The following is a 57,671-nucleotide window of genomic DNA, read 5'->3' as shown; positions in this document are numbered from 1 at the left end:
TGAGGGCGACCGGCTCCGACCCCGGGACGAGCCGACGGATGCGCTGGTCCGCGCCGTCGACGAAGAACAGCACGCCGGCCTCGGATGCCGTCCATGCGCCCCCGCCGTACTCGTGGACGCGGGAGCGGGCACTCCACGGCGCCGGCAGCACGTCCTGCACGGAACCGTCCGCGCCCCGGCGTCGCACCGTCGTGCGTCCCGCCTCGGCGGGAACCCCCTCACCCCACCAGACCTCGTCGCCCACGAAGCGGGCACCGTCGAAGCGGGCGGACGCCGCGGTGACCTCGGCGGCGGTCAGGGGCGACGGCCATGAGCCGTAGGGCAGGGTGGTCTCCATCCCCCCACGCTACCGACCGTGCTCCGATCAGACGGCGCGCAGGATCGCCACGACCTTGCCCAGCACGACGGCCTCGTCGCCGAGGATCGGCTCGAACGCCGAGTTGCGGGGGAGCAGCCAGGTGTGGCCGTCGCGGCGCCGGAACGTCTTGACCGTCGCCTCGTCGTCGAGCATCGCCGCGACGATGTCGCCGTTGTCGGCGGTCGGCTGGGACCGCACGACAACCCAGTCGCCGTCGCAGATGGCGGCGTCGATCATCGACTCGCCGCTCACTTTCAGCATGAACAGGTCGCCCTTGCCCACCAGCTGGCGAGGCAGCGGGAAGATCTCCTCGACGTGCTGGTCGGCGGTGATGGGCACGCCCGCCGCGATCCTGCCGACGAGCGGGACCATGGCGGCGTCGCCGACGGCGGGGGCGGAATCGGCGGGATTCTCGGCGGCGGTCCCGGGCAGGTCGATGAGGACCTCCATGGCGCGGGTCTTGCCGGGGTCGCGGCGGAGATACCCGCTCAGCTCCAGCTGGCCCAGCTGGTGGGTGACGCTCGAGAGTGACTTGAGCCCGACCGCGTCGCCGATCTCGCGCATGCTCGGCGGATAGCCGTGCTGCGCGATCGATCGCTGGATCACCTCGAGGATGGCGAGCTGCTTGTCGCTGAGGCTCTTCCGCCGGCGCGTCTGCGGCTTCTCGCGTGCGGTCATGGTCACTCGCTCCCGTCCCGGCGGCTCCGACGGATTCGAATGTCGGAGGTTGGTGATGTCGTCGTCGTATCGAAACCGTATCCGGGTTGCGAGCGCGAGGACATCAGCCTGCGGGCGTGTCGTCTTCGAACGTCGAGATCCGAATCAGGTTCTTGACACACCAGTCTATCGAAGATAGCTTCGGAAGAGAGATTCGTATCCGGCCCTCCGGCCCGAGAGTCGGATGCGAATCTCTCAACGTCGGCTCTTCACGTCGGAAGGACACGTCATGACCACGATCGAGCCCGCACCCGCCCGCCCCGTCGTCACGCGGCTGCGGATGACCCCTCGGGGCCGACGCGTCCTCGCGGTGCTGGTGGCTCTTCCGCTCGTGGTCGCCCTCGGGTTCGGTGTGCTGAGCGGCGGCTCCGCCCTCGCCTCCCGTACCGACAGCGCCCCGGCGGGCACGTTCGAGACCGTGACGGTGCTCGCCGGCGAGTCGCTCTGGACGATCGCGGAGGAGATCGCTCCGGCAGCTGACCCGCGCGACGTCGTCGACGAGATCGTGCGACTGAACGCGCTCGAGGGCGCGACGGTGCACGCCGGTCAGCGGCTCGCCGTGCCGGCCTCGTACAGCCTCGGCGGCTGACTTGAAAGTCTCCTCTCTCGGTCCCCTGAGCGACGAGACGAAGGGCAGCGACCTGGCTTTCGCATCCTTCGTCGATCGTCAGCGACCCCGTCCGCTGACCCGCGGCCCACGTTGTTCCGCGGAAGGGCTGCAGGATGCTCCTCCGCAGAGCGGGAAGGCCATCCGCTCTACGATGTATCGCGTGACCCTCAGCTTCGAAGACCTGCCGATTCGCGACGATCTGCGCGGCATGACGCCGTACGGCGCGCCGCAGGCACCGCTTCCGGTCGCTCTGAACGTCAACGAGAACACCCACCCGGTCCCGGACGAGGTGGCTGGCGACATCCTCGACGCGATCGCGCTCGCGCTGCGCGACGTGAACCGCTATCCCGACCGGGAGTTCACCCCGCTCCGCGAGGCCTTCGCCGGCTACCTCGGCGCGGGTCTGCAACGAGAACAGATCTGGGCGGCGAACGGGTCGAACGAAGTGCTGCAGCACCTCCTGCAGGCGTTCGCGGGCCCGGGCCGTCGCGCTCTCGGGTTCGCCCCGACCTACTCGATGTACCCGCTCCTGACCCGCGCGACGGGCGCGCAATGGCAGGCCGGCACCCGAGAGGACGACTACTCCCTCTCGCCGGAGTCGGCCGCGGCCCAGGTGGCTGACGCCGCTCCCGATGTCGTGTTCCTGTGCGCGCCGAACAACCCGACCGGCACCCCCCTCCCGCTCGAGGTCGTCCGGGCCGTGTACGAGGCGTCGCGCGGCATCGTGATCGTCGACGAGGCCTACCAGGAGTTCGCCCCCCGCGACATCCCGTCCGCCGTGACGCTGCTCCCCGGTCGCGAGCGTCTGGTCGTGTCGCGCACCATGAGCAAGGCGTTCGCCTTCGCCGGCGCGCGCGTCGGCTACCTCGCCGCCGATCCCGCGGTCATCGATGCGTTGCGCCTGGTACGGCTGCCCTATCACCTGAGCGCCCTCACCCAGGCAGCCGCCACGGCCGCTCTCGGCCACGCGTCGACGATGCTGAGCATGGTCGACGAGATCGTGGGGCAGCGCGACCGGATCTCCGCGACCCTCGAGGCGCTCGGCTACCGTCCGCACGAGTCGTGGACCAACTTCGTGCTGTTCGGGGGGGTCGACGACCCCGCCGAGACCTGGCGCCGTCTGTACGACCGAGGCGTCCTCATCCGCGATGTCGGCATTCCGCACCACCTGCGGGTCACGGCCGGCACCGAGGCCGAGTCGACCGCATTCCTCGAGGCGCTCGCGTCGATAGACTCGGAGGCATGAGCACGGAGTCCGTCACGCACCGCACCGCCGAGCTGCGCCGCGCCACGAGCGAGTCGTCCGTAGAGCTGTCCCTGGACCTGGACGGCACCGGCGCCAGTTCCATCGAGACCACGGTGCCGTTCTTCGACCACCTGCTGACGGCGTTCGCGAAGCACTCGCTCACCGACCTCACCGTGCGCGCCACCGGCGACACGCACATCGACGCCCACCACACGGTGGAGGACGTCGCGATCGTGCTCGGCCAGGCGATCCGTCAGGCGCTCGGAGACAAGTCCGGTATCTCGCGCTACGGCGACGCCCTCGTGCCGCTCGACGAGGCCCTGGCGCAGGCCGTCGTCGACATCAGCGGCCGGCCGTACCTCGTGCACGCGGGAGAGCCGGTCGGATACGAGTTCCACCTCATCGGCGGGCACTTCACCGGCTCGCTCGTGCGCCACGTCTTCGAGGCGATCAGTGTCAACGCGGGCCTCACCGTGCACGTGCGCGTGCTGGAGGGACGCGACCCGCACCACATCGCCGAGGCCGAGTTCAAGGCGTTCGCCCGTGCGTTCCGTCAGGCCAAGTCCCGCGATCCGCTCGTGCAGGGCATCCCCAGCACGAAGGGCGCTCTGTGAGCTCGACGCCCGTCGTCGCCGTCCTCGACTACGGGTCGGGCAACGTCCACTCGGCGGTGAAGGCTCTCATCGCCGCGGGAGCGGATGCGCGGCTCACCGCCGATCGTGGTGAGATCCTCGACGCCGACGGGCTGGTCGTGCCCGGCGTCGGAGCGTTCCGCGCGGTCGCGGACGCCCTGCGCGAGAGCCGCGGCGACGAGCTGATCGACCGGCGCCTCGCCGGCGGGCGCCCGGTGCTCGGGATCTGTGTGGGGATGCAGGTGCTGTTCGAGCGCGGCGTCGAGCGGGGAGTCGACACCGAGGGTCTCGGGGAGTGGCCGGGCACGGTCACCGAGCTGGATGCGCCGGTCCTGCCGCACATGGGCTGGAACACGGTCGATGCGGCTCCCGGCTCCCGGCTGTTCGAGGGCATCGAGCAGGAGCGGTTCTACTTCGTCCACTCCTTCGGCGCTCAGCACTGGACGCTCGAGACGCAGCACCCGTTCCCGGCACCGCGGCTGACGTGGTGCACGTACGGCGCGCCGTTCCTCGCCGCCGTCGAGAACGGACCGCTCTCGGCGACCCAGTTCCACCCCGAGAAGTCGGGGACGGCGGGCATCCGTCTTCTCGCCAATTGGATCGGCACGCTGCGGGCAGACTAATGTCTTACCTCGTGTCGCATGCCGGGGACGCGCCCCGAGCGAGAGCGCACGAGGAGCCATGAACGATTTCGCGTCAACCCCCGAACTGATCCTCCTCCCGGCCGTCGACGTCGCCGAGGGCAAGGCCGTCCGCCTCACCCAGGGAGAGGCCGGCAGCGAGACGAGCTACGGAGACCCCATCGATGCGGCGGTCGAGTGGGCACGTCAGGGCGCGCAGTGGATCCACCTCGTCGATCTCGACGCCGCCTTCGGGCGCGGCAGCAACGCGGGCGTGCTGCGCCGGGTGATCAAGCAGGTCAAGGGCGTGCAGGTGGAGCTCTCCGGCGGCATCCGCGACGACGCGAGCCTCGATGCCGCGCTCGAGTCGGGGGCCACCCGCATCAACCTCGGCACCGCAGCGCTCGAGAACCCTGAGTGGGCCGCCGACGTCATCGGACGCTACGGCGACGCCGTGGCGGTGGGGCTCGACGTGCGGGGAACGACGCTCGCCGCACGCGGATGGACCCGCGAGGGCGGAGACCTCTGGGCGGTGCTGGACCGTCTCGAGGACGCCGGATGCAGCCGATACGTCGTCACCGACGTCACGAAGGACGGCACGCTGCGCGGGCCCAACGTGGAGCTGCTCCGCGAGGTGACGACGCGCACGCCGAAGCCGGTCGTCGCGTCGGGGGGGATCTCGAGCCTCGACGACATCGCGGCCCTGCGGGACCTCGTGCCGCTCGGCGTCGAGGGCGCCATCGTGGGCAAGGCACTGTACGCGGGGGCGTTCACCCTCGCCGAGGCGCTGGATGTCGCCGGAGGCTGACGGTCACTCCTGCGACGTGCCGGGAGACTCAGCCGGCGTCCCCTGGGAGGGACGCCGCTTCGAGCCGAACCCGCACGCGGGCGACGACGGCTCGGCCGACCCGCGCCTGCTCGCCGCGCTGACGGCGTTCCGCGACGGCGACGGCGACCAGGCCGCGATCGTCGACGCCTACCGCGATGCTCGCCTGCTGATCCCGCTCGTCGCGGAGAAGGGCGACGAGGGAGTGGGCCCGACGGGACTCGTGGTCGACAAGACGCAGGAGCTGTCCATCGTGACGGTCGCCGCCCCCGATGGCCGGCGTGTGCTGCCGGTGTTCACGTCGGTCGAGACCCTGCGCCGCTGGGATCCGCTCGCGCGTCCGGTGCCCGCCGACGGGCGCCGGACGGCGCTGGCCGCCGCCCACGACGACACCGACCTGATCGTGGTCGACCCGGTCTCCGAGACCGAGTTCGTCCTGCGTCGCCCCGCGGTCTGGGCGATCGGTCAGGACGAGCCGTGGGAGCCGAGCTTCGTCTCGCCCGAGGTGTTCCGCGGTCTCCACGAGAGCATCGGGGGAGAGCTGGCCGTCCTCGACCTCGAGGTCGAGTCGGGCGACCCGACGGGCCGGCTCCGCGGCCCCGAGCTCGTCGTCAGGCTGCACCTCATCGAGGGTCTCGAGAAGGCCGAGCTCGACGCGGTGCTGGCGCGTCTGGCCGCCCGGTGGTCCACGGACGACCGCATCGCCGTGCTGGTGGACTCCCTCACGGTGAAGCTGGTCCGCTCCGCCCTCTGATCGCGTTACCTCGCGCGGGTTGGAGGGGCGGGACTCAGGTGACGGGACCGGTCCACTTCTCGCCGGGCCCCTTGCCGATCTCGTCGGGGATGAGGGATGCCTCGCGGAACGCGAGCTGGACCGAGCGCAGGCCGTCGCGCAGCGAACGGGCGTGCATGTCGCTGATCTCGGGAGCGGCGGCCGTCACGAGCCCGGCGAGGGCGTTGATGAGCTTGCGGGCCTCGTCGAGGTCGGTCTGCTGCTGCGGGTCGTCGGCGAGACCGGTCTTCACGGCGGCCGCCGAGAGCAGGTGCACGGCCGTGGTGGTGATCACCTCGACGGCGGGCACGTCCGCGATGTCCCGCGTGGCCTCGGATGCGGCACGCTCCTGCGCCGCCCACCGCTCCTCGCGTGTGACGCGCTGCTCGTCGAGGTCGGCCTGGTCGTCATGAATCGAGTCCACGGTGCACTTTCTGCTAGAGTGGGCGAGCACCGGAGCGTCTGCTCCGATCGAAAGAGGATCACATCCCACCCGCGCTTGCCGCTCCAGGCTACCGGGTCATCGCACTCCGCCCCCTCGTGAGGGGGTCGACAGGGTGCGGGAATGCCGGCGTTCGTCGCGTCGTGCCGGGTGGCGTGGTCCCCTTCCGCCCGAGATGCGTGCCCGCATCCCGGTGGCGCCCCGTCACGTCAGAGGAGTTCCGCATCAGCGATCCCCGCACCAACGACCGCATCCGCGTCCCCGAGGTCCGCCTCGTCGGTCCCGCAGGAGAGCAGGTCGGCGTCGTCCGCATCGAGGTGGCGCTGCGCCTGGCTCAGGAGGCCGACCTCGATCTCGTCGAGGTGGCCCCGAACTCGAAGCCCCCCGTGGTCAAGATCATGGACTACGGCAAGTTCAAGTACGAAGCTGCGCAGAAGGCCAAGGAAGCGCGTCGCAATCAGGCGAACACCGTCCTGAAGGAAGTCCGGTTCCGGCTGAAGATCGAGGCCCACGACTACACGACCAAGCTCAAGCGCGCCGAGGGCTTCCTGCAGGCGGGTGACAAGGTCAAGGCCATGATCCTCTTCCGCGGTCGCGAGCAGTCGCGTCCGGAACAGGGCGTGCGGCTTCTGCGCAAGTTCGCCGAGGACGTCGCCGAGCTCGGCACGGTCGAGTCGAACCCCACGATCGACGGTCGCAACATGGTCATGGTGATCGCCCCGCACAAGAACAAGTCCGAGGCGAAGGCAGAGCAGAACGCGCAGCGCGCGGCGAACAAGGAGGCCGCCCGCCAGGCGCGGACCGGCTCCGACGACGAGACCGTCGACTCCGCGCCCGCAACCACAGCCGAATAAGGCTTCACAGACTCCCGCTCCGGCGGGATGCACAACGAAGGAAGAGAACATGCCGAAGCAGAAGACCCACTCGGGTGCCAAGAAGCGCTTCAAGCTGACCGGGAGCGGCAAGCTCATGAAGCAGCAGGCCGGAATGCGCCACAACCTCGAGGGCAAGTCGAGCCGTCGCACCCGTCGCCTCAACCAGGAGCAGGTCCTGGCCCCGGGCGACGCCAAGGTCGCCAAGAAGCTCCTCGGTCTCTGAGCCGACGCACGTTAGGTAGGAAGAGAAATGGCTAGAGTCAAGCGGGCCGTCAACGCCCAGAAGAAGCGTCGCGTCATCCTCGAGCGCGCATCCGGTTACCGCGGACAGCGTTCGCGCCTGTACCGCAAGGCGAAGGAGCAGGTCACCCACTCGCTCGTCTACGCGTACCGTGACCGCCGCAAGCGCAAGGGCGACTTCCGTCGCCTCTGGATCCAGCGCATCAACGCGGCTGCCCGGGCGAACGGCATCACGTACAACCGCTTCATCCAGGGGCTGGGGCTTGCCGGCGTGCAGGTCGACCGTCGTATCCTCGCGGAGCTCGCGGTCAAGGAGCCGGCGACGTTCGCATCGCTGGTGGCCACCGCGAAGGCGGCCCTCCCCGCCGATGTGAACGCGGCGAAGGTCTCGGCGTAGTCCGCCACCGCGCACCCGAAGGGGCGTCCTCCATCCGGAGGGCGCCCCTTCGTCGTCGGTGCGGGCAGCGTCGCCCCTAGACTGATCAGGTGCTGGAGAACCCCCGGTCGCCCCGCGTGCGGGCCGTCGCCAAACTCGCCAAACGCAGCGCTCGCGAAGAGACGGGACTGTTCCTCCTCGAGGGACCCCAAGCCGTCCGCGAGGCGATCGCCTGCCGGCCCGAGGCGATCGTGGACCTCTTCGTCACGCCGACCGCCATCGAGCGGCACGCCGACCTCCGCGAGGGGGCGGCGGCGGTAGGCGTCGAGGTCGTCTTCGCCTCGGAGCACGTCATCGAGGCGATGGCCGACACCGTGACCCCGCAGGGGATCATCGCGGTCGCCCGCCAGTTCCCGACGTCGCTGCGGGACGTGCTGGCCGAGGCCCCCCGTCTCATCGCGATCTGCGAGGAGGTGCGCGATCCCGGCAACCTCGGCACCATCATTCGGGCGGCGGATGCGGCCGGCGCCGACGCCGTCGTCCTCACCGGTCGCACGGTCGACCCGTACAACCCGAAGGTCGTGCGGGCGACCACCGGGTCGCTCTTCCACATCCCGATCTCGCGCGGTGGCGAGCTGGAAGGCGCCGTGTCCGCCATCCGCGGCGCGGGACTGCGTGTGGTCGCGGCCGACGTGAAGGGCGAGGACCTGCTCTCGGCGCGGGCTGCGGGGGAGCTCGCGCTGCCCACCGCCTGGCTCTTCGGCAACGAGGCCCGCGGTCTCGAAGAGGGAGCGCTCGCGCTCGCCGACGCGGCGCTGCGCCTGCCGATCTACGGCAGCGCCGAGTCGCTGAACCTCGCGACCGCCGCGAGCGTCTGCCTCTACGAGTCCGCCTTCGCGCAGCGCAGCGTGTGAGGGTCGTCCGCGCGTGCGGGCACTCGAACACGGGGCGTTCGTGCCCTCCTCGAACGTTAAGAGCCCTCCTCGAACGTTAAGAGTTCGTAACGGTTGACAGCAGGAGCAGGGGCGGGACTCGGCCCGTTCGTAACCTGTGGGGATGACGCCCACAGATCCCGCACCGCCGACGTCCAACATCAGCGTCCGCCGCGGCGATCCTCTCGTCGTCGTCGCGAACGTGCAGAAGCACTACGGCGACTTCCAGGCGCTCACCGACATCGACCTCACCGTCAACCGCGGCGAGGTGGTCGTCGTGATCGGGCCCTCCGGCTCCGGCAAGTCGACCCTCTGCCGCACGATCAACCGGCTCGAGACGATCACGAGCGGGACCATCGAGATCGACGGCAAGGAGCTCCCGAAGGAGGGCAAGGCGCTGGCCGCTCTCCGCGCGGACGTCGGCATGGTCTTCCAGTCGTTCAACCTGTTCGCGCACCTGACCATCCTCGACAACGTGACGCTCGGACCGATCAAGGTCAAGGGCATGAAGAAGAAGGATGCGGAGGCGCTCGCGAAGACCCTGCTCGACCGCGTCGGCGTGGGCCATCAGGCCTCGAAGCTTCCCGCGCAGCTCTCGGGGGGTCAGCAGCAGCGCGTCGCGATCGCGCGCGCACTCGCGATGCAGCCGAAGGTCATGCTGTTCGACGAGCCGACGAGCGCCCTCGACCCCGAGATGATCAACGAGGTGCTCGACGTCATGGTCGGCCTCGCGCAGGACGGCATGACGATGATCGTGGTGACCCACGAGATGGGCTTCGCGCGCAAGGCAGCCGACCGGGTGGTGTTCATGGCCGACGGCCTCATCGTCGAGGAGGCCACCCCGGAGGAGTTCTTCACCGCGCCCAAGAGCGACCGCGCGAAGGACTTCCTCTCGAAGCTCCTGACGCACTGAGACCCCGCGCCCTGCACCGGCGCGGCGGAGAGAAAAAGATACGGAACGAGACCAGGAGGATCACATGCGTAAGACACGGATAGCCGCGGCGTCGGCGGGCATCGCCATCGCCGCGCTCGCGCTCACGGCGTGCAACAGCGGAGCCCCGGGGGGCTCGGACACGGGGAGTGCTGACGGGTCGGCGGACGGGACCTGGTTCGAGGTCGCCGAGGACGTCAGCCTTGCGGACAGCCCCACGTACGACGCGATGGTCGCTCGCGGCGGCGTGATCATCGGTGTCAAGGAGGACCAGCCCGGCCTCGGCTATCTCGATGCCGCCACGAGTGAGCGCACGGGCTTCGACATCGACATCGCCCGCTGGATCGCCGCCTCGCTCGGCTTCGGAGAGGAGGACATCGAGTACGTCGCCATCCCGTCGGCCAACCGTGAGCAGGCGATCGTGAACGGTGACATCGACTACTACGTCGGCACGTACTCGATCACCGACTCCCGCAAGGATCAGATCGACTTCGCCGGACCCTACTTCATCACCGGACAGGGCCTGCTCGTGGCGGCGGACAGCGATATCACGGGCGACGAGGATCTGACCTCCGACGTCCTGGTCTGTTCCGCGACCGGCTCGACGCCGATCCAGAACATCCGCGACAACTACGATGCCGACACCACCGAGTTCGACACGTACTCGCAGTGCGTGGAACAGCTCCGCTCGGGTCAGGTGGATGCGGTCACGACCGATGAGGCGATCCTCATCGGCTACGCGGCCCAGTACCCCGACGAGCTGAAGGTCGTCGGCGAGCCGTTCAGCGTCGAGGAGTACGGCGTCGGCCTGCCCAAGGGCGATGACGCGCTGCGTACGTACATCAACGACCTGTTCGAGGACGGTGGCGACATCTGGCAGGCGATCTTCGACGCGAACCTCGGTGCGTCGGGCACGGTCGTCGAGCAGCCGGCGGTCGATCGATACTGACCCTTTCCGGGGGTGGGTTGCGGGCGCCGGCCCGACACCCACCCCCGCCTACTCTCCGGGGAGGCACGCATGGGCGTGATCACCAACAATCTCGACCTCTGGGCCGAGGCGCTGCTCGGCACGGTCGTGCTGTTCCTCGGCGGCGGTGCGATCGCCCTCGTGCTCGGCTTCATCGTCGGCGCGATGCGCGTGTCCCCGGTGCCCATCGCGCGAGCCGTCGGCACCGTCTACGTCAACACCATCCGCAACACCCCCCTCACGCTCGTCTTCTTCGTGTTCGTCTTCATCGTGCCGGTCCTGTTCGAACGGCGGATGGACTTCACCGTGCTCGGGATCCTCGCACTCGGGATCTACACCGCCACCTACGTCGCGGAGACCATCCGGTCGGGCATCAACACGGTGTCGGTGGGACAGGCCGAGGCGGCCCGCGCGATCGGTCTGTCCTTCGGGCAGGTCATGACCCTCGTCATCCTGCCCCAGGCGTTCCGATCGGTCATCCCGCCGATGATGAGCGTGCTCATCGCCCTGCTGAAGAACACGACCGTCGCCGCCGGCTTCTCCGTTCTCAACCTGGGCTCGATCCGGGCGAACATGAGCGAACGGGGCGAGAACGCGCTTGTCGTGATCCTGTGGGTCATGGTGATCTTCGTCGTGCTGGTACTGCTTCTGGCCTGGGTGCAACGCGCGCTCGAGAACAAATGGAGGATCGCCCGATGAGTTCCGTCCTCTACGACCTGCCCGGACCCCGCGCCATCGCACGCAACCGGGTCCTCGGAGTCGTCACGGTCGTCGTGGTGTTGGCGATCATCGGACTCATCGTGTGGCGTCTGATCGCGACCGGGCAGTTCTCGGCGAGCAAGTGGGACGCCTTCACCTACACGAACGTGTGGATCCAGTTCGGTCTGGCCGCGCTGCGCACGCTCGCCGCGTTCGGCGCGGCAGCCGTCGGCGCCCTCGCGCTGGGGTTCGTGCTCGCCATCGGCCGGCTCTCGAGTCGCGCGTGGATCCGCTGGCCCGTCACGGTCGTCGTAGAGGTGTTCCGTGCGGTCCCGGTGCTCATCTTCATGCTGTTGCTCTACTACGGACTGCCCGTTCTCGGCATCCGGATGTCGCCGTACCTGGCCGTCGTCGTCGCCCTGATCGCGTACAACGGCTCGGTGCTCGCGGAGGTCATCCGTGCCGGGGTGGAATCGCTGCCCCGTGGACAGGGCGAGGCCGGCTACGCGATCGGCCTGCGCAAGTCGGGGGTCATGCGTCTCGTGCTGCTCCCGCAGGCGATCCGCGCGATGATGCCCGTCATCATCGCCCAGTTGGTCGTCACGCTGAAGGACACCGCGCTCGGCTTCATCATCACCTACCCCGAGCTGCTCTACTACGCGCGCTTTCTCGGCAGCCAGGCGAGCCTGGACTCGCCCATCGTCCCCGCCACGATCGTCGCGGGCGCGATCTACATCGCGCTGTGTCTTCTGCTGTCGTTCATCGCGAATCAGGTCGAGAAGCGCATGCGCCGCTCGCCGAAGGTGGCGGCGACCGTCGTGCCGCCCGCGCACGAGACGACCGACACGGAGCTGCTCCTGGCCCAGGAGGACCCCGGATTCGGGCCGCCTCGCCCCTGAGGTACTCGTCGCCCGACACCGCGGCGCTGCGCCACCCCGTCGCTCGTGCCTCCGCCGCGCTCGGTAGACTCGACTCCCGTGTCCGACGCACCCGAGAACGAGATCACGCCCGAGGCGGTGACCGCCGCGGCCGAGGCCGCGCTGCAGGCTGTCGCCGCAGCATCCGACTCCGCCGAGCTCAAGGCCGCGCGCGCCGCGCACGCCGCCGAGGGCTCGCCGCTGGCCCGCCTGAACGCGCGGCTGCGCGAGGTCCCGAACGAGCGCAAGGCCGAGTTCGGCAAGCTCGTCGGTCAGGCCCGCGGACGCGTCACGCAGGCGTTCGTCGCCCGCGAGGCCGAGATCGTGGCGGCGGAGACCGCGGCACGCCTCGAGGCGGAGCGCGTCGACGTCACCGCCCTGCCGCAGCGCACCCGGGTCGGCGCGCGGCATCCGCTCACCCTCCTGCAGGAGGAGATCGGCGACATCTTCGTCGGCATGGGCTGGGAGATCGCGGAAGGACCCGAGCTCGAGCACGAGTGGTTCAACTTCGACGCGCTGAACTTCGACGTCGATCACCCCGCGCGTCAGATGCAGGACACCTTCTTCGTCGACCCGGTCGCGCGGCACCTCGTGATGCGCACGCACACGAGCCCCGTGCAGATGCGTTCCATGCTCGAGCGCGACCTGCCGATCTACGTCGTCTGCCCGGGACGGGTGTATCGCACCGACGAGTTCGACGCCACGCACCTGCCGGTGTTCAGCCAGTTCGAGGGCCTCGTCGTCGACAAGGGCATCACGATGGCGCACCTGAAGGGCACGCTCGATCACATCGCTCGCCAGCTGTTCGGTGCCGAGGCGAAGACGCGCTTCCGTGCGAACTTCTTCCCCTTCACCGAGCCGAGCGCCGAGCTCGACCTCTGGCACCCCACCTTCACCGGCGGAGCGCGATGGATCGAGTGGGGCGGATGCGGGATGGTGAACCCCAACGTGCTGCGCGCGGCAGGGGTCGATCCGGAGGAGTACTCCGGGTTCGCGTTCGGCATGGGCATCGAGCGGACGCTCATGTTCCGCAGCGACGTGCAGGACATGCGCGACATGGCCGAGGGCGATGTCCGCTTCAGCGAGCAGTTCGGGATGGTGGTGTGATGCGCGTTCCGCTGTCGTGGCTGCGTGAGTTCGTCGAGGTCCCCGAGGAGGCGTCCGCGGAGGACGTCCTGGCCGCGCTCGTGCGCGTCGGCTTCGAGGAGGAGGACGTGCACCGCTTCGAGCTGACCGGTCCCGTGGTCGTCGGGCAGGTGCTCTCGTTCGACGAGGAGCCGCAGTCCAACGGCAAGACCATCCGCTGGTGTCGTGTGCAGGTGGCCCCCGAGGGGGAGACCGCGGCGGACGGCGGCGAGGCCGTGCACGGCATCGTGTGCGGCGCGCACAACTTCTTCGCCGGCGACAAGGTCGTGGTGACCCTTCCCGGCTCCGTGTTGCCGGGACCCTTCCCGATCGCCGCGCGCAAGACCTACGGCCACGTCTCGGACGGCATGATCGCCTCGGCGAAGGAGCTGGGCCTCGGCAGCGAGCACGCCGGCATCCTGCGGCTGGTCGAGCTCGGCATCGATGCGCCGGTGGGCACCGACGCGATCGCGCTGCTCGGCCTCGACGACGTCGCAGTGGAGATCAACGTCACGCCCGATCGCGGCTATGCGCTGTCGCTGCGCGGCGTCGCCCGCGAGTACTCGCACGCCACCGGTGCCGCGTTCCGCGACCCCGCCGACCGGGAGATCGACGAGCCGGGCACGGGCTTCCCGCTCTCGGTCGTCGATGAGAGCCCCATCCGAGGGCGCCGGGGTGTGACCGAGTTCGTCGTCCGCACCGTCCGCGGCGTGGACGCGGCGCGCCCCACGCCCCCGTGGATGATCACGAGGCTCACGCTCGCCGGCATCCGTCCGCTCGGTGTGCTCGTCGACATCACCAACTACGTGATGCTCGAGCTCGGCAACCCGATCCACGGCTACGATCTCGACGCGCTCACCGGCGGCATCGTCGTGCGGCGCGCGGCGCCGGGCGAGACGCTCGAGACGCTCGACGGACAGGTGCGCGCCCTCCATCCCGAGGACCTCCTCATCACGGACGAGACGGGTCCGATCGGGCTCGCCGGCGTCATGGGCGGAGCGGCCGCCGAGATGACCGCCGCCACCACCGACGTGCTCGTGGAAGCGGCGATCTTCGACACCGTGTCGATCGCGCGGACCGCGCGCCGGCACAAGCTGCCCTCCGAGGCCTCGCGCCGCTTCGAGCGCGGCGTCGACCCGGCGATCCCGTACGTCGCCGCCCAGCGGGTGGTCGAGCTGATGGTGCAGTACGCGGGCGGCACCGCGGACCCCCTGGGCGGTGAGCTGGGCGCCGAATGGGAGCGCGAGGTCATCCGCCTGCCGCGCGCGTTCGTCCCCGGGCTCATCGGCGTCGACTACACCCCGGAGCAGATCGTCTCGGCGCTCGAGCTGATCGGCGCGACCGTGCACGAGGCGGACGGCGACTGGTTCGTCGACGCGCCGTCGTGGCGCCCCGACCTCACCGACCGGTGGACGCTCGCCGAGGAGGTCGCCCGCATCGAGGGATACGATCGCATCCCCTCGGTGCTGCCGGTCGCGCCGTCGGGACGCGGATGGACCGTTGCGCAGCAGGGACGCCGCCGCGTCTCGAACGCGCTCGCGGCGGCGGGCTTCGTCGAGACGCCGTCCTTCCCGTTCACCACGGCCGAGCAGAACGATCTGCACTCCCGTGCAGACGGCGCGCACGTGCCGAGCGTGAAGCTCGCCAATCCGCTCGACGGGCAGGCGCCGTTCCTGCGTCGTTCGCTGATCCCGGGACTGCTGCAGGTCGCGCACCGCAACGTGTCCCGCGGCTTCACCGATCTCGCGCTGTTCGAGACCGGATCGGTGTTCCTGCCGGAGACGGGCGTCGAGTACGGCACCCCGTTCGTGCCGCCGCTCGCGGTGCGGCCGGATGCGGCGACGCTCGCGCAGCTGGATGCATCCATCCCTCCGCAGCGACGTCACGTCGGTCTGCTGGTCGCGGGATCTGTGGCGCCGAAGCAGCCCGGCCGGGCTGCCGAGGAGGCGGGCCTGGTGGAGGTGGTCGACGCCGTCCGCGTGCTCGCGGCGGCCGCCGGCGTCGAGATCGTCGTGGCTCAGGGGCAGCGGGCGGCGCTGCACCCGGGCCGCACGGGCGTCCTGTCGGTCGCGGACACGCCGGTCGGGTACGTCGGCGAGCTGCTGCCCGCCGTCGCCGAGTCGGCGGACCTGCCCGGACGCGTCACCGTCGCAGAGCTCGACCTCGACCTCGTGCTGGAGCTCGCCGGCTCCCGGATCGTGGCGGAGGCACTGTCGGGCTTCCCCGCGGCGACCCAGGACGTGTCGCTCGTCGTCGGCGCCGAGATACCGGCGGCATCGGTCCGTACCGCGCTCGTCGAGGGCGCGGGGGCGTTGCTCGAGTCGCTGCGGCTCGTCGACGACTACCGCGGTCAGGGCGTTCCCGAGGGGGCGAAGAGCCTGACGTTCGCGCTGCGTTTCCGCGCCGCGGACCGCACCCTCACGGCCGCCGAGGCGTCCGAGGCGAAGCTCGCCGGCGTCGCTGTGGCGTCGGAGCGGTTCGGCGCGAGCCTGCGGGACTGACGCCGGCCTCGTCGATCGGCTGCTCCGGTCCGTCGGCCGCATCCGGCGTGCACAACGGCGGGATCGTGCTCGGCGCGCCGGGACGGACGCCGCGACGCCCGCGCGTGGCCGAGCTCGATCCGCCGTCGTGCCGGACGGCGCGAGGGATCCCGACTTGCGGATGCGGTGGCCCGGCGGATATCGTCGGCGCATGCCTTCGGCCGCTTCCGCCAGCTCGACGCCCCTCGCGGGTCTCGCCGGCGTGCGCCGACGTCTGGGCGACCGCCGAGTCTAGGCGACCCCGCACGGTCCGGCGACGGACGGTGCCGGCGTCGCCGTCTCGGCCGATGACCCTCAGACTCTAAGGTGGAAAGCATGACCTATTCGGTCGCCGTCTCCGGCGCCTCCGGCTATGCGGGGGGCGAGATCCTCCGTCTTCTCGCCGCGCACCCCGACATCGAGATCCGCACCGTCACGGCGCACGCCAACGCGGGGCAGCCCCTCATCGCCCACCAGCCGCACCTGCGCTCGCTCGCGCACCTCACGCTGCAGGAGACGACCCCCGAGGTGCTCGCCGGACACGACATCGTCGTGCTCGCGCTGCCGCACGGGCAGTCCGGGCAGTACACCGAGGCGTTGCGCGACACCCCGCTCGTGATCGACGCGGGCGCCGACCACCGGCTCACCTCGTCCGCCGCGTGGGACGCCTTCTACGGGGGCGAGTTCCACGACCCGTGGACGTACGGGGTGCCGGAGCTGCCGGTCGACGGAGGAAAGCAGCGCACGCGCCTCGTCGGTGCGACACGCATCGCCGCGCCCGGCTGCAACGCCTCGACCGTGAGCCTGAGCCTCGCCCCGGGCGTCGCCGCCGGCGTCGTCGATCCGAGCGACATCGTCACCGTGCTCGCCGTCGGGCCCTCGGGCGCGGGCAAGAGCCTGAAGACGAACCTCCTCGCCGGCGAGATCCTCGGCACGGCGAACCCGTACGCCGTCGGCGGCTCGCACCGGCACATCCCCGAGATCCGGCAAGCCCTCGTGGGCGCCGGGGCCGCCGACGAGGTGCGCATCTCGTTCACCCCGGTGCTCGTGCCGATGGCCCGCGGCATCCTCGCCACCAGCACCGCCCCGATCGCGGAGGGCGCTTCCGACGCCGACATCCGCGCCGCGTGGGAGCACGCGTACGCGGACGAGACGTTCGTGCAGCTGCTTCCCGAGGGACAGTTCCCGCGCACCGCCGACGTGCTCGGCGCCAACACCGCACTCCTCGGCCTCGCGATCGACCGTGCCGCCGGTCGTGTCGTCGTGGTCGCCGCGGTCGACAACCTCGTCAAGGGAACCGCCGGCGCCGCCGTGCAGTCCATGAACATCGCGCTCGGTCTTCCCGAGGACCGCGCCCTCACCGTGAACGGAGTCGCCCCGTGAGCGTGACCGCCCCCGCAGGTTTCGAGGCCGCCGGCGTGGTCGCCGGCCTGAAGTCGACCGGAGAACCAGACCTGGCGGTGATCGTGAACCGCGGCCCGCTGAAGGTGGGCGCCGCGGTCTTCACCTCGAACCGGGCGAAGGCCAACCCGATCATCTGGTCGCAGCAGGCGGTGTCCGACGGCGTGGTCGAGGCGATCGTGCTGAACTCCGGCGGGGCCAACTGCTTCACCGGCTCGTTCGGGTTCCAGACCACGCATCAGACCGCCGAGAAGACGGCGGCGCTCCTCGGAGTGGGCGCCGGCGACGTGCTCGTCTGCTCGACCGGGCTCATCGGCACCGGCGACGAGGTCTTCCGCGCCAAGGTTCTGCAGGGGGTCGAGGACGCTGTCGTCGCGCTGTCGGACGACGGCGGCGACGCCGCGGCCGCGGCGATCATGACGACGGACTCGGTCGCGAAGACGAGCGTCGTCACGGGCGACGGATGGTCGATCGGCGGCATCGCGAAGGGCGCCGGGATGCTGGCGCCGGGCCTTGCCACCATGCTCGTCGTGCTCACCACCGACGCGGTGCTCGACGCGACCGCGGCCGACGCGCAGCTGCGCGCGGCGACGCGGGTGAGCTTCGACCGACTCGACTCGGACGGCTGCATGTCGACGAACGACCAGGTGACGCTGCTCGTCAGCGGCGCCTCGGGCGTCGCCCCGGATGCCGCGGCGTTCGGCGCGGCGATCGTGGCGGTGTGCGACGACCTCGCGAGCCAGCTGCAGCACGACGCCGAGGGCGCGAGCCACGACATCACCATCCGGGTGGTCCACGCGGCGTCCGAGGACGACGCGGTCGAGGTCGGCCGGTCGGTCGCGCGCAACAACCTCTTCAAGGCCGCGGTCTTCGGCGGCGACGCCAACTGGGGGCGCGTGCTCGCCGCGATCGGCACCACCGAGGCCGAGTTCGACCCGTACGACGTCGACGTGTGGATGAACGGGGTGCGCGTGTGCACGGCGGGCGGCCCCGACCGGCCCCGCGAGGACGTGGACCTCACCCCGCGGGCGACCGACCTCGTCATCGACCTCAAGGTCGGCGGCGCCGAGGCGACGATCCGCACCAACGACCTCACCCACGACTACGTCCACGAGAACAGCGCCTACTCCTCATGACAGACATCGATCTCCAGGACACCGACCCCGCCGAGGCGAGCGTCAAGGCGGCGACCCTCATCGAGTCGCTCCCGTGGCTGCGCCGCTTCCGCGACCAGATCGTCGTGGTGAAGTACGGCGGCAACGCCATGGTCTCCGACGAGCTGCAGGACGCCTTCGCGGCCGACATCGCCTACCTGCGCTACGTGGGCGCGAAGCCCGTCGTCGTGCACGGCGGCGGACCGCAGATCTCGAACATGCTCGACCGGCTCGCCATCCCGAGCGAGTTCAAGGGCGGCTACCGGGTCACCTCGACCGAGGCGATCACGGTCGTGCGGATGGTGCTCACGGGCCAGATCAACCCGCAGCTCGTCGCCAAGATCAACGCGCACGGCCCCGTCGCGACCGGGCTCTCCGGCGAGGACGCGGGGCTGTTCGGCGGACGGCGCCGCGGTGTCGTGATCGAGGGCGTCGAGCACGATCTCGGCCGCGTCGGAGACGTGGTCGCGGTCGACCCGCAGCCGATCATCGACCAGCTGGAGGCGGGCCGCATCCCGGTCGTCTCCTCGATCGCCCCCGACCTCGATCACCCCGGCCACTCGCTGAACGTGAACGCGGATGCGGCGGCCGCCGCCCTCGCGGTCGCGCTCGGCGCGATCAAGCTCGTGGTGCTGACCGACGTGGCCGGGCTCTACGCTGATTGGCCGAACCGCGACTCGCTCGTCTCGCATCTGACCTCCGAGGAGCTGCGCGAGCTCATGCCGCGCCTGGAATCGGGCATGATCCCGAAGATGCAGGCGTGTCTCGACGCGGTCTCGGGCGGCGTCGGGACGGCGGCGATCATCGACGGACGGGTGCCGCATTCGGTGCTCGTCGAACTCTTCACCCGGAAGGGCATCGGAACAGAGGTGGTGCTGTGATGACGAACGGAACCGAGACGATCACGTGGCGGGAAGACGCCGGGCGCGATCTCGTGCGCAGCTTCGGCGACCGGATGGCGCTGTTCGTCCGCGGCGAGGGCGCCTACCTCTGGGACGACCAGGGCACGCGCTACCTCGACTTCCTGGCGGGGATCGCCGTCGACTCGCTCGGCCACGCGCATCCCGCGTTCGTGGAGGCGGTGTCCACCCAGGCGGCGCTGCTCGCGCACGTGTCGAACTACTTCGCGACCCCGCCGCAGCTCGCCCTCGCGGCGCGGCTGAAGCGGCTCGCCGGGACCGGCGAGTCCGGGCGGGTGTACTTCGGCAACTCCGGCGCCGAGGCGAACGAGGCCGCCTTCAAGCTCGCGCGACTGCACGGCGGCGTCGACCGCCCCCGCATCCTCGCGCTGAAGGAGGCCTTCCACGGCCGCACGATGGGCACGCTCGCCCTCACCGGCAAGCCGTTGATGCAGGAGCCCTTCCAGCCGATGGTGCCGGGAGTCGAGTTCATCGACTCGACGGTCGACGCCCTCGAGGCGGCGCTCGACGAGAGGGTCGCGGCGCTGTTCGTCGAGCCCATCAAGGGCGAGGCGGGCGTGCTGCCGCTGCCCGAGGGCTACCTCGCCGCGGCGCGCGAGCTCACCGCACGCCACGGCGCGCTGCTCATCGTCGACGAGATCCAGACGGGCGCCGGCCGCACAGGGGAGTGGTTCGCGTTCCAGCACGCCGGCATCACCCCCGACGCGATCACGGTCGCGAAGGGCATCGGCGGCGGATTCCCGATCGGCGCCCTCATCACCTTCGGCGCCGCGAGCGATCTGTTCTACCCCGGCACGCACGGATCCACGTTCGGCGGCAACGCGCTGGCGACCGCCGTCGCGGGCGCGGTGCTCGACGAGATCGAGCGGGCGGGTCTGGTCGAGAACGCCGCCGTCCGCGGGACCCAGTTGCGGACAGCGGTGGAGGGACTCGACTCGGACCTGGTCGCCGGCACGCGCGGCGAGGGACTGCTGATCGGTGTCGCCCTGACGCATCCGGTGACCAAGGCCGTCACCGCCGCGGCCCAGCAGCACGGCCTCATCGTCAACGCCGCCAACGACTCCACCATCCGCCTCGCCCCGCCGTTGACCATCGGCGACGTCGAGATCGACGAGTTCGCCCGGCTGTTCGGTGCCGCGCTCGCGACGGTCGCCGACGCGCTGCTGCTCGATGAGCCGCCTGCGACCGCTTCCGCCCCCGCGGACGACGCCGCAGGCGATGCGCCGCGCGAAAGGAAGGAGCCGAAGTGACCCGCCATCTGCTGCGTGACGACGATCTGACCCGGGCCGAGCAGGCGGAGATCATCGAGCTCGCGCTGGAGCTGAAGAAGGACCGGTGGGCGCAGAAGCCGCTCGCCGGGCCCCAGACGGTCGCCGTCATCTTCGACAAGTCATCGACGCGCACCCGCGTCTCGTTCGCCGTCGGCGTCGCGGACCTCGGCGGGTCGCCGCTGATCATCTCGACCGCCAGCAGCCAGCTGGGCGGCAAGGAGACGCCGTCCGACACGGCGCGCGTGCTCGAGCGCCAGGTGGCGGCGATCGTCTGGCGCACCTACGCGCAGGCGGGGCTCGAGGAGATGGCGCGCGGCACCAGGGTGCCGGTCGTCAACGCCCTGAGCGACGACTTCCACCCCTGCCAGCTGCTCGCCGACCTGCTCACGATCCGAGAGCACAAGGGCGAGCTCGAGGGCCTCACCCTCGCGTTCTTCGGCGACGGCCGCTCGAACATGGCGCACTCCTACGTGCTCGCCGGCGTCACCGCGGGCATGCACGTGCGCGTCGCCTCGCCCGAGTCCTACGCGCCCCGCGAGGACGTCATCGCGGACGCCGACGTGCGGGCGGCGGAGACCGGCGGATCGGTCACGCTCTACACGGACGCGGTCGAGGCGGCCGCGGGCGCCGACATCGTCGTGACCGACACCTGGGTGTCGATGGGCAAGGAGGAGGAGAAGCTCGCGCGCCTGCGCGATCTCGGCGCCTACAAGGTGACGAGCGAGACGATGGCGCTCGCGAAGTCGGATGCGATCTTCATCCACTGCCTTCCGGCGGACCGCGGCTACGAGGTCGACGCCGAGGTCATCGACGGCCCGCAGAGCGTCGTCTGGGACGAGGCGGAGAACCGGTTGCACGCGCAGAAGGCGCTGCTGGTCTGGCTGCTGCGCCAGCAGTGACCGGACTCAGGCCCCCGATGGTCGATCGGATGCGGGCGAACGTCGCACGGCTGGACGGCGGCGGGCGGATCCCCGGCGTCGACCTCGCGCGCGGGCTTGCGGTGATCGGGATGCTGGCGGCGCACCTGGTCACCACGGAGTCCTTCTCGCTCGCGCGGTCAGAGACCTGGACGGACGTCGTCAACGGCCGGTCCTCGATCCTGTTCGCGGTGCTCGCCGGCGTGTCGATCGCCCTGACGACGGGGGCGACGCGACCGATCGACGGAGCACCGCTGTCCCGAGCGCGCGGGCGGCTCGCGGTCCGCGCGGGCGGGCTCTGGGTGCTCGGCATCCTCCTCATCCTCACCGGCGTGCCGGTCTACGTGATCCTCCCCGCATACGCGATCCTGTTCCTGATCGCGATCCCGCTCCTGCGGCTGCGGGCGGCGACTCTCTTCGTCATCGCCGCGGCCCTGCTGGTCGTGATGCCGTTCGTGCAGGCGGCGCTGGGCCTTCTGCCCTTCTGGCACACCGAGGCGGGGGAGTCGATCGGGCTCGTCATCGGCTGGCCGTACCCGTTCCCGCTCTGGGCGGGCTTCGTGGTGCTCGGACTCGCGATCGGGCGCATCGACCTGCGCGATCCGGGTGTGGCGGCACTGCTGCTGGTGACCGGCGGCGGCATCGCCCTCGTCGCCTACGGGATCGGCGGGCTCCTCGCCCCGCCCGGTCCCGTCTTCGAGCCGGTCGACGTCGCGGGCATCGTGGCGAGTGTGCTGCCGCACTCCGGCGGGCTCCCCGAGGTCGTCGGCGGCGCCGGGTTCGCCGCAGCGGTGCTGGGCGCCGCCGTCCTGCTCTGCCGGGTCCGGCCCGTGCTCCTGGTGCTCCTGCCGCTCCGGGCGACCGGCAGCATGCCGCTCACGGCGTACACGGCGCAGGTCGCGATCTGGGCGGTGTGGGCCTTCGCTGCCCTCGGCACCACGGGCGATCTCCTCGCATTCCGCGAGCTGCATCCCTTCTGGCCGATCACCCTCGCCGTGGTGGTCGGCTGCACGCTGTGGACGGTCGTCGTCGGCCGCGGACCGCTCGAGGCGGGTCTGGGCGCGCTCTCGCGCCGTGTCGTGCGGGGCTCGCCGCCCGATGCCCGGTCGCCGAGGGCCTGAGGGGTCGCGGTGCGGCGGCCGATTCGCCGCTCGGTAGGCTGGAGCGCGTGAATCAGGCGAAGAACGACGCAACCAACCGTGGATCGCTCTGGGGCGGGCGGTTCGCGTCCGGACCCTCTGCCGAGCTCGCGGCGCTCAGTCGTTCCACGCACTTCGACTGGGTGCTCGCGCCCTACGACCTCGCCGGATCCCACGCCCACGCGACCGCGCTCGAGCGCGCCGGATACCTCAGCGCGGACGAGACCGCCCGCATGCACGCGGGTCTCGACGCGCTGGCCGACGCGGTCGCCGACGGGACGCTGCTGCCCGATCCGGGGGACGAGGACGTGCACGGCGCGCTCGAGCAGGCCTTGATCGCCGAGGTCGGCGCGGAGCTCGGCGGAAAGCTCCGGGCCGGCCGCAGCCGCAACGACCAGATCGCGACGCTCGTGCGCCTGTACCTCCTCGATCACGCGCGCACGATCGCCCGCGAGGTGGTCCGCCTCATCGACGCGATCGTCGCGCAGGCCGACGTGCACGCGGACGCCGCGATGCCCGGTCGCACCCATCTGCAGCACGCGCAGCCCGTGCTGCTGGCCCATCACCTGCAGGCGCACGCATGGCCGCTGGTGCGCGATCTCGAGCGCCTGCGCGACTGGTCCGCCCGCGCGCGCGTGTCGCCGTACGGCGGAGGTGCGCTGGCCGGGTCCACGCTCGGTCTCGACCCCCAGCTGGTCGCGGACGAGCTGGGGCTCGAGCGCCCGGCCGAGAACTCGATCGACGGCACCGCCGCGCGCGACGTCGTCGCCGAGTTCGCCTTCGTCGCCGCGATGATCGGCGTGGACCTCTCGCGGTTCGCCGAGGAGATCATCCTCTGGAACACGCGCGAGTTCGGGTTCGTGACCCTCGACGACGGCTACTCGACCGGATCGAGCATCATGCCGCAGAAGAAGAACCCCGACATCGCGGAGCTCGCTCGGGGCAAGTCCGGGCGGCTGATCGGCAATCTGTCGGGCCTGCTGGCGACCCTCAAGGGACTTCCGCTCGCGTACAACCGCGATCTGCAGGAGGACAAGGAGCCCGTCTTCGACTCCGTGGCCAGCCTCGAGCTGGTGCTGCCCGCGTTCGCCGGCATGGTGGCGACACTGCGTTTCCACACGGAGCGGATGGCGCACCTCGCGCCACAGGGCTTCTCGCTCGCGACCGACGTCGCCGAGTGGCTGGTCAAACGCGGCCTTCCGTTCCGGGAGGCGCACGAGGTGTCCGGCGCGCTGGTCCAGGCGTGCGAGGAGCAGGGGATCGAACTGCACGAGGCATCGGATGCGACGCTGGCCCGGGTCTCCGCCGCGCTGACGCCCGACGTCCGCGAGGTGCTCACGGTGCCGGGGTCGCTGTCGAGCCGCGAGGGCTACGGCGGCACCGCGCCCGTCCGGGTCGCCGAGCAGCGCGCGGAGCTCGTCGCGCGGACGCAGGCGCTCGCCGCGTCCCTTTCCCTCTGACGCTCGTCGCCTTCGACTCGACGCTCTCCCCGGTTCACCTGTCGTATCCTGTCGGTCTTGGCGACCGGACGCGACAGGTGAACGACACTCTCGCCACCTCACGGACCGTCCCCGAAGGGGCGCTGGACCGTCGACTCCGCTCGAAGTGATCAGTTGGGGACTGATATTCCCATGAGATAAGCCATATACTCATCTCATGGGAGTCGCTGTGATCGCCGACATCGTGGGCTCGCGCGGCCTGCCCGATCGGGAGGCCGCGCAGCGTGCGATCGAGCACGCCGTGGCGCGGGTGCAGGGCGATCTCGCGGACGCCACCCGCCCGCTGACCCCCACCGTCGGTGACGAGCTGCAGGGGATCTACCCCGATCTCGGTTCGGCCATGTGCGGCATCCTGCTGCTGCGTCTCGCGCTCCCGGACGAGGTGGACTGCCGGTTCGGTGTGGGTGTGGGTGACATCGGCACGATCGCCTCCGACACGGTCGGCGCGATCGCCGAGGGCCCGGGCTGGTGGGCTGCGCGAGAGGCGATCGACACGACCCACCGGATGCAGCGCCGCACCGTGCCGGGAGCGCGGACGTGGGTGTCCGCATCCGCCGACACCGGAGAGCAGACGAGGGAGGCGGTGCGGATCGCCAACGCCGGGCTGCTCGCGCGCGATCAGCTGGTCAGCGCGATGAGCGCGCGCGCGCGTCGCCTCGCCTACGGGCGCTGCCTCGGCACGACGCAGCGCGCACTCGCCGTCGCCGAGGGCATCACCCAGTCGGCCGTGTCGCAGCTGCTGGGCACCTCCGGAGCCTCGGCGATCGTCGAGGGATTCCGTGCGCTGCGCTCCGGAAGCTGACGATCACCAGATCACCAGATCACCAGATCACCAGATCACCAGATCACCAGATCACCAGATCACCAGATCGCGAGGCGCACCAGCGCCCCGACGATCCCCGCCCAGAGCAGGCTCGCCAGGGTGCCCACGATGAAGCGCTCGCGCGCCGCCGGGGTCGCGAGCTCGGAGAAGCGGCCGATGCCCTTGATCGCGACGACGACGGCGATCGCCTCGGGGTACCCGGCGACGAGGGAGGCGACCACGGCCAGTCGCTCGAGGTAGCCGATGGTGGTGCCGCCGCGCAGCACCTCCTGCACCTGATCGGAGTCGCCGCGGCGCGAGTCGTAGACGAGGATCCCGCCGCGCGATCCCTCGCGCACCTCTCCGTGGGTCGCCATGTCGAGGATGCGCCGGGTCACCGGGTTGCCGCCGAGCACCGCGAGAGCGGTGCCCAGCAGGGCGAGCATCATCCCGACCAGCACCGGCACGTTCTGCGGCGCCACCGCGACGACCGTGAGACACGCCACCACGAGTGCGGCCGCGACGAGCAACGGCGCGTTCGCGGGTCGACGCTGCGACACCGTGACCAGCACGAGGGCGGCGCACAGCGCGACGAAGAGGAAGATCGACAGCACGGCGACGATCAGGGCATCCGGGACCACGACCTGCATGGCGCCAGTCTTACACGGGGTTCCGACGGGGCGTGGGGCGGGTCGCGGGTTGCTACGCTGATGCGCGTGTCTACGCCCCTCGTGAGCGCGACCGCCCCCGCCATCGATCCGACGTTCGACAACGTCTGGGACGAACTGGTCTGGCGCGGACTCGTGCATGTGTCCACCGATCAGGATGCGCTGCGCGCGCTGCTCGCGGGAGACCCGATCACGTACTACTGCGGCTTCGACCCGACCGCGCCGAGCCTGCACCTCGGCCACCTCGTGCAGCTGCTGCTGCTGCGCCGACTGCAGCTGGCCGGGCACCGGCCGCTGGGGCTGGTCGGCGGATCGACCGGGCTGATCGGCGATCCCCGGCCGACCGCCGAGCGCACCCTCAACACCCGCGAGACGGTGGCCGAGTGGGTCGATCGGCTCCGGGGGCAGGTCGAGCGCTACCTGAGCTTCGAGGGCGACAACGCCGCCCGCATGGTCAACAACCTCGACTGGACGGCTCCGCTGTCGGCGATCGACTTCCTCCGCGAGATCGGCAAGCACTACCGCGTCGGGACCATGCTGAAGAAGGATGCGGTGAGTGCCCGGCTGAACTCCGAGGCGGGCATCAGCTACACCGAGTTCAGCTACCAGATCCTGCAGGGACTGGACTACCTCGAGCTGTACCGTCAGTACGGATGCGTGCTGCAGACGGGCGGCAGCGACCAGTGGGGCAACCTCACGAGCGGCACCGACCTCATCCACCGGGTCGAGGGAGCGGCGGTGCACGCGATCGGCACGCCGCTGATCACGAACAGCGACGGCACGAAGTTCGGCAAGAGCGAGGGCAACGCGATCTGGATCGACGCCGAGCTGACCAGCCCGTACGCGTTCTACCAGTTCTGGCTCAACACCCTCGACGGCGACGTGATCGCGAGGCTGAAGGTGTTCACGTTCCTGACCCGCGCCGAGATCGGCGAGTACGAGCGTCTCGTCGAGACGGAGCCGTTCCGTCGTGCCGCTCAGAAGCGGCTCGCACTCGAGGTGAGCACGACCGTGCACGGCGCCGAGGCGACCGCGGCGGTCATCGCCGCGTCCGAGGCGCTGTTCGGGCAGGGCGATCTGACGGCGCTGGATGCGGCGACGCTGCGCTCCGCGGTCGAGGAGCTGCCGCACGCGGAGGCCGAGCCCGGCACGACCGTCGCGCAGGCGCTGGTCGCGACCGGTCTCGTCTCGAGTCTGGGGGAGGCCCGGCGGGCGGTCTCGCAGGGCGGGGTCTCGCTCGACGGGGAGCGCGTGGCCGACGAGACGGCGCCGGTCCGCGGCGCGCTGCCGGGGGGCGTGTCGATCCTGCGCCGCGGCAAGAAGACGCTCGCCGGGGTCATCGTCCGCGACTGAGCGCGCTCGCATGCCGTTCACCCCGAGCCACGCGATCGTCGCGCTGCCGTTCCTGCGCACGCGGCTCGTGGCCGCGGCGATCGCCGTGGGGGCGATGACGCCGGACCTGCCGCTGTTCGTGCGCGGCACGCCGCTCTCGTACGTCGGCACGCACGATCTTCGCTGGCTGCCGGCGACGATCGTGCTGGCGCTCGGCCTGTTGCTGGTGTGGCGCTGCGTGCTCCGCCCGGCGGTGCGCGAGCTCTCGCCGCGTGCCCTCGCGGCGCGGCTGCCGGTGTCGTGGGACGCGAGAGCGGCAGCGGGCTGGCGGGAGACGCTCCTCGGCGGATGGCGTTCAGCCGCGCTGCTGGTCGCATCCCTCGCGATCGGTGTGGCGAGCCATGTGCTCTGGGACGCCTTCGCCCACGAGGGCCGGCTCGGGACGGAGCTCGTCCCGCTCCTGGACGAGCGATGGGGGCCACTGGTCGGGTACAAGTGGGTGCAGCACGGCTCGAGCGCCATCGGTCTCGCGGTGCTGGCGATCTGGGCGCTGCTATGGGTCCGCGGCCGGGGCGCCGTGCCGGTACGGCGGGTCCTGCCCGACACCGTTCGACTCGCCTGGTGGCTGTCGCTCCCGCTCGCTCTGGCGCTCGCCTGGATCGTGGGACTGGCGGCCTACGGACCGCTGACAGACGGGTTCACGGTCGCCCATCTCGCGTACCGCGCGCTGCCGCCCGCGTGCGCCGCGTGGGGTGTGCTCACCCTGATGCTCTCCGTCGCGACGCAGGTGGCGCGAGCGCGGCGTTGAGCGTCTTGTCGGGTCACGGCGCCCATTCGGCCGCGTCGCCGCCCCACGGCCGCGGCGACGCGAAGAGACTCGGCGCTCCCGCGTAGGCGATCGCGGGGCGGACGGTGACGAGGGCGGATCCGGCGACCTCGAACGACTGGAGATGCGGGGCGGGGTCGAAGCCGCCGGCCGGCACGGGCGAGGGTGTCCGGGGCGTGCCGAGCAGCTCTGCCGCGACGCGGCGCAGCGACGTCTCCGCGAGCCAGGAGCCGCCCTCGGCCGCCCGGCGGGCGAGGAGCGTCATGACCGCGGTCGCGAGAAGATACCCGGCCGTGTGGTCGAGCGCCTGTGCGGGGAGCGCGCCCGGCGTCTCGCCGTCGGACGACTCGACCCGGGCGAGGCCGGAGCGCGCCTGGACCAGGCTGTCGAAGCCCCGTCGATCGGCGTCGCCCCATGCCGACAGCTGTGCCACGACGATGCCGGGCCGCCGCTCGGCGATCCGACCGGCAGACAGACCGAGCCGGTCGAGGGCGGCCGGCCGGTAGCCGAGGAGCATGACGTCGGCGCCCGCGAGCAGCCGCTCGAACCGTGCGCGGGGCTCTCCGCGGGTGAGATCGAGCAGCGCGGAGCGCTTGCCGTGCCCGAGGACGAGGTGCTGCAGGGGGAGCTCGGGCAGCGACGGCGGGTCGATCCGCAGCACCTCAGCACCGAGCAGCGCGAGCGTCTGCGTCGCCAGCGGACCTGCGATCACGCGGGTGAGATCGAGGATGCGGGTGCCGCGCAGCGGTGCGTCGGCGGTCGCGTCCGCACGTGGAGCCGGCGCCGCGGCGCCGAGCCGGGTCACGCGGACGAGGGGCGACGCGCGAAGCCGCGTGTCCTCCGAGCGATCCTCTGCGGCGACCGGAACGCAGAGCCCGCCGGCGGCGGTGACGTCGCGCGCGATCGCATCGGCGGGTCGAAGGAGCAGCGCGTCGGCCACCTCGTCCCTGCCGGCGCCGACCGGGACGCCGAGCGTCCGGCGGAGGGCCGCGGCGTGGTGGGGGTAGTTCCCGTGCGTGCGGACCCAGCCGTCGGCGCACCGGAAGAAGCCGGACAGCGGGGCGAACGCATCAGGGCGGCTGCCCTCCCACAGAGCATGCCGCTCGCCCGTGTACGCCGACGCGACACGATCCGGGTCGGGAGTCGCCGCCGATCGGCCGGCGAGCGACGCGGCGGCGAGGGATGCCGCGGACACGGCGCCCCACGAGAGCGTCGCGACATCGGTGCGCGAGGGGAGGGGGACCGGGCGCCGCGCCGGCTCCACGCGGGGCAGGGTCGCCGGATCGACCCCGAGGTCGCGCCAGAGCCGGGCCAGCAGAGGACCCGCCGCGCGAACGGGGTCGTCGCCCATGGCACGAGCGTAGGAGCAGACCCCGAGGAACGCCAGCGCAGGCGCACCACCAGCGGACGCCCGCATCCTGCGGGAAGCGGTGCGACATGCCCGGGATGCACACGTGATTTGCCCGAACCGCGGAAGGCACGTAGATTCTTACTCGTTCGCCCCACAGGGAAGAGCGAAGGCCGGAAGGCCGGGCCCCCTCAAGCGGAGAACGCCCCCACTTCTACGACACTCCTTGAGAGTGAGCCGCTTCGGCGGGTAGGATGGGGACCCGGCTCCTCGGAGTCAGATCGTGTCCCACTGCTCCTGTCACGGGAGCGACGCGCCGATTTGATATAGCGAACGAGTCGGGTATGATAGTGAAGTTGCCCTGTGGGTTCGGTTGTGATGACTGGCTTGTGGGTGCGTCCGATCTTTGAGAACTCAACAGCGTGCACTTGTCAAATGCCAAATTACCTCGCGGTCAGTTTTTCTGATCGGTGAGATTCCTTTGGATCAAAGTCCGATCTTCGGGTCGGCAACGGATAGTCAGTTTGATATTCATTTGGTCAGTTCGAACTCGCTGCTTTCGGTCTTTTTCCGATCGTTTGTGGCTTTTTTCTTTTACGGAGAGTTTGATCCTGGCTCAGGATGAACGCTGGCGGCGTGCTTAACACATGCAAGTCGAACGGTGAAGCCCAGCTTGCTGGGTGGATCAGTGGCGAACGGGTGAGTAACACGTGAGCAATCTGCCCTTGACTCTGGGATAACAGTTGGAAACAGCTGCTAATACTGGATATGAGCTACGGAGGCATCTTCGGTAGCTGGAAAGATTTTTTGGTCAGGGATGAGCTCGCGGCCTATCAGCTTGTTGGTGAGGTAATGGCTCACCAAGGCGTCGACGGGTAGCCGGCCTGAGAGGGTGACCGGCCACACTGGGACTGAGACACGGCCCAGACTCCTACGGGAGGCAGCAGTGGGGAATATTGCACAATGGGCGGAAGCCTGATGCAGCAACGCCGCGTGGGGGATGACGGCCTTCGGGTTGTAAACCTCTTTTAGCAAGGAAGAAGCGAAAGTGACGGTACTTGCAGAAAAAGCGCCGGCTAACTACGTGCCAGCAGCCGCGGTAATACGTAGGGCGCAAGCGTTATCCGGAATTATTGGGCGTAAAGAGCTCGTAGGCGGTTTGTCGCGTCTGCTGTGAAATCCCGAGGCTCAACCTCGGGCCTGCAGTGGGTACGGGCAGACTAGAGTGCGGTAGGGGAGATTGGAATTCCTGGTGTAGCGGTGGAATGCGCAGATATCAGGAGGAACACCGATGGCGAAGGCAGATCTCTGGGCCGTAACTGACGCTGAGGAGCGAAAGGGTGGGGAGCAAACAGGCTTAGATACCCTGGTAGTCCACCCCGTAAACGTTGGGAACTAGTTGTGGGGTCCATTCCACGGATTCCGTGACGCAGCTAACGCATTAAGTTCCCCGCCTGGGGAGTACGGCCGCAAGGCTAAAACTCAAAGGAATTGACGGGGACCCGCACAAGCGGCGGAGCATGCGGATTAATTCGATGCAACGCGAAGAACCTTACCAAGGCTTGACATATTCGAGAACGCTGCAGAAATGTAGAACTCTTTGGACACTCGTTTACAGGTGGTGCATGGTTGTCGTCAGCTCGTGTCGTGAGATGTTGGGTTAAGTCCCGCAACGAGCGCAACCCTCGTTCTATGTTGCCAGCACGTTATGGTGGGAACTCATGGGATACTGCCGGGGTCAACTCGGAGGAAGGTGGGGATGACGTCAAATCATCATGCCCCTTATGTCTTGGGCTTCACGCATGCTACAATGGCCGGTACAAAGGGCTGCAATACCGTGAGGTGGAGCGAATCCCAAAAAGCCGGTCCCAGTTCGGATTGAGGTCTGCAACTCGACCTCATGAAGTCGGAGTCGCTAGTAATCGCAGATCAGCAACGCTGCGGTGAATACGTTCCCGGGTCTTGTACACACCGCCCGTCAAGTCATGAAAGTCGGTAACACCTGAAGCCGGTGGCCTAACCCTTGTGGAGGGAGCCGTCGAAGGTGGGATTGGTAATTAGGACTAAGTCGTAACAAGGTAGCCGTACCGGAAGGTGCGGCTGGATCACCTCCTTTCTAAGGAGCTTCTGGCACTCTTTGGGGTGTCCAGGCGCCAGGTCGAGTCCGAATGTGGCTCGCTGGTTTGCTCATGGGTGGAACGTTTGACGAGGTGCCGGTGGGTGATCTTCGGAGCTAGTACGTCGCGTTTTTGCGCGGGGGGAACGGTTCGGGGTGAGGTTGCTGGTGCGTGCACGCTGTTGGGTCCTGAGGGACCGGGCACCATGAAGGTGGTGGCTGGGGCTTCTGGGCCTGCTTTCTGTTTCTGGCTGTGTGCTGGGGATGGGGGTGGGTACCGCCCGTACTTTGAGAACTACACAGTGGACGCGAGCATCTTCGAGACGATCTTTTTTGGTCGTTTCGTATAGATGATCTTAAAGATCATTAGTCAATTTCGAGTCGGACTTTGTCCGAACCGATTCTTTGATGAAACTCATGTGATTTCAAGTCTTTAAGAGCAAACGGTGGATGCCTTGGCATCTGGAGCCGAAGAAGGACGTAGCAATCTGCGATAAGCCTCGGGGAGTGGATAAGCACACTGTGATCCGAGGGTGTCCGAATGGGGAAACCCCGCTGGGCGGCGTGCCGACCTGGTGACTCCCGTCTGAATATATAGGACGGGTAGAGGGAACGTGGGGAAGTGAAACATCTCAGTACCCACAGGAAGAGAAAGCAACCGCGATTCCGTTAGTAGTGGCGAGCGAAACCGGATCAGGCTAAACCTAGCGTGTGTGATAGCCGGCAGGTGTTGCACGTTGGGGGTTGTGGGACTTTTCTGATCATTCTGCCGAGTGGTCGACGTTACAAGATGGTATAGACGAACGGTTTTGAATGGCCGGTCATAGAGGGTGCGAACCCCGTAGTCGAAATGCTTCTCTTGGCGTGAAGAGTATCCCAAGTAGCACGGGGCCCGAGAAATCCCGTGTGAATCTGTCAGGACCACCTGATAAGCCTAAATACTCCCAGATGACCGATAGCGGACAAGTACCGTGAGGGAAAGGTGAAAAGTACCCCGGGAGGGGAGTGAAATAGTACCTGAAACCGTTTGCTTACAAACCGTTGGAGCCTCCTTGGTAGGGGTGACAGCGTGCCTTTTGAAGAATGAGCCTGCGAGTTAGCGATACGTGGCGAGGTTAACCCGTGTGGGGTAGCCGTAGCGAAAGCGAGTCTGAATAGGGCGATTCAGTCGCGTGTCCTAGACCCGAAGCGAAGTGATCTATCCATGGCCAGGTTGAAGCGACGGTAAGACGTCGTGGAGGACCGAACCCACTTAGGTTGAAAACTGAGGGGATGAGCTGTGGATAGGGGTGAAAGGCCAATCAAACTTCGTGATAGCTGGTTCTCTCCGAAATGCATTTAGGTGCAGCGTTGCGTGTTTCTTGCCGGAGGTAGAGCTACTGGATGGCCGATGGGCCCTACAAGGTTACTGACGTCAGCCAAACTCCGAATGCCGGTAAGTGAGAGCGCAGCAGTGAGACTGTGGGGGATAAGCTTCATAGTCGAGAGGGAAACAACCCAGACCACCAACTAAGGTCCCTAAGCGCGTGCTAAGTGGGAAAGGATGTGGAGTTGCTGTGACAACCAGGAGGTTGGCTTAGAAGCAGCCACCCTTGAAAGAGTGCGTAATAGCTCACTGGTCAAGTGATTCCGCGCCGACAATGTAACGGGGCTCAAGCACGCCACCGAAGTTGTGGCATTGACATTTTTGGTAGGCCTTCGTGGTCCAGCCGTGTTGATGGGTAGGAGAGCGTCGTGTGGCCAGCGAAGCGGCGGTGTGAACCAGCCGTGGAGGCCACACGAGTGAGAATGCAGGCATGAGTAGCGAAAGACGTGTGAGAAACACGTCCTCCGAAAGACCAAGGGTTCCAGGGTCAAGCTAATCTTCCCTGGGTAAGTCGGGACCTAAGGCGAGGCCGACAGGCGTAGTCGATGGACAACGGGTTGATATTCCCGTACCGGCGAAGAACCGCCCAAGCTAATCCAGTAGTGCTAAGAGTCCTAACCCCTGTGACGGATCCCTTCGGGGTGATGCGCAGGGTCTAACGCTCGACCCCGTTCTGGTGCGGTTAGCGTATTAACAGGTGTGACGCAGGAAGGTAGCCCAAGCCAGGCGATGGTTGTCCTGGTGCAAGTGCGTAGGCCGAGTGATAGGCAAATCCGTCACTCATACAGGCTGAGACACGATGCGGATGAAAAGTGGGTGATCCTATGCTGCCGAGAAAAGCATCGACGCGAGGTTCTAGCTGCCCGTACCCCAAACCGACTCAGGTGGTCAGGTAGAGAATACTAAGGAGATCGAGAGAATCGTGGTTAAGGAACTCGGCAAAATGCCCCCGTAACTTCGGGAGAAGGGGGGCCTTCCACTTATTAGGACTTAGCTCCGAAAGGGTGTGGAGGCCGCAGAGACTAGTGGGTAGCGACTGTTTACTAAAAACACAGGTCCGTGCCAAGTCGCAAGACGATGTATACGGACTGACGCCTGCCCGGTGCTGGAAGGTTAAGAGGAGGGGTTAGCGTAAGCGAAGCTCTGAATTTAAGCCCCAGTAAACGGCGGTGGTAACTATAACCATCCTAAGGTAGCGAAATTCCTTGTCGGGTAAGTTCCGACCTGCACGAATGGCGTAACGACTTCCCAACTGTCTCAACCGCGAACTCGGCGAAATTGCATTACGAGTAAAGATGCTCGTTACGCGCAGCAGGACGGAAAGACCCCGTGACCTTTACTACAGCTTGGTATTGGTGTTCGGTGTGGCTTGTGTAGGATAGGTGGGAGACTGTGAAGCATTCACGCTAGTGGGTGTGGAGTCGTTGTTGAAATACCACTCTGGTCACTCTGGATATCTAACTTCGAACCGTGATCCGGTTCAGGGACAGTGCCTGGTGGGTAGTTTAACTGGGGCGGTTGCCTCCCAAAAAGTAACGGAGGCGCCCAAAGGTTCCCTCAACCTGGTTGGCAATCAGGTGGCGAGTGTAAGTGCACAAGGGAGCTTGACTGTGAGACTGACAGGTCGAGCAGGGACGAAAGTCGGGACTAGTGATCCGGCAGTGGCTTGTGGAAGCGCTGTCGCTCAACGGATAAAAGGTACCTCGGGGATAACAGGCTGATCTTGCCCAAGAGTCCATATCGACGGCATGGTTTGGCACCTCGATGTCGGCTCGTCGCATCCTGGGGCTGGAGTAGGTCCCAAGGGTTGGGCTGTTCGCCCATTAAAGCGGTACGCGAGCTGGGTTTAGAACGTCGTGAGACAGTTCGGTCCCTATCCGCTGCGCGCGTAGGAAGTTTGAGAGGATCTGACCCTAGTACGAGAGGACCGGGTTGGACGAACCTCTGGTGTGTCAGTTGTTCCGCCAGGAGCACCGCTGATTAGCTACGTTCGGGATGGATAACCGCTGAAAGCATCTAAGCGGGAAGCCGGCCTCAAGATGAGACTTCCATACCTTCGGGTGAGAGGCTCCCAGCTAGACTACTGGGTTGATAGGCCAGATGTGGAAGCGCAGTAATGCGTGTAGCTGACTGGTACTAATAAGCCGATGACTTGATAACACACCGTTTCTGGTGCTTGCGTCCACTGAGTGGTTCTCGATGTACGGTCGAGAACCGCACCAACAACTTATTGTTGTGGTGCTGACTGAAACATCAATAGTGTTTCGGCGGCCATAGCGAGAGGGAAACGCCCGGTCACATTCCGAACCCGGAAGCTAAGCCTCTCAGCGCCGATGGTACTGCAGGGGGGACCCTGTGGGAGAGTAGGACACCGCCGGACTTCTTTTCACACCAGAAATGGCCACCCAACGATGGGTGGCCATTTCTGCATTACCGGCACGAATCGAACGCAGGAGAAGACATGTCGGAGAACGACCGCGAGAAGCAGGGCGACGACGACGGTCGACGCTCCGGGGGCGCGCGGCGTCCGCCGCGCTCCGGTGGTTCTGATCGTTCGGGCAACCCCTCCGGGCGCGGAGATCGACCCGATCGTGCGCGTGGCGACCGACCCCGCCGCTCCGGCGACGGCGCACCGGGCGATCGTCCGTATCAGCCCCGCACCGAGGGCTCCGGGGATCGTCCTCATCGTCCACGCAAGGACGGTTCCGGTTCCGGTGAGCGTCCGTACCGTCCGCGCAGCGAGGGTTCCGGTTCCGGTGAGCGTCCATACCGTCCGCGGAATGCGGGTTCTGGCTCGGGTGATCGTCCCTACCGGCCGCGGAAGGATGGCGCGGGGTCGGGTGATCGTCCCTACCGGTCTCGTGTCGAGGGCTCCGGCTCAGGTGAGCGTCCGTATCGTCCGCGGGACGCAGGCGGCGGGTCGGGTGATCGTCCGTACCGGCCGCGGAAGGATGGCGCCGGCTCCGGTGATCGTCCCTATCGCCCGCGGTCGGGCGACTCGTCCGACCGCGGCGGATACCGTCAGGGCGGCTTCCGCGGGGGAGAGGGGCGCGGCTCGCGCCCGCCGCAGGACGCGGACGTCCGCGCCGCCAAGTCCGCCGATCCCGAGCTGCCCGACGAGATCACTGCGAAGGATCTGCATCCGAGCGCACGGAACGAGCTGAAGACGCTGAGCAAGGAGAACGCCGAGGCGGTCGCCCGTCATCTCGCGATGGCGGCTCGACTCATCGACGAGGACCCCGAGCGCGCCCATGCGCACGCGCTGGCCGCATCCCGTCGCGCCGGCCGTGTCGCCGTCGTCCGCGAGACCGTGGCGATCACCGCGTACGCACAGGGCGACTACGCCCTGGCGCTGCGCGAACTGCGCACGTACCGCCGCATCTCCGGCAGCGACGACCAGATCGCGCTGATCGTCGACAGCGAGCGCGGCGTCGGACGTCCCGACCGGGCCCTCGAGGAGGGCCGCGCCGTCGACCGGTCCACGTTGCCGACGGCCACGCGCATCGAGCTCGCGATCGCTCTGTCGGGCGCCCGGCTCGATCTCGGCGACCCCGATCGCGCGCTCACCGAGCTCGACATCCCCGAGCTCGACCCGGATCGTGCGTTCGACTGGAGCCCGTCGCTGTTCCAGGCGCGGGCGACGGTCCTCGAGGAGCTCGGGCGCGACGACGAGGCGGCGGAGTGGCATCATCGGGCGGTGGTCGCGGCGGAGGCGCTCGACGAGGCCGCCGGCGGGACCGACGAGGAGATCCTCGTCGTCGAGGAGCTCGTCGAGGACGACGCTCCGGGGGACGACGCCTGATGGCCCTGTTCTCGCGCGGCACCTCTCCGCTCGACGACGTCGACACTGTTCTCGCGGACCTCGACGGCGTCGTGTACGCCGGCGCGGGTGCACTGCCCCACGCGGTCGAGAGCCTGAACAGGGTCGCCGGCACCCGGCGGGTCGGCTTCATCACGAACAACGCGTCCCGCACCGACGCCACCGTCGCCGCGCATCTGACCGAGCTGGGGCTGCGGGTCGAGCCGTCCGACATCGTGACGAGCCCGCAGGCCGCGATGCGCCTCCTGCGCGCACGCGTCGCGCCCGGGGCGACGATCCTCGTCGTCGGCGGCGAAGGACTCGTCGTCGAGCTCGAGAAGGCCGGTTACGTCGTGACCCGCAGCGCGGACGACGCGCCCGCCGCGGTCGTCCAGGGATTCGCGCCGCACGTCGGCTGGTCCGACCTCGCCGAGGCCGCCTATGCGCTGAAGGTGCCCGAGGACGCGGGCGGCATCCCGTGGATAGCCACCAACACCGACTGGACCATCCCTCAGGCGCGCGGGATCGCGCCGGGCAACGGCACCCTGGTGTCTGCTGTGCACACGGCCGTCGGGCGGCTCGCCACGGTGGCCGGAAAGCCCGAGACGCCGATCTTCGAGGAGGCGGTGGCGCGTTTCGGAGCGCGCGCCCCGCTGTTCATCGGCGATCGGCTCGACACCGACATCGCCGGGGCGCAGGCCGCCGGCATCCGTTCCGCGCTCGTGCTCACCGGCATCGACCGTCCGAAGCATCTGCTGGCGGCCCCGTCGAGCTCCCGCCCCGATTTCGTCCTGGGCGATCTCCGCGAGCTCCACGAGCCGTACCCCGTGACGCGGGTCAAGGGCGACGTCACGATCGTCCGGGACGCCCGGGTGGCGATCGAGGGCGCGGACGTCCGCATCCTCGAGGCCGGCGACCGTCCCATCGATCTCGTCCGCGCCGGCACCGCCGCCATCTGGGCGACGGGCCGCGCGATCTTCGGCTTCCGGGTTCCCGAGGAGCTCTACGCCGATCCTTTCCACCGGCCCTGACCTCCCCGGTTCGGGTCGGCTCGGCCGTATCCTGGGGGGCATGGACCGCGATGACCCGGATGCGGCGGAGCCCACCGGCGCCGACGACCTGCTGCCCACCCTCGAGGTGATCGAGCAGCAGCCGCTCGCCGCCCGAGCGAGCGCATACGCCGCGCTGCTCGACGACCTCGCCCGCCAGCTCGAGTCGGGTCCGCCCTCGGCATGACCCCGCGACTGGACGCGGAGCTCGCCGCACGCGGACTCGCCCGCTCCCGCACCCACGCCGCCGGGGTCATCGCCGACGGACTGGTGCGGGTGGACGGGCGTCCGGTGGTGAAGCCGTCGTTCCCGGTGGACGCCGGGACCCTGATCGAGCTCGACGGGGCCGACCACTACGTCAGCCGCGCCGCGCATAAGCTGATCGCCGCTCTCGATGCCTTCGGGATCGACGCCGCCGGGCGCGCGGCTCTCGACATGGGGGCGTCGACGGGCGGCTTCACCCAGGTGCTGCGCGAACGCGGCGCCGATCCGGTGCTGGCGGTCGACGTCGGTCATGGGCAGCTCGCCGCGCCGGTGGCGGAGGATCCCGGGGTGATCGCGGTCGAGGGCTTCAACGTGCGGTTCATGACCGCGCGGTCGCTCGCCGAGGTCGCCGGTCGGCCGTTCGCGCCCTCGATCGTGACCGGCGACCTGTCGTTCATCTCCCTCGAGCTCGTCCTGCCGTCGGTCGGGGAGATCGTCGCCGAAGACACAGACGTCGTCCTGCTGATCAAGCCGCAGTTCGAGGTCGGTCGCACAGCGGTGCGCGGAGGCCTCGTCACCGACGCGGCGCTGCGCGCGGACGCCGTGTCGAGAGTGCTGTGGAGGGCGTGGGATCTCGGGCTTCGAACCCGGGGCCTGATCGGCTCTCCGATCGTGGGGACGCACGGCAACAGCGAGTACGTGGTGCATCTCGGCCGTCACGGGGGCGGCATTCCGACAGAATGGGAGAGCACCGTGATCGAGCTGACGGGAGTGCGATGACCGGCGAACGCCACATCCTCGTGGTCGCGCACGCGCGCCGTGACGAGACCGTCGAGGCCGCGCACCGCGTCATCCAGGCGCTTCGCGCCGCGGGCGCGGTCCCCGTGCTGGCCGAGGACGACCAGGCCGAGCTCGTCGAGGTGCTGCCGGTCTGCGCCGACCTGCCGGCGCTGGGCGTGGATGTGCCCCTCGCCGACATCGAGCTGGCGATCGTCCTGGGCGGAGACGGCACGATCCTGCGCGCCGCGGAGCTGGTGCGCGGTGGCACGGCACCGGTCCTCGGCATCAATCTCGGCCACGTCGGGTTCCTCGCCGAGAGCGAGCGCGACGACATGGACGAGGCCGTCGCCCGCGTCATCGCCCGTGACTACCGCGTGGAGGAGCGTCTCGCCCTCGCGGTACGGGTCAAGGACGTCTCGGGCGCCGTCATCTACGAGACCTGGGCGCTCAACGAGGCGACCGTCGAGAAGGCGAGCCGCGAGCGGATGCTGGAGGTCGTGATCGAGGTCGATGGCCGCCCGCTCTCGAGCTTCGGCTGCGACGGCGTCGTGGTCTCCACCCCGACCGGCTCGACCGCCTACAACTTCTCCGCCGGCGGCCCGGTCATCTGGCCCACGGTGGAGGCTATGGCGGTCGTCCCGCTGTCGGCGCACGCCCTGTTCGCCAAGCCGCTCGTCGTCGGCCCGGAGACCTCGGTCGCGATCGAGGTGCTGGCCCGCACGAACGGGACCGGCATCCTCTGGTGCGACGGCAGACGATCCCACGAGCTGCCGCCGGGCGCACGTGTCGTCATCCGCCGTTCGACCCGACCGGTGCGCCTGGCACGCCTCCATCCGCCGGCGTTCACCGACCGCCTCGTCGAGAAGTTCCGTCTTCCGGTCACCGGATGGCGGGGACCCGACGCGCGCCCGCCGCGCACGGCAGGGGGAGCCCCCGCGTGATCGAGGAGATGCGCCTGCGGGATCTCGGCGTGATCGCCGATGCCACGCTGCCGGTCGGCGCCGGGTTCACGGCGATCACCGGCGAGACCGGGGCGGGCAAGACCATGGTCGTGACGGGGCTCGGGCTCCTGCTCGGTCAGCGGGCGGACTCCGGTGCGGTCCGCTCCGGCACTGGTTCCGCGGCCGTCGACGGCGTCTGGCTCGTCGACGAGGACGGACCCGTCGCCGAGCGCGTGCGGGACGCCGGCGGCGACGTCGACCCCGTCGGCGGAGGTCGCGCCGAGCTGATGCTCGGACGGACGCTGAGCGGTGAGGGCCGCAGCCGCGCGACCGTCGGCGGGCGTTCGGCTCCGGTCGGCGTGCTCGCCGACCTCGCGGATCTCCTCGTCGTCGTGCACGGGCAGTCCGACCAGCTCCGGCTGCGCTCGTCCGCCGCGCAACGCGATGCCCTCGACCGGTTCGGGGGCGAGCCGGTCGCCACGGCTCTGACCGGGTACCGTGCGGCCTACCACAGTGTCCGCGCCGTGACCGGCGAGCTGGAGGGTCTCGTCTCGGCGCGCGACGAGCGCGTCGGCGAGGCGGAGGAGCTGCGCGCCGCGCTCACCGACATCGAGGCCGCGCAGCCGCAGGCGGGGGAGGACGTCGTCCTCGCCCAGCGCGCGGAGCGGCTCGCCAACGTCGAAGAGCTGCGCGCCGCCGCCGCCCTCGCCCACACCGTGCTGTCGAACGACGACGGCCCCGACGCCATCACCCTCGTCGCCGAGGCGCGTCGTTCGCTGGAACGGGCGTCCGGCAGCGACGATGCGCTGCGGGACCTCGCCGAGCAGGCGGCCGACGCGGGGTACCGGCTCGCCGACCTCGCGGCGGGTGTCGCCAGCTATCTGGCCGACCTGGACGAGAGCGGACCGGCGGAGCTCGCCGCCGTCGAGGAGCGTCGCGCCGTGCTCTCCGCCCTGGTCCGCGCGCACGGCTCCCTCGACGACGCACTGCGCGTCGCCGAGACCGGGGCGCTGCGTCTCGCCGAGCTCGAGGACGACGGCTCCCGCGTGGCGCGGCTCGAGCAGGAGCGGGTGGCGGCCGCCGCCGAGCTCGATGCGTCCGCATCCGCCCTCACCGAGGCGCGGACGCGGGCCGCGGAGCGCCTCGGCGCTGCCGTGACCGAGGAGCTCCGCGCGCTCGCCCTCCCCGACGCCCGTGTCGAGGTGTCGGTGACGGCAGGCGCCGAGACCGTGTCCGGCCGCGATGACGTCGCCATCCTGCTCGCGCCGCATCCGGGCGCCGAGCCCCGCTCGGTGGCGAGGGGCGCCTCCGGCGGCGAGCTCAGCCGCGTCATGCTCGCCATCGAGGTCGTCATCGCAGCGACCGATCCGGTGCCGACGTTCGTCTTCGACGAGGTCGACGCGGGCATCGGCGGTGCCGCGGCCATCGAGGTCGGGCGCCGTCTCGCCCGGCTCGCGCAGACCTCCCAGGTCATCGCCGTGACGCACCTCGCGCAGGTCGCGGCCTTCGCGAACAACCACCTCAGCGTCGTCAAGGCCAGCGACGGGTCGGTGACCTCCTCCAGCGTGCAGCGCCTCGAAGGCCCGGCGCGCGAAGCCGAGATGGCGCGGCTGCTGTCCGGGTTGGCAGACTCGGATGCAGCACTGACCCACGCGCGCGAACTGCTCGCGCTCGCCCGTCCCACGCCCTGATAGGATGGAAGCCCGTGACGCACTCTCCTGCCTCAGGCCTTTCTCGCGGTTCCCACGACGACACCACCAAGCACATTTTCGTGACGGGCGGTGTCGTCTCCTCGTTGGGCAAGGGCCTGACAGCCGCCAGTCTCGGCAACCTCCTCACCGCCCGCGGCCTCCACGTGGTGATGCAGAAGCTCGACCCGTATCTGAACGTGGATCCGGGCACGATGAACCCGTTCCAGCACGGCGAGGTCTTCGTGACGGACGACGGCGCCGAGACCGACCTCGACATCGGGCATTACGAGCGCTTCCTCGACATCGAGCTCAGCCAGGCCGCGAACGTCACGACCGGGCAGATCTACTCGCAGGTGATCGCGCGCGAGCGCCGCGGCGAGTACCTGGGCGACACCGTGCAGGTCATCCCGCACATCACCGACGAGATCAAGCGCCGGATGCGCCTGCAGGCCGACGAGCAGCCGCGGCCCGACGTGATCATCACCGAGATCGGCGGCACGGTCGGCGACATCGAGTCGCAGCCGTTCATCGAGTCGGCGCGGCAGATCCGTCACGAGCTCGGTCGGCAGAACGTGTTCTTCGTGCACGTGTCGCTCGTGCCGTTCATGGGCGCGTCGGGGGAGCAGAAGACGAAGCCCACCCAGCACTCCGTGGCGGCGCTGCGCTCGATCGGCATCCAGCCCGACGCGCTCGTGCTCCGCAGCGACCGCCCGGTCACGGACTCCAACAAGCGCAAGATCGCCCTCATGTGCGACGTCGACGAGCTCGCCGTCGTGAACGCCGTCGACGTGCCGAGCATCTACGACATCCCGACGATGCTGAACGATCAGGGTCTCGACGAGTACATCGTGCGCACCCTGGGGCTGGGCAAGGCCGGTGACGTGGACTGGTCGCGCTGGCAGCAGGTGCTCGGCGCGGTGCACAACCCGAAGCACGAGGTCACCGTCGGGCTCGTCGGAAAGTACATCGACCTTCCCGACGCCTACCTGTCGGTCACCGAGGCGCTGAAGGCGGGCGGCTTCGCGCACGAGACCCAGGTCACGATCACGTGGATCCCCTCGGACACCTGCGAGACGCCGGAGGGCGCCGCGAAGGCGCTGGCGGGCGTCGACGGCATCATCGTCCCCGGGGGCTTCGGCATCCGGGGCATCGAGGGCAAGCTCGGCGCGCTGCGCTTCGCCCGCGAACAGGGCATCCCGACCCTCGGCATCTGCCTTGGTCTCCAGTGCATGGTGATCGAGTATGCGCGCAACAAGGCGGGCCTGCCGGGGGCCTCCTCGAGCGAGTTCGACCCCGACACGGAGTTCCCGGTCGTCGCGACGATGGCCGAGCAGGTCGACATCATCGACCGCGGCGACCTGGGCGGCACGATGCGGCTCGGTCTCTACCCGGCGCAGCTGCGCGAGGGATCGATCGCCGCCGAGGTCTACGGCGTCCCCGAGGCATCGGAGCGCCATCGGCACCGCTACGAGGTGAACAACGCCTACCGCGATCAGCTCGCCGAGGCGGGGCTCGTGTTCTCCGGGCTCTCGCCCGACCGCAATCTGGTCGAGTACGTCGAGCTGCCGCGGTCCGTGCACCCCTACTACATCGCGACCCAGGCCCACCCGGAGCTGCGGTCGCGCCCGACGGCTCCGCATCCGCTGTTCCGGGGACTCGTCGGCGCGGCGCTCGAGCGGCACCGCGCGAGCGAGCTGTTCGACGTCGACAATGGCTGACGCGAGCGAGGCGCTGCGTGACGAGCCGGTCCGGCCGGACGTCGTCGCCGGCGATCTCGTCTACCGCGGGCGCGTCTGGAACGTGCGCTCCGACACCGTCCGGTACAACGGGGGCGAGATCGTGCGGCAGTACGTCGAGCACCCCGGGGCGGCGGCCGTCGTCGCGCTCGACGACGACGGGCGCGTGCTGCTGATCCAGCAGTACCGGCATCCGATCCGGCACCGCGACTGGGAGATCCCCGCCGGGCTGCTCGACGTGGCGGGGGAGAGCCCGATGGAGGCCGCGCGACGCGAGCTCGCCGAGGAGGCCGACCTCGAGGCGACATCGTGGGCGCCGCTGGTCGAGATGTTCACCACGCCGGGGGGCAACGACGAGATCGTGCACCTGTTCCTCGCGCGCGGGCTCAGCCCGATCTCCGAGGCGCACGCGCGCGAGGACGAGGAGGCCGACATCCGGATGGAGTGGGTCCCGCTCGACGACGCGATCGCGGCCGTGCTCGAGGGGCGGATGCGCAACGGCATCCTGATGGCGGGGCTGTTCGCCACCGCCGAGCGGCGAAGGCGCGCCGGCGCGGAGTCCTGACGTGCGGATCGAGCGCGCGGTCGAGGTCTACCTGCGGCACGTGACGATCGAGCGTGGCCTCTCGGCCCACACGGTCGAGGCGTACCGGCGCGACCTCGCCGGATACACCGGATGGCTCGCCGAGCACGGGGCGGCCGAGGTGGCGGAGGTCACCCCCGCTCTCGTGGCGGACTTCGCCGCCGATCGTGCCGGCGCCGAGCCGCGCCCCGCGGCGACGAGCCTCGCCCGGATGCAGTCGTCGGTGCGGGGGCTCCACCGCTTCCTCGTGCGGGAGGGCATCGCGGGCGACGATCCCACCGAGGCGCTGCGCCCGCCGAAGCTGCCGCAGCGGCTGCCGAAGGCGCTCACGATCGCCCAGGTCGAGAGCCTGCTCGAGGCGTCCGGGCCCGCGCCCGGCTCCGACGTGGCCGCAGAGCTCGTCGCCATCCGGGACCGTGCGCTGGTCGAGCTGCTGTACGCGACCGGCGCGCGCGTGTCGGAGCTCGTGCAGCTCGACGTCGACGATCTCGCGCACGGCGACGTGCTGCGGGTGCGCGGGAAGGGGGCGAAGGAGCGGATCGTTCCGGTGGGCTCGTACGCCCGGGCCGCGACCGACGCCTATCTGACCCGAGCGCGACCGGAGCTCGCCCGTCGTGGCACGGGAACCCCTCGGCTGTTCCTCGGCGCGCGCGGGGCACCGCTGTCGCGGCAGAGCGCGTGGGCGGTGCTGCAGTCCGCGGCCGAGCGCGCCGGTATCGAGGCGCACGTGTCGCCGCACACCCTGCGCCACTCGTTCGCGACGCACCTGCTGCAGGGGGGCGCGGACGTCCGCGTGGTGCAGGAGCTGCTCGGCCACTCCTCCGTGGCGACGACCCAGATCTACACCCACGTGAGCGTCGACGCCCTGCGCGATGTCTACATCACCTCACACCCCCGCGCGCGGTGACGTCGTGCGATGGCGCTCTCGTGGCGTCATGGCGCGCTCGTCCAGTGGCGGTGCTCTCGTCCTGTGGTGGCGCCTGATACTTCGGCCGCCGTTGCAGGAAACTGGCGCCATCGGACCTGGCTCCGTGTCGAGCCCGGCGCGGTTATTCCTGGCGCGACGGCACGCGCAGCGGCCCCGTCGCGGACGAGGATCGGGGCGTGACCTCTCGCTCCGCATCCCCGTCGCGTGCCCTCGCCGTCTTCTGGATCGTCGCGGGCCTGATCGGCTGGGCGGTCTCGTTCCTGCTGTACCTCGAATACATCGGACAGCTCACCGGCGCCGATCCGCTCGTGTCGTGCCAGCTGAGCGTCGTGGTCACCTGCGGGCCCAATCTGCTCTCGCCGGGCGGCAACCTCCTCGGCTTCTCAAACTCGATCATCGGCGTCGTGATGTTCCTCGGCCCGGTGTACGCGGGTGTGAGCGGCCTCGCCGCACGGTCCGGGATGCGGCGCTGGTTCTGGCTCGTGTATCAGGGGTTCGTCGCCGCGGGCTTCGTCTTCGTGCACGTGCTGGCCTATCGCAGCGTGTTCGAGTACGGCTCGCTGTGCCCGTGGTGCATGGTCGTCTGGCTCGTCACCATCCCGCTCTTCTGGGTCACCCTCGGCTGGACGCTGGCCGGGGGGCGCCGTGCGGGGGAACGCCGGGTCGGACGGTGGCTCGGCTCATGGGCGCCGCTGGTCGCGATCGCGGACCTCGCGCTCATCGCGGTGGTCGCGCAGGTGCGGCTCGATGCACTCGGCAGCCTGTTCTGACCCGCAGGTCCTGGTCCGCCGGGATCGCGGGCGCGGGGATGTGGAAAATCCTCGACGTCCGGGACGCGCAGCCGTTACCCTCAGTCCCACCGGGGCGACGCGAGAGGGAAACCACGTGAGCACGACGCAGCGCAGCAGGGTCACCATCGGATTCGGAGCAGGAGCGGGTGTCGTGCTGGCGCTGGCCGCCGGCATCGCGCCGGCCGCCGCCGTCGATCCCGTCGACCTCGAGGACCGGGTGACCGTCGCGGCGATCCGCGCCCATCTCCAGGCCTTCCAGGAGATCGCCGGCGAGAACGGCGGCAACCGCGCCGCCGGGACGAGCGGCTACGAGGCGAGCGCCGCGTACATCGAGGCCGCCCTGACGGCGGCCGGCTACACCCCGCTGCGCCAGCACTTCGAGGCCGACGTGCAGGAGATCCAGGAGTACACGTTCGCCGTGGACGGCTTCACCTTCACCGACGACGAGGACGGCGACGGCACGCCTGACCCGCTCGGCGTCCCGATGGAGTTCACCCCCAGCACTCCGGCCGGCGGGATCGCGGACGTGCCGATCGTCGCACCGACGGTCGCGATCGGCTGCACCGCGGCAGACTGGGACGGCGCCGACCCGACGGGCGCCATCGCCCTCGTCTCGCGCGGTGACTGCACCTTCGGCGAGAAGGTCACGACCGCTGCCGCGCTCGGCGCCGTCGCCGTCATCGTGTACAACCACGAGGCGGGCCCCCTCAACGGCACGCTGGGCGAGCAGACGCCCGACCTCGTGCCCGCCGTGGGCATCCTCCAGTCGCAGGGCGCCTCGATCCTGGCGGCGCTGTCGTCGGGCGCCGTGACCGCGGATCTGAACCTGCAGCAGACGGTCACGGCCGTCGACACGTTCAACGTCATCGCCGACACGCCCACGGGGCGCACCGACAACACCGTCATGGTCGGGGCGCACCTCGACTCGGTGCCCGAGGGGCCGGGCATCAACGACAACGGCTCCGGCTCGGCGGCGATCCTCGAGATCGCGCTGCAGCTCGCCGCATCCGGGGAGCTCGAGAACCAGGTGCGCTTCGCCTGGTGGGGTGCCGAGGAGGTGGGGCTGCTCGGATCGACGCACTACGTCGACGATCTCGCCGCGAACGACGAGGCGGAGCTCGACGAGATCGCCACCTATCTCAACTTCGACATGGTCGCCTCGCCCAACTACGTCATCTCCGTGTACGACGCGAACGAGTCCACCTATCCGGCTCCGGTGGTGGTGCCGGAGGGCTCGGTCGCGACCGAGGCCGTGTTCACCGACTACTTCGACGCGATCGGCCAGCCGTGGATCGACACGGAGTTCGACGGCCGTAGCGACTACCAGGCGTTCATCGCGGCAGGCATCCCCGCCTCCGGCCTGTTCACCGGCGCCGACGATGAGAAGACCGCGGAACAGGTGGCGCTGTTCGGCGGGACCGCGGGGATCCCGCAGGACCCGAACTACCACACGCCCCAGGACGACCTCGCCAACGTGAACGACGAGGGGCTCGGGATCATGCTCGGCGCGATGGCCTTCGTCACGGCGTCCCTCGCCAACGACACATCGGCGATCAACGGCGTGCAGCCGGTGGTCGACCCGGTCGCCCCGCCCGAGGTGACCGAGGAGGGGTCGCACCTGCTGGCCGCGAGCGGGGCGGACGCGCCCGGGGTATGGATCGCCGGAGGTGTGCTCGCGCTGCTTCTCGGCGCGGTCGCGCTCCGCGCGTCGCGCCGTCGTACCGCGGCGTGACGGCGACGGGGAGGGCACCGCGCGCGGCACGCCCTCCCCGCGTCGCGTCCGCGCGTCGCTAGAATCGTCCGAAGGACCCGAGAGCAGGAGTACGGTGGCGGAGCGCGCAGGCAAGGCAGCAGGGAAGTCGTCGACGAAGGACGACACACCGCTGGGGCCGACGGGGCGTCCGTATCACGGCTTCGCCACGCCTCCGGTGCTCGACAGCCACGGCCCCGCGCGCATCATCGCCCTCTGCAACCAGAAGGGCGGCGTCGGCAAGACGACGACCACCATCAACCTCGCCGCCTCCCTCGCGGCCTATGGCCGCAAGGTGCTGGCGGTCGACTTCGACCCGCAGGGCGCGCTGTCGGCGGGGCTCGGCATCCACACGCACGACGCGCCCACGATCTACGACCTGCTGCTCGACACGAAGCGCGACCCGCGCGACGCGATCGTGCACACGTCCGTCGAGGGACTCGACGTCATGCCCGCGAACATCGACCTGTCGGCGGCCGAGGTGCACCTGGTCAACGAGGTGGCGCGGGAGACGATCCTCGCCCGCGTGCTCCGGAACATCACGGCGGAGTACGACGTCATCCTCATCGACTGCCAACCCTCGCTGGGGCTGCTGACCGTCAACGCCCTGACGGCGAGCCACGGCGTGCTCATCCCGCTCGAGTGCGAGTTCTTCGCGCTGCGCGGCGTCGCGCTGCTGATCGAGACGATCGACAAGGTGCGCGACCGGCTGAACCCCAGCATCACGCTCGACGGCGTGCTCGCCACGATGTACGACCCGCGGACGCTCCACTCCCGCGAGGTGCTCGAGCGCGTCGTCGAGGCGTTCGGCGACGATGTGCTCGAGACCGTCATCGGCCGGACCGTCAAGTTCCCGGACGCCTCGGTGTCGGGCATGCCGATCACCGAGTTCGCCCCCGAGCACGCGGCCGCGCAGGCCTACCTGCGGCTCGCGCGGGAGCTGGTCGCCCGTGGCGCCGTCGCCTGAGGACGACCACGTCGCGATCGACCCCGGAGCCGTCGTGCCCGCCGACGGGCCGACCGGCGCCCCGATCACGGAGGAGAGCGGTTTCCGGGTGTCCCTCGGCGTGTTCGACGGGCCGTTCGACCTTCTCCTGACGCTGATCTCCAAGCACGAGCTCGACATCACCGAGGTCGCACTCAGCACGGTCACCGACGAGTTCATCGCCTACCTCCGGGCACTCGGTCCGGATGCCGAGCTCGACGAGGCGTCGGAGTTCCTCGTCGTGGCGGCGACCCTGCTCGACATGAAGGTGGCGGGTCTGCTTCCCCAGGGCGAGCTCGTCGATGCCGAGGCCGTCGCCCTTCTCGAGGCCCGCGACCTGCTCTTCGCACGCCTGCTGCAGTACCGCGCCTTCAAAGAGGTGTCGGCGTGGTTCGCCCGCTGCCTCGAGCGCGAGGATCGACGGCACACCCGCAGCGTCCGGATCGACGAGAAGTACCGCCGCGCCGCCCCGGAGCTCGTCTGGACGCTCAGCCCCGACGACTTCGCCGCACTCGCCGTGCTCGCCACGGCCCCGAAAGAGATGCCGATCGTGGGCCTGGACCACCTGCACGCGCCGCTGGTCAGCATCCGGGAGCAGGCGGCGATCGTCGTCACGCTCCTGCGCGACCGCGGCACCCTGTCGTTCCGCGAGCTCGTCGCGGGGGTCACGGTCCCGGGCGTCGTCGTGGCTCGATTCCTGTCCGTTCTCGAGCTGTACCGCCGCTCCGCCCTGTCGTTCGAGCAGCTCGAGCCGCTCGGCGAGCTGACCCTGCGCTGGAGCGCGGAGCGCTGGTCCGACGAGAGCCTCGCCACCCTAGGAGCCGACTATGACCGATGACCCGACGATCGCGACCGCCGACCCGGCCGGCGCCGGCTGGCCGCAGGACGTCGGATCGGTGGCCCGCCGTCTCGAGGCGGTGCTGCTGCTCGTCGACGAGCCGCACAGCATCGTGAGCCTCGCGGCCGCGGTGAGCGCCCCGGTGCCGGCGGTGCGCAAGGCGATCGCCGCCCTCGTCGCCGACTACGACGGACTGGCCGACGGTCCGCAGCGCGGCTTCGAGCTGCGCGAGGTGGGCGGCGGATGGCGCCTCTACGTGCGCGAGGACTATGACCGCCTGATCGCCGACTTCCTCGGCACCCAGCAGCCCTCGCGCCTGTCGCAGGCGGCGCTCGAGACCCTCGCGGTCATCGCCTACAAGCAGCCCGTGACGCGCGGGCAGGTCGCCTCGATCCGCGCCGTCAACGTGGACTCCGTGGTGCGGACACTGGCCGGCCGTGGGCTCATCACCGAGGTGGGACACGACGGTGAGACGGGGGCGATCCTGTACGGCACGACCGACGCGCTGCTCGGGCACCTCGGCATCAACGCGCTCGATGAGCTGCCGCACATCTCGCCGCTGCTCGACGACGGATCGGCCGGATTCGACGAGATCACACGATGAGCGCGCGCGGGCGCGCCGCCGGAGAGGGATGGCGATGAGTGAACGAGGATCGGCCGATGCGGAGGGCGTGCGCCTGCAGAAGGTGCTCGCCAATGCGGGAGTCGCATCGCGACGCGTCGCGGAGGACCTGATCGTGGCCGGGAGGGTGCGGGTGAACGGCGAGACCGTCACCGAGCTCGGCAGCCGCATCCATCCCGAGACGGATCTGGTCGACGTGGACGGGACCGCCGTCCAGCTCGACCAGTCCAAGCGCTATGTGATGCTCAACAAGCCGACCGGCGTGGTCAGCTCGATGCGCGACGACCGCGGACGCCCGGATCTCCGGCAGTACGCGAAGGACTGGGACGAACGGCTCTACAACGTCGGCCGTCTCGACGCCGACACGAGCGGACTGCTGGTCCTGACGAACGACGGGGGACTCGCTCACGTGCTCGCGCATCCCTCGTTCGGGGTCACGAAGGTGTACATCGCGAAGGTCGAGGGCCGCGTCACGCCGCAGACGGTCGCGCGCCTCACCCGCGGCGTCGAGCTCGAGGACGGCCCGATCGCGGCCGACAAGGCGCGCCTGCTCGACACCTCGGGCGACACGAGCCTGGTGGAGCTCACCCTGCACTCGGGGCGCAACCGCATCGTCCGCCGGATGCTGGCCGAGGTCGGCCATCCGGTGCTCGAGCTCGTGCGGCGTCAGTTCGGCCCCCTGCACCTGGGATCGCTCGCAGCCGGACGCGTGCGGGAGTTGACTACAGTGGAGCGGGGTGCGCTTCTCACGCTCGCGCGCCGCGGCGTCGACGAGGCGCCGCCCGAAGAGCAGGAGAACGAGTGAGCGAGACCATCGCAGCCGACGCGTCCGCGCGCGTCGCGGCGCGGACGGCGGGCACCGTGCGTGTCGTCGGCGCGGGCCTGCTCGGCGCGAGTGTCGGTCATGCGCTCACCGCCCTCGGGGTCGACGTCGCCCTCGACGACACCTCGCCCGCCCAGCTTCAGCTCGCGATCGACTACGGCGCGGGCCGTGCCGCCGATCCCGACGACCGCCCGGCGCTCGTCGTCGTCGCCGTGCCGCCGGATGTGACCGCCCGCGTGATCGAATGCGAGCTGCTCGCGTACCCCGATGCCGTGGTGACGGACGTCGCGAGCGTCAAGCTCGCCCCGCTCCACGAGCTCCGCGGCCGGGGCGTCGACCTCCGCCGCTACATCGGCTCGCACCCGCTGGCCGGACGCGAGAGGGGCGGCGCCATCGCGGCCCGCGCCGACCTGTTCATCGGCCGTCCGTGGGTCGTCTGCCGCGACGGCGAGACCTCGGCGGCCGATCTCGCCCTCGTCGAAGGCCTCGCGCTCGATCTCGGTGCGACGCCGCTCGAGATGAGCCCGGAAGAGCACGACCGGTCGGTGGCGCTCGTCTCGCACGTGCCGCAGCTGGTCGCGAGCCTGCTCGCCGGACGCTTCGTCGAAGCCCCCGAGGGCTCGCTGCGCCTGGCGGGCCAGGGAGTCCGCGACACCACGCGCATCGCGGCCTCTGCTCCCGAGCTCTGGGTGCAGATCCTGGGCGGGAACGCGACGCCGGTCGTCGAGGTGCTCGACGACCTCGCCGCCGATCTGGCCGCGGTGTCCGATGCGCTGCGCGTGCCCGAGGCTCCCGGCGCGCGACGAGCGGTGGCCGACGCCATCCGTCGCGGCAACCAGGGTGTCGAGCGTCTTCCGGGCAAGCACGGGCAGAACCGCCGGTTCGAGACGATCGTCGTCATGGTCGACGACACCCCCGGCCAGCTCGGACGCCTGTTCGGCGAGCTCGGCGAGCTCGGGGTGAACGTCGAGGATCTGCGTCTCGAGCACTCGCCGGGCGCCCAGTTCGGCCTCGCCGAGATCAGTGTCGTGCCCAGCGCCGCCGGACCCGCCGTCGCGGGCCTGCAGGAGCGCGGATGGAAGATTGCGAGCACAGCGAATGAATGAGGACGTCTTCGTCGTCGCGATCGACGGACCCGCCGGCAGCGGCAAGTCGTCAGTCTCGAAGGAGGTCGCCCGCCGTCTCGGCTTCGGCTACCTCGACACCGGGGCGGTGTACCGGGCGCTCGCCTGGCACGCGCTCGACCACGGGATCGACACCTCCGATGCGACGGCCGTCGTGGAGGTGATGGGCGACTTCGACCTCTCGATCTCGCTCGACCCCGACGAGTACGGCGTGCGGGTCGGCGACGCCGACGTGACCGCAGCGATCCGCGAGCCGCGGGTGGCCGATGCGGTGAGCGGTGTCGCCCGCATCCCGATCGTCCGTCATGCGGTCAACGCGCGCTTCCGGGCTCTCGTCGAGCTGTCGGGTCGCCAGGGCGTGGTCGTGGAAGGGCGCGACATCACGACCGTCGTCGCCCCCGACGCGCCCGTCCGGGTGCTGCTGACGGCCTCTCCCGAGGTGCGCGCGGCGCGGCGATCCGCGGAGCTGACGAGCGAGGATGCCGCGGCGGTCGCCGACGCGCTGCACCGGCGCGACGCGTCGGACTCGGCGGTGGCGGACTTCACGACCGCCGCGCCGGGCGTCGAGGCGGTCGACACGACGGAGCTCGATTTCGAAGGATCGGTGCGGGCGGTTCTCGCTCTCGTCGAGCAGAAGCAGGAGGTGCACGATGCGCGCTGAGGACGAGTACGAAGCAGGGCCGGACCAGCTGGAGGAGAAGCTGGCGGACCTGGACGAGACGCTCGCCGAGCAGCGGGCGATCGCCCTGCGCGCGTCGCTCGAGGACTACGACCTGGAGGACGAGGACGCCGCGGTCCTCGCCGGTCTCGTGGGCGCCGTCGACGGGATCCAGTACTCGCCGGCGCTGCCGGTCGTCGCGATCGTCGGACGCCCGAACGTCGGCAAGTCGGCGCTCGTGAACCGGATCATCGGCCGTCGTGAGGCGGTCGTCGAGGACACCCCCGGGGTCACGCGCGACCGTGTCACCTACAAGGCCGAATGGCTCGATCGCCGCTACTCGCTCGTCGACACCGGCGGCTGGGAGCCCGACGCCCGCGGCATCGACCGCTCGGTCGCGGCCCAGGCGGAGATCGCCATCGACCTCGCCGACGTGGTGCTGTTCGTCGTCGACGCGATCGTCGGCGCGACGTCGACCGACGAGCACGTCGTGAAGCTGCTGCGCCGCAGCGGCAAGCCGGTGCTCCTGGTGGCCAACAAGATCGACGACGCCCGGCACGAGCCCGAGGCGGCGGCGCTCTGGAACCTGGGGCTCGGCGAGCCGCATCCGGTGTCGGCGATCCACGGCCGCGGGGTGGCGGATCTCCTCGACGAGCTCATGAAGGTGCTGCCCACGGTCTCGGCGGTCGCGAAGCACGAGATCGGCGGACCCCGCCGCGTGGCGATCCTCGGCCGGCCGAACGTCGGCAAGTCGTCGCTGCTGAACAAGGCCGCCGGCGAGGAGCGCGTCGTCGTGAACGAGCTCGCGGGCACGACCCGCGATCCGGTCGACGAGATCGTCGAGCTCGGCGGCAAGCTGTGGCGTCTCGTCGACACCGCCGGCATCCGGCGTCGCGTGCACCTGCAGCAGGGCGCCGACTTCTACGCGTCGCTGCGCACCTCGGCCGCCCTCGAGAAGGCGGAGGTCGCCGTCGTCGTGCTGGACGTCTCGCAGCCGCTCAGCGAGCAGGACGTGCGCATCATCGACATGGTGCTGGAGTCCGGCCGTGCGCTCGTGCTGGCGTTCAACAAGTGGGACCGTCTCGCCGACGACGACATGGAGAACATCGACCGCCGGCGCTACCTCGAGCGCGAGATCGAGCAGGACCTCGCGCACGTCGCCTGGGCGCCTCGGGTGAACATCTCGGCGCGCACCGGTCGTCACCTCGAGCGGCTCGTGCCCGCGCTCGAGACGGCGCTGACGTCGTGGGACCAGCGCATCTCGACGGGCAAGTTCAACGCGTTCCTCGCCGAGCTCGTGGCCGAGCACCCGCATCCGCTGCGCGGCGGCAAGCAGCCCCGCATCCTGTTCGGCACCCAGGCGAGCACGCGCCCGCCGACGTTCGTGCTGTTCACGACGGGGTTCCTCGATCCGGGTTACCGCCGGTTCATCCAGCGGCGCCTGCGCGAGCTCTATGGCTTCGAGGGCACGCCGATCGTCGTCAACATGCGGGTGCGCGAGCGCAAGCAGCGCTGACCGGATTTCGTCCTGCTGCGCGCCGTCGCGATCACCGCACGACCACCTCGGCGAACAGCTCGCGGGGGAGGTCGTCGAGGCGCAGCGGCCGTCCGGCCGGCGCGCCGGACCGGGCGCCGGTCGCACGGTAGCGCTGCACGGCCCACCGTGTCGCGCCGCGCTCGGCGATGTCCCGGCCGAGCGACGCCAGCCGGGCGTCGTCGATGAGGTCGGGGTGCACGGTCGTGCGCACCTCGTAGGCGAGCGGATGCGGCGTGCCGCGCCGGAGCAGGTGGTTCGCGACGACCAGTGCCAGGGACCGCTCCGCGGCCGATCCGCTGCGGGGCCGGCCGGTGACGGCGCCGTACTCCGCGAAGGCCGCTTTGACGTCGATGCCCACCCACGAGACGAGCGGCAGCGCGCGGGCGAGGAGCGTCGGGTACGCCCCGGCGGTGTGGAGGCCGACCGCGAAGCCCAGCTCCCGCACCTCCTCGATCGCCGGTCGCAGCGCGCGCTGCATCGTGGGCTCGCCGCCCGAGAAGACGACGCCGTCGAGCAGGCCGGTGCGGGACCGCAGGAACGCCATCACGTCGACCCAGGACATGTCCGTCTCCCGCCGCGGGTCGATGAGGTCGGGATTGTGGCAGTACACGCAGTCCCACGGGCAGCCCTGCAGGAAGATCGTCGCGACGAGCATGCCCGGCCAGTCGACCGTCGAGAACCGGGAGAGCCCGGCGACGCGCGGCGCCGCGACTCGGGTGGGCGTCAGGTTCGTGGCGGCCATGGTCACACCATCGCCGGCGCGAGGTACGGCTCGGCGGCGTCGTACGAGAACGGCACACGTTCCGCGGCCTCGCCCTGCTTGCCGACATTGAACGACGAGACCGGCCGGAAGTAGCCCATCACCCGGGTCCACACCTCGCAGGCCGCGCCGCAGTCCGGGCACGTCGGGTGCTCGCCGGAGCGGTAGCCGTGGCCCGGGCAGATCGAGAACGTCGGGGTGACGGTGAGGTAGGGGATGCGGAAGCGCTCGAGCGCCCGCCGGACGAGCGCCCGGCAGGCTGCGGGCGAGGGCGCCGCCTCGCCCATGTAGAGGTGCAGCACCGTGCCGCCGGTGTACTTCTGCTGCAGATCCTCCTGCAGGGTCATGGCCTCGAACGCGTCGTCCGTGAACCCGACGGGGAGTTGCGACGAGTTCGTGTAGTAGGGGTTCGTCGCCGTGCCGGCCTGCAGGATCCCGCCATCCGTCCACGCGTGGAAGCGCTCCGCATCCGATCGTGCGAACCGGTAGGTGGCGCTCTCGGCGGGCGTGGCCTCGAGGTTGTACATGTGGCCGGTCTGTTCCTGGAACTCCACCATCCGCGCGCGGACGTGGTCGAGGATCTCACTCGCCAGGGCCATGCCGGTGAGGGTGGAGATGTCGTCCTCGCCGCCGCTGACGTTGCGGATCAGCTCATTCAGCCCGTTCACACCGATCGTGGAGAAGTGGTTGTCGAACGTCCCCAGGTAGCGCCGGGTGTAGGGGAAGAGCCCTCCGTCGAGGTGGTGCGCGATCACCTCGCGCTTGGCCTCGAGACTGTCGCGTGCGATCTCCAGCAGCTCGTCGAGCCGCGCGAGGAGCGCGGTGGTGTCGGTGCCGTGCACGAATCCGAGCCGGGCGCAGTTGATCGTGACGACACCGATCGATCCGGTCTGCTCGGCGGATCCGAAGAGTCCGTTGCCGCGCTTGAGCAGCTCGGTGAGATCGAGCTGCAGCCGGCAGCACATCGAGCGGATCATGCTCGGGTCGAGGTCGGAGTTCACGAAGTTCTGGAAGTAGGGCAGCCCGTACTTGGCCGTCATGGTGAACAGGGCCTCGACCTCGGGGGTGTCCCAGTCGAAGTCCGAGGTGATGTTGTAGGTCGGGATCGGAAAGGTGAACGCCCGCCCGTCGGTGTCGCCGGCGGTCATGACCTCGATGAATGCGCGGTTGATCATCGCCATCTCGGGGGCGAGGTCGCCGTAGGCGAACTCGCAGACGTCGCCGCCGACGAGGGGATGCTGCGCCGCGAGGTCGTCGGGGCACGTCCAGTCGAACGTCAGGTTGGTGAAGGGCGTCTGCGTGCCCCATCGCGAGGGCACGTTGAGGTCGAAGACCATCTCCTGGATGCCCTGGCGCACCGCATCCTGATCCAGGCCGTCGAGGCGCACGTAGGGGGCGAGGTAGGTGTCGAACGAGCTGAACGCCTGCGCGCCCGCCCACTCGTTCTGCAAGGTGCCGAGGAAGTTGACGATCTGGCCGAGCGCGCTGGAGAAGTGCCGGGCGGGGCTCGAGGCGATGCGGCCGGGCACGCCGTTGAACCCCTGTTCGAGGAGGGTGCGAAGCGACCACCCCGCGCAGTATCCCGCGAAGACGTCGAGATCGTGGATGTGCAGGTCTCCGGCGCGGTGCGCGGCGCCCGCCTCCGGGGCGTAGACCTCGTCGAGCCAGTAGTTGGCGACGAGCTTGCCCGAGGAGTTCAGGATGAGGCCGCCGAGCGAGTAGCCCTGGTTGGCGTTGGCGTTGACGCGCCAGTCCCTGCGGTCCAGGTACTCGTCGATCGTCGCGGCGACGGGGATGCTGCGGGCGGATTCGATCGTGGTGAGGGTCGGGTCGATGGACGTGGTCACACTGCGCTCCTTGGGAGTGGCGGGGGAGAGCGGCGCTACGGATGATGGAGCGTCGTACCCCCCCAACATATGGGGGTGGATATCGATCTGCGCACAATATGTGCTCAGCACACAGGAAGAGGTCCGTCCTCTCGGGCTCGCTGTTGTGGGGGCGTACAGTGCCGCGCGTGGCTCCCGCCGTGCGCGGCGATCGGGTGTATAACGCGAGGTTCCTGCGGGCGCTGCGCGTCGTGTCGTGTCGTGTTGGAGCGTCGATCCCCGCTCGGGAACCGCGAGCGCAGCGAGACGAAGCGTGAGGACTTTGGTGTCAGGACGACACGTGAGGACGCGCGAGAGTGCCGATGTGACAGGCTGGAGAGGTGACCATCCAGCCGCCCCTGCCCGGTGAGCCGCGGCGTCCGCTGGGGCCGCGGGATCCGGGGGACGCCTGGGTGATCGCGCCGTCGGGGGAGCGGTACTGGGGTCGGTTCGGCGCGGCCGGTCTGCTGGCCGTGGACGCGCGGCGCGGCGTTCTGCTGCAGCACCGGGTCTCGTGGAGCCACTTCGGGGGCACGTGGGCGTTGCCCGGCGGTGCCCGGCACGAGGGTGAGTCCGCCACGGACGGAGCGATCCGTGAGGCGACCGAAGAGGCCGGGGTGCCCGAACGCGCCGTGCGACCGCGTCTGCTGAGCGTGCTCGATCTCGGCTACTGGTCGTACACCACGCTGGTGGCCGATGTCGTGCGGCCGTTCGAGGCGGTCATCAGCGACCCCGAGAGCGTCGAGCTGTCGTGGGTGCCGATCGGCGAGGTGGACACGTACCCGCTGCATCCGGGGTTCGCGGATTCGTGGACGGTGCTGCGGGGGCTGCTCGAGGCGCGTCCGGTGATCGTGGTGGATGCGGCGAACGTGGTCGGGTCGGTGCCGGACGGCTGGTGGCGGGACAGGGCGGGGGCGACCGAGCGGCTGCGCGGACGGATCGCCGCGCTCGCCGAGACGGGGGTGCCCGCGCCGGCGCTGGGGCTCGGTGAGCAGCACTGGTTCCCGGCTTTCGTGCTGGTCGTCGAGGGGAAGGCGCGGGACGTCCTCGCGGTCGACGGTCCTGAGCTCGTGCAGACGGTGGCGGCGCCGGCATCCGGCGACGACGAGATCGTCGCCCGGGTCGTCTCGCTCGCCGCGGCGGGTCGGCTCGTCACCGTGGTGACGAGCGATCGTGCACTCGTGGCGCGATGCGAGGCCGCCGGCGCGACCGTGCACGGTGCCGGCTGGCTGCTCGACCTGCTGGAGGAGTGACGGACGGACCGCTGCTCGATCGCGGGGCAGCCGGCTGACGTGTGCGAACGGCTACTCGGTCGTGCGTCCGCGCAGGCGATCGGTCTCGCGTCGCTCGCGTTTGGTGGGCCGGCCCGCGCCGCGATCGCGGACGGGCACGAACGGCACCGACTCGCGCGGTGGCGGTGGCGGCGTCTGGTCGTCGGCGGCCGCGGCGGCGAGGGGCGCGCTCACCCGCTTCGTGATCGTCTGGCGCACGATCAGGATGCGGTCGAAGCCGGCGATGCGCACGCGGATCTCGTCGCCGGGGCGCACGAGCTGGGCGGCCTTCGCGCGCTCGCCGCCGACGCGCACGTGCCCGGCTCGGCACGCGGTGGTGGCGGCGGAGCGGGTCTTGTAGACCCTGACCGCC

The 57,671-nt window shown here is 69.8% G+C and carries 53 protein-coding genes and 3 rRNA genes (2 of these 56 running past the window's edge); 48 read left to right on the top strand and 8 right to left on the bottom strand.

Annotation, left to right across the window (positions count from 1 at the left end; genetic code table 11):
* Together GVL03_RS03490 and lexA are read right to left on the bottom strand one after the other, a co-directional pair.
* On the bottom strand, positions 1–337 hold the start of the coding sequence (locus GVL03_RS03490) for a prolyl oligopeptidase family serine peptidase (protein ID WP_159499543.1). Its footprint begins 1,832 nt before the window's first position; the window shows 337 of its 2,169 coding nt (coding positions 1–337); its start codon is at positions 335–337; the stop codon falls past the left edge of the window.
* Between the two features lie 27 nt (positions 338–364).
* Positions 365–1,036, bottom strand: a complete 672-nt coding sequence (gene lexA, locus GVL03_RS03485) for a transcriptional repressor LexA (RefSeq protein WP_159499541.1) — start codon at positions 1,034–1,036, stop codon at positions 365–367.
* A gap of 268 nt (positions 1,037–1,304) precedes the next feature.
* Between lexA and GVL03_RS03480 the strand changes: the two genes are divergently transcribed.
* The 6 genes from GVL03_RS03480 (at position 1,305) to GVL03_RS03455 (ending at position 5,763) form a co-directional block, all read left to right on the top strand.
* A complete protein-coding gene (locus GVL03_RS03480) occupies positions 1,305–1,664 on the top strand; it encodes a LysM peptidoglycan-binding domain-containing protein (protein WP_159499539.1) in 360 nt (119 codons plus the stop codon).
* Positions 1,665–1,845: 181 nt separating this feature from the next.
* Positions 1,846–2,931: a histidinol-phosphate transaminase gene (locus tag GVL03_RS03475; RefSeq protein WP_159499537.1), complete on the top strand. Its 1,086-nt coding sequence runs from the start codon at positions 1,846–1,848 to the stop codon at positions 2,929–2,931.
* Complete coding sequence (hisB, locus tag GVL03_RS03470) at positions 2,928–3,545, top strand: imidazoleglycerol-phosphate dehydratase HisB (RefSeq protein WP_159499535.1); 618 nt, start codon at positions 2,928–2,930, stop codon at positions 3,543–3,545. The genes GVL03_RS03475 and hisB overlap by 4 nt, the downstream gene beginning before the upstream one ends.
* Positions 3,542–4,186 carry an imidazole glycerol phosphate synthase subunit HisH gene (gene hisH, locus GVL03_RS03465; RefSeq protein WP_159499533.1) on the top strand — a complete coding sequence of 215 codons (645 nt, stop codon included), beginning with the start codon at positions 3,542–3,544 and terminating at the stop codon, positions 4,184–4,186. The genes hisB and hisH overlap by 4 nt, the downstream gene beginning before the upstream one ends.
* 58 nt (positions 4,187–4,244) lie before the next feature.
* A complete protein-coding gene (gene priA, locus GVL03_RS03460) occupies positions 4,245–4,991 on the top strand; it encodes a bifunctional 1-(5-phosphoribosyl)-5-((5-phosphoribosylamino)methylideneamino)imidazole-4-carboxamide isomerase/phosphoribosylanthranilate isomerase PriA (protein WP_159499531.1) in 747 nt (248 codons plus the stop codon).
* Positions 4,975–5,763, top strand: a complete 789-nt coding sequence (locus tag GVL03_RS03455; protein ID WP_159499529.1) for an SseB family protein — start codon at positions 4,975–4,977, stop codon at positions 5,761–5,763. Before priA ends, GVL03_RS03455 begins: the two co-directional genes overlap by 17 nt.
* Before the next feature lie 34 nt (positions 5,764–5,797).
* On the opposite strand, the gene GVL03_RS03450 is transcribed toward GVL03_RS03455, so the two are convergent.
* Positions 5,798–6,205: a DUF1844 domain-containing protein gene (locus GVL03_RS03450; RefSeq protein ID WP_159499527.1), complete on the bottom strand. Its 408-nt coding sequence runs from the start codon at positions 6,203–6,205 to the stop codon at positions 5,798–5,800.
* A gap of 197 nt (positions 6,206–6,402) precedes the next feature.
* Here GVL03_RS03450 and infC point away from each other — a divergent pair, with 197 nt between their 5' ends.
* From infC to GVL03_RS03360, 18 genes are all read left to right on the top strand, one after another.
* Positions 6,403–7,077 (top strand): translation initiation factor IF-3, encoded by a 675-nt coding sequence (gene infC / locus GVL03_RS03445; protein WP_235038000.1) that lies wholly within the window; start codon positions 6,403–6,405, stop codon positions 7,075–7,077.
* A 49-nt stretch (positions 7,078–7,126) separates the two neighbouring features.
* The gene (gene rpmI / locus GVL03_RS03440) at positions 7,127–7,321 is read left to right on the top strand and encodes a 50S ribosomal protein L35 (protein WP_159499525.1); all 195 of its coding nucleotides are present in this window, start codon (positions 7,127–7,129) and stop codon (positions 7,319–7,321) included.
* A gap of 27 nt (positions 7,322–7,348) precedes the next feature.
* Positions 7,349–7,735 carry a 50S ribosomal protein L20 gene (gene rplT / locus GVL03_RS03435; RefSeq protein WP_159499523.1) on the top strand — a complete coding sequence of 129 codons (387 nt, stop codon included), beginning with the start codon at positions 7,349–7,351 and terminating at the stop codon, positions 7,733–7,735.
* An 89-nt stretch (positions 7,736–7,824) separates the two neighbouring features.
* Positions 7,825–8,628 (top strand): RNA methyltransferase, encoded by an 804-nt coding sequence (locus GVL03_RS03430; RefSeq protein ID WP_159499521.1) that lies wholly within the window; start codon positions 7,825–7,827, stop codon positions 8,626–8,628.
* Positions 8,629–8,770: 142 nt separating this feature from the next.
* Positions 8,771–9,559, top strand: a complete 789-nt coding sequence (locus GVL03_RS03425; protein WP_159499519.1) for an amino acid ABC transporter ATP-binding protein — start codon at positions 8,771–8,773, stop codon at positions 9,557–9,559.
* A 64-nt stretch (positions 9,560–9,623) separates the two neighbouring features.
* Positions 9,624–10,526 (top strand): glutamate ABC transporter substrate-binding protein, encoded by a 903-nt coding sequence (locus GVL03_RS03420; protein ID WP_159499517.1) that lies wholly within the window; start codon positions 9,624–9,626, stop codon positions 10,524–10,526.
* A gap of 69 nt (positions 10,527–10,595) precedes the next feature.
* Entirely contained in the window at positions 10,596–11,243 is a 648-nt protein-coding gene (locus tag GVL03_RS03415) for an amino acid ABC transporter permease (protein WP_159499515.1), read from the top strand.
* Positions 11,240–12,142 (top strand): amino acid ABC transporter permease, encoded by a 903-nt coding sequence (locus tag GVL03_RS03410; RefSeq protein WP_159499513.1) that lies wholly within the window; start codon positions 11,240–11,242, stop codon positions 12,140–12,142. The genes GVL03_RS03415 and GVL03_RS03410 overlap by 4 nt, the downstream gene beginning before the upstream one ends.
* 78 nt (positions 12,143–12,220) lie before the next feature.
* Positions 12,221–13,267 (top strand): phenylalanine--tRNA ligase subunit alpha, encoded by a 1,047-nt coding sequence (pheS, locus tag GVL03_RS03405; RefSeq protein WP_159499511.1) that lies wholly within the window; start codon positions 12,221–12,223, stop codon positions 13,265–13,267.
* Positions 13,267–15,786 (top strand): phenylalanine--tRNA ligase subunit beta, encoded by a 2,520-nt coding sequence (gene pheT, locus GVL03_RS03400; protein WP_159499509.1) that lies wholly within the window; start codon positions 13,267–13,269, stop codon positions 15,784–15,786. Before pheS ends, pheT begins: the two co-directional genes overlap by 1 nt.
* Positions 15,787–16,140: 354 nt before the next feature.
* Positions 16,141–17,187: an N-acetyl-gamma-glutamyl-phosphate reductase gene (gene argC, locus GVL03_RS03395; protein ID WP_159499507.1), complete on the top strand. Its 1,047-nt coding sequence runs from the start codon at positions 16,141–16,143 to the stop codon at positions 17,185–17,187.
* On the top strand, positions 17,184–18,341 hold the full coding sequence (gene argJ, locus GVL03_RS03390) for a bifunctional glutamate N-acetyltransferase/amino-acid acetyltransferase ArgJ (protein WP_159499505.1): 1,158 nt from the start codon (positions 17,184–17,186) through the stop codon (positions 18,339–18,341). The genes argC and argJ overlap by 4 nt, the downstream gene beginning before the upstream one ends.
* Entirely contained in the window at positions 18,338–19,240 is a 903-nt protein-coding gene (gene argB / locus GVL03_RS03385; protein ID WP_159499503.1) for an acetylglutamate kinase, read from the top strand. Before argJ ends, argB begins: the two co-directional genes overlap by 4 nt.
* A complete protein-coding gene (locus GVL03_RS03380; protein ID WP_159499501.1) occupies positions 19,240–20,529 on the top strand; it encodes an acetylornithine transaminase in 1,290 nt (429 codons plus the stop codon). Before argB ends, GVL03_RS03380 begins: the two co-directional genes overlap by 1 nt.
* Positions 20,526–21,449, top strand: coding sequence for an ornithine carbamoyltransferase (gene argF, locus GVL03_RS03375; RefSeq protein WP_159499499.1), 924 nt, complete (start codon positions 20,526–20,528; stop codon positions 21,447–21,449). The genes GVL03_RS03380 and argF overlap by 4 nt, the downstream gene beginning before the upstream one ends.
* 29 nt (positions 21,450–21,478) lie before the next feature.
* Positions 21,479–22,588 (top strand): heparan-alpha-glucosaminide N-acetyltransferase domain-containing protein, encoded by a 1,110-nt coding sequence (locus GVL03_RS03370; RefSeq protein WP_159499497.1) that lies wholly within the window; start codon positions 21,479–21,481, stop codon positions 22,586–22,588.
* Positions 22,589–22,635: 47 nt separating this feature from the next.
* Positions 22,636–24,066, top strand: a complete 1,431-nt coding sequence (gene argH / locus GVL03_RS03365) for an argininosuccinate lyase (RefSeq protein WP_159499495.1) — start codon at positions 22,636–22,638, stop codon at positions 24,064–24,066.
* 196 nt (positions 24,067–24,262) lie between these two features.
* Positions 24,263–24,907 carry a SatD family protein gene (locus tag GVL03_RS03360; RefSeq protein ID WP_159499493.1) on the top strand — a complete coding sequence of 215 codons (645 nt, stop codon included), beginning with the start codon at positions 24,263–24,265 and terminating at the stop codon, positions 24,905–24,907.
* A gap of 59 nt (positions 24,908–24,966) precedes the next feature.
* Here GVL03_RS03360 and GVL03_RS03355 read toward each other — a convergent pair whose 3' ends face one another.
* On the bottom strand, positions 24,967–25,557 hold the full coding sequence (locus tag GVL03_RS03355) for a hypothetical protein (RefSeq protein WP_200847046.1): 591 nt from the start codon (positions 25,555–25,557) through the stop codon (positions 24,967–24,969).
* 66 nt (positions 25,558–25,623) lie between these two features.
* On the opposite strand from GVL03_RS03355, the gene tyrS reads away from it, so the two are divergent.
* Both tyrS and GVL03_RS03345 read left to right on the top strand, forming a co-directional pair.
* Positions 25,624–26,928, top strand: coding sequence for a tyrosine--tRNA ligase (gene tyrS, locus GVL03_RS03350; protein WP_235037999.1), 1,305 nt, complete (start codon positions 25,624–25,626; stop codon positions 26,926–26,928).
* 10 nt (positions 26,929–26,938) lie between these two features.
* Complete coding sequence (locus tag GVL03_RS03345) at positions 26,939–27,715, top strand: DUF4184 family protein (RefSeq protein WP_159499489.1); 777 nt, start codon at positions 26,939–26,941, stop codon at positions 27,713–27,715.
* Positions 27,716–27,728: 13 nt separating this feature from the next.
* Here the strand turns inward: GVL03_RS03345 and GVL03_RS03340 are convergent, their stop codons facing one another.
* Positions 27,729–29,084 carry a CoA transferase gene (locus GVL03_RS03340; RefSeq protein WP_159499487.1) on the bottom strand — a complete coding sequence of 452 codons (1,356 nt, stop codon included), beginning with the start codon at positions 29,082–29,084 and terminating at the stop codon, positions 27,729–27,731.
* Positions 29,085–29,674: 590 nt separating this feature from the next.
* On the opposite strand from GVL03_RS03340, the gene GVL03_RS03335 reads away from it, so the two are divergent.
* From GVL03_RS03335 to der, 21 genes are all read left to right on the top strand, one after another.
* A 16S ribosomal RNA gene (locus GVL03_RS03335) occupies positions 29,675–31,197 on the top strand.
* A gap of 423 nt (positions 31,198–31,620) precedes the next feature.
* Positions 31,621–34,723 (top strand): 23S ribosomal RNA (locus GVL03_RS03325).
* A 103-nt stretch (positions 34,724–34,826) separates the two neighbouring features.
* Positions 34,827–34,943: ribosomal RNA gene (rrf, locus tag GVL03_RS03320) — 5S ribosomal RNA — on the top strand.
* The 16S, 23S and 5S rRNA genes sit together here, the layout of an rRNA operon.
* Before the next feature lie 831 nt (positions 34,944–35,774).
* Positions 35,775–36,365, top strand: a complete 591-nt coding sequence (locus tag GVL03_RS03315) for a hypothetical protein (RefSeq protein WP_200847045.1) — start codon at positions 35,775–35,777, stop codon at positions 36,363–36,365.
* Entirely contained in the window at positions 36,365–37,393 is a 1,029-nt protein-coding gene (locus GVL03_RS03310; protein WP_159499483.1) for an HAD-IIA family hydrolase, read from the top strand. The genes GVL03_RS03315 and GVL03_RS03310 overlap by 1 nt, the downstream gene beginning before the upstream one ends.
* Positions 37,394–37,433: 40 nt before the next feature.
* Positions 37,434–37,598 carry a hypothetical protein gene (locus tag GVL03_RS21985; RefSeq protein WP_200847044.1) on the top strand — a complete coding sequence of 55 codons (165 nt, stop codon included), beginning with the start codon at positions 37,434–37,436 and terminating at the stop codon, positions 37,596–37,598.
* A complete protein-coding gene (locus tag GVL03_RS03305; protein ID WP_159499481.1) occupies positions 37,595–38,395 on the top strand; it encodes a TlyA family RNA methyltransferase in 801 nt (266 codons plus the stop codon). Before GVL03_RS21985 ends, GVL03_RS03305 begins: the two co-directional genes overlap by 4 nt.
* Positions 38,392–39,336: an NAD kinase gene (locus tag GVL03_RS03300; RefSeq protein ID WP_159499479.1), complete on the top strand. Its 945-nt coding sequence runs from the start codon at positions 38,392–38,394 to the stop codon at positions 39,334–39,336. Before GVL03_RS03305 ends, GVL03_RS03300 begins: the two co-directional genes overlap by 4 nt.
* Positions 39,333–41,027, top strand: coding sequence for a DNA repair protein RecN (gene recN / locus GVL03_RS03295; protein WP_159499571.1), 1,695 nt, complete (start codon positions 39,333–39,335; stop codon positions 41,025–41,027). The genes GVL03_RS03300 and recN overlap by 4 nt, the downstream gene beginning before the upstream one ends.
* 14 nt (positions 41,028–41,041) lie before the next feature.
* Complete coding sequence (locus tag GVL03_RS03290) at positions 41,042–42,745, top strand: CTP synthase (RefSeq protein WP_159499477.1); 1,704 nt, start codon at positions 41,042–41,044, stop codon at positions 42,743–42,745.
* The gene (locus GVL03_RS03285; protein WP_159499475.1) at positions 42,738–43,328 is read left to right on the top strand and encodes an NUDIX hydrolase; all 591 of its coding nucleotides are present in this window, start codon (positions 42,738–42,740) and stop codon (positions 43,326–43,328) included. The genes GVL03_RS03290 and GVL03_RS03285 overlap by 8 nt, the downstream gene beginning before the upstream one ends.
* A 1-nt stretch (position 43,329) precedes the next feature.
* On the top strand, positions 43,330–44,253 hold the full coding sequence (xerD, locus tag GVL03_RS03280; protein WP_159499473.1) for a site-specific tyrosine recombinase XerD: 924 nt from the start codon (positions 43,330–43,332) through the stop codon (positions 44,251–44,253).
* A gap of 197 nt (positions 44,254–44,450) precedes the next feature.
* Positions 44,451–45,044 (top strand): vitamin K epoxide reductase family protein, encoded by a 594-nt coding sequence (locus tag GVL03_RS03275; protein WP_159499471.1) that lies wholly within the window; start codon positions 44,451–44,453, stop codon positions 45,042–45,044.
* A 115-nt stretch (positions 45,045–45,159) separates the two neighbouring features.
* On the top strand, positions 45,160–46,797 hold the full coding sequence (locus GVL03_RS03270; protein WP_235037998.1) for a M20/M25/M40 family metallo-hydrolase: 1,638 nt from the start codon (positions 45,160–45,162) through the stop codon (positions 46,795–46,797).
* Between the two features lie 94 nt (positions 46,798–46,891).
* Entirely contained in the window at positions 46,892–47,782 is an 891-nt protein-coding gene (locus tag GVL03_RS03265) for a ParA family protein (protein ID WP_159499467.1), read from the top strand.
* Positions 47,783–47,816: 34 nt separating this feature from the next.
* Positions 47,817–48,638, top strand: a complete 822-nt coding sequence (locus tag GVL03_RS03260; RefSeq protein WP_235038001.1) for a ScpA family protein — start codon at positions 47,817–47,819, stop codon at positions 48,636–48,638.
* A complete protein-coding gene (gene scpB / locus GVL03_RS03255) occupies positions 48,628–49,242 on the top strand; it encodes an SMC-Scp complex subunit ScpB (protein ID WP_159499465.1) in 615 nt (204 codons plus the stop codon). The genes GVL03_RS03260 and scpB overlap by 11 nt, the downstream gene beginning before the upstream one ends.
* A 34-nt stretch (positions 49,243–49,276) precedes the next feature.
* Positions 49,277–50,065 carry a pseudouridine synthase gene (locus tag GVL03_RS03250; RefSeq protein WP_159499463.1) on the top strand — a complete coding sequence of 263 codons (789 nt, stop codon included), beginning with the start codon at positions 49,277–49,279 and terminating at the stop codon, positions 50,063–50,065.
* Complete coding sequence (locus GVL03_RS03245; protein WP_159499461.1) at positions 50,062–51,189, top strand: prephenate dehydrogenase; 1,128 nt, start codon at positions 50,062–50,064, stop codon at positions 51,187–51,189. The genes GVL03_RS03250 and GVL03_RS03245 overlap by 4 nt, the downstream gene beginning before the upstream one ends.
* Complete coding sequence (gene cmk / locus GVL03_RS03240; protein WP_159499459.1) at positions 51,182–51,868, top strand: (d)CMP kinase; 687 nt, start codon at positions 51,182–51,184, stop codon at positions 51,866–51,868. Before GVL03_RS03245 ends, cmk begins: the two co-directional genes overlap by 8 nt.
* Positions 51,858–53,381: a ribosome biogenesis GTPase Der gene (der, locus tag GVL03_RS03235; protein ID WP_159499457.1), complete on the top strand. Its 1,524-nt coding sequence runs from the start codon at positions 51,858–51,860 to the stop codon at positions 53,379–53,381. The genes cmk and der overlap by 11 nt, the downstream gene beginning before the upstream one ends.
* A 31-nt stretch (positions 53,382–53,412) precedes the next feature.
* Here the strand turns inward: der and GVL03_RS03230 are convergent, their stop codons facing one another.
* On the bottom strand, positions 53,413–54,144 hold the full coding sequence (locus tag GVL03_RS03230) for an anaerobic ribonucleoside-triphosphate reductase activating protein (protein WP_159499455.1): 732 nt from the start codon (positions 54,142–54,144) through the stop codon (positions 53,413–53,415).
* 2 nt (positions 54,145–54,146) lie between these two features.
* Positions 54,147–55,976 carry a ribonucleoside triphosphate reductase gene (locus GVL03_RS03225; protein WP_159499567.1) on the bottom strand — a complete coding sequence of 610 codons (1,830 nt, stop codon included), beginning with the start codon at positions 55,974–55,976 and terminating at the stop codon, positions 54,147–54,149.
* A 392-nt stretch (positions 55,977–56,368) separates the two neighbouring features.
* Here GVL03_RS03225 and GVL03_RS03220 point away from each other — a divergent pair, with 392 nt between their 5' ends.
* On the top strand, positions 56,369–57,280 hold the full coding sequence (locus GVL03_RS03220) for an NUDIX domain-containing protein (protein ID WP_159499453.1): 912 nt from the start codon (positions 56,369–56,371) through the stop codon (positions 57,278–57,280).
* 51 nt (positions 57,281–57,331) lie between these two features.
* Here GVL03_RS03220 and GVL03_RS03215 read toward each other — a convergent pair whose 3' ends face one another.
* On the bottom strand, positions 57,332–57,671 hold the 3' portion of the coding sequence (locus GVL03_RS03215) for an RNA-binding S4 domain-containing protein (RefSeq protein ID WP_159499451.1). Its footprint extends 44 nt past the window's final position; the window shows 340 of its 384 coding nt (coding positions 45–384); its start codon lies beyond the right edge, outside the window; it ends in the stop codon at positions 57,332–57,334.

This window comes from Microbacterium sp. 18062 (genome assembly GCF_902706225.1).
In the GTDB taxonomy this organism is placed as follows: domain Bacteria; phylum Actinomycetota; class Actinomycetes; order Actinomycetales; family Microbacteriaceae; genus Microbacterium.
The sequence above is the reverse complement of the archived record's forward strand: the minus strand, read 5'-3'. Positions and strand labels throughout refer to the sequence as shown.

Excerpts from the sequence above, each read along its gene's own strand:
- lexA (WP_159499541.1), bottom strand. The coding sequence starts at position 1,036 with ATGACCGCACGCGAGAAGCCGCAGACGCGCCGGCGGAAGAGCCTCAGC.
- GVL03_RS03480 (WP_159499539.1), top strand. The coding sequence starts at position 1,305 with ATGACCACGATCGAGCCCGCACCCGCCCGCCCCGTCGTCACGCGGCTG.
- hisB (WP_159499535.1), top strand. The coding sequence starts at position 2,928 with ATGAGCACGGAGTCCGTCACGCACCGCACCGCCGAGCTGCGCCGCGCC.
- priA (WP_159499531.1), top strand. The coding sequence starts at position 4,245 with ATGAACGATTTCGCGTCAACCCCCGAACTGATCCTCCTCCCGGCCGTC.
- GVL03_RS03455 (WP_159499529.1), top strand. The coding sequence starts at position 4,975 with ATGTCGCCGGAGGCTGACGGTCACTCCTGCGACGTGCCGGGAGACTCA.
- rpmI (WP_159499525.1), top strand. The coding sequence starts at position 7,127 with ATGCCGAAGCAGAAGACCCACTCGGGTGCCAAGAAGCGCTTCAAGCTG.
- rplT (WP_159499523.1), top strand. The coding sequence starts at position 7,349 with ATGGCTAGAGTCAAGCGGGCCGTCAACGCCCAGAAGAAGCGTCGCGTC.
- GVL03_RS03425 (WP_159499519.1), top strand. The coding sequence starts at position 8,771 with ATGACGCCCACAGATCCCGCACCGCCGACGTCCAACATCAGCGTCCGC.
- GVL03_RS03420 (WP_159499517.1), top strand. The coding sequence starts at position 9,624 with ATGCGTAAGACACGGATAGCCGCGGCGTCGGCGGGCATCGCCATCGCC.
- GVL03_RS03415 (WP_159499515.1), top strand. The coding sequence starts at position 10,596 with ATGGGCGTGATCACCAACAATCTCGACCTCTGGGCCGAGGCGCTGCTC.
- GVL03_RS03410 (WP_159499513.1), top strand. The coding sequence starts at position 11,240 with ATGAGTTCCGTCCTCTACGACCTGCCCGGACCCCGCGCCATCGCACGC.
- pheT (WP_159499509.1), top strand. The coding sequence starts at position 13,267 with ATGCGCGTTCCGCTGTCGTGGCTGCGTGAGTTCGTCGAGGTCCCCGAG.
- argC (WP_159499507.1), top strand. The coding sequence starts at position 16,141 with ATGACCTATTCGGTCGCCGTCTCCGGCGCCTCCGGCTATGCGGGGGGC.
- argB (WP_159499503.1), top strand. The coding sequence starts at position 18,338 with ATGACAGACATCGATCTCCAGGACACCGACCCCGCCGAGGCGAGCGTC.
- GVL03_RS03380 (WP_159499501.1), top strand. The coding sequence starts at position 19,240 with ATGACGAACGGAACCGAGACGATCACGTGGCGGGAAGACGCCGGGCGC.
- GVL03_RS03370 (WP_159499497.1), top strand. The coding sequence starts at position 21,479 with ATGCGGGCGAACGTCGCACGGCTGGACGGCGGCGGGCGGATCCCCGGC.
- GVL03_RS03360 (WP_159499493.1), top strand. The coding sequence starts at position 24,263 with ATGGGAGTCGCTGTGATCGCCGACATCGTGGGCTCGCGCGGCCTGCCC.
- GVL03_RS03355 (WP_200847046.1), bottom strand. The coding sequence starts at position 25,557 with ATGCAGGTCGTGGTCCCGGATGCCCTGATCGTCGCCGTGCTGTCGATC.
- GVL03_RS03345 (WP_159499489.1), top strand. The coding sequence starts at position 26,939 with ATGCCGTTCACCCCGAGCCACGCGATCGTCGCGCTGCCGTTCCTGCGC.
- GVL03_RS03340 (WP_159499487.1), bottom strand. The coding sequence starts at position 29,084 with ATGGGCGACGACCCCGTTCGCGCGGCGGGTCCTCTGCTGGCCCGGCTC.
- GVL03_RS03315 (WP_200847045.1), top strand. The coding sequence starts at position 35,775 with ATGGCGGCTCGACTCATCGACGAGGACCCCGAGCGCGCCCATGCGCAC.
- GVL03_RS03310 (WP_159499483.1), top strand. The coding sequence starts at position 36,365 with ATGGCCCTGTTCTCGCGCGGCACCTCTCCGCTCGACGACGTCGACACT.
- GVL03_RS21985 (WP_200847044.1), top strand. The coding sequence starts at position 37,434 with ATGGACCGCGATGACCCGGATGCGGCGGAGCCCACCGGCGCCGACGAC.
- GVL03_RS03305 (WP_159499481.1), top strand. The coding sequence starts at position 37,595 with ATGACCCCGCGACTGGACGCGGAGCTCGCCGCACGCGGACTCGCCCGC.
- GVL03_RS03300 (WP_159499479.1), top strand. The coding sequence starts at position 38,392 with ATGACCGGCGAACGCCACATCCTCGTGGTCGCGCACGCGCGCCGTGAC.
- GVL03_RS03285 (WP_159499475.1), top strand. The coding sequence starts at position 42,738 with ATGGCTGACGCGAGCGAGGCGCTGCGTGACGAGCCGGTCCGGCCGGAC.
- scpB (WP_159499465.1), top strand. The coding sequence starts at position 48,628 with ATGACCGATGACCCGACGATCGCGACCGCCGACCCGGCCGGCGCCGGC.
- GVL03_RS03250 (WP_159499463.1), top strand. The coding sequence starts at position 49,277 with ATGAGTGAACGAGGATCGGCCGATGCGGAGGGCGTGCGCCTGCAGAAG.
- cmk (WP_159499459.1), top strand. The coding sequence starts at position 51,182 with ATGAATGAGGACGTCTTCGTCGTCGCGATCGACGGACCCGCCGGCAGC.
- der (WP_159499457.1), top strand. The coding sequence starts at position 51,858 with ATGCGCGCTGAGGACGAGTACGAAGCAGGGCCGGACCAGCTGGAGGAG.
- GVL03_RS03230 (WP_159499455.1), bottom strand. The coding sequence starts at position 54,144 with ATGGCCGCCACGAACCTGACGCCCACCCGAGTCGCGGCGCCGCGCGTC.